Genomic DNA, 53963 nt, shown 5'->3' on the forward strand with positions numbered 1-53963 from the left:
TGCTTCCCATGTAGAGCTGCCGGAGCAGACCGAAGCGCCGGAGGACGATAACACGGAAACGGAACCTGCCGGGGAGGACACTTCTGTGGTCCTCCCCACAGTGGATTTTGATGCGCTCCGGGAAACCGGGCCGGACATCATCGGCTGGCTTACCCTCCCTGATACGGCCATTAACTACCCGGTGACGCAGACAGATGATAACGAGTATTACCTGCACCATCTGTATGACGGCACCTATAATAAGACGGGCTGCCTGTTTGCAGACTATGAAAATAAGGAGGATTTTTCGGACCGCAATACCATTATCTACGGCCACAATATGCGGGACGGCTCCATGTTCGCCACGCTGAATGAGTATGACGAACAGAGCTATTTTGACGGACACCCGCAGATGTACCTTGTCACTCCTGACGGCGGCTATATCGTGGAAATTTTCACGGCGTTTGTGGCAAAACCCGGAGAGTCTGGCAGCGACACCTCCCCCTGGAGGCTTAGCTGGAAAGATGACGGGACCTATACCACATGGCTTTCTGAAATGGCGGGCCGTTCTGTCATTGAAACCGATGTTACGGTGACTTCCAGTGATAAGGTGCTGACCCTTTCCACCTGTACGCCCGGAGGCGCGAGCCGCTTTATCGTCATGGGAAAGCTGGCGGCTGTAAACGATTAACAAGAATATTGGAAACCGGTGCGGGGGCAATCTGCTCCCGCACCGGTTATTTAGGAGGATTTTTCTATGGTGAATACCATTGTTTCGATACCCGGCTATGTCCATCTGTACCGCTCCCTTTTGCGGTTCTATGATATGCCGGAAAATGAAGTCCGGGAAATGCTCTATCTTCTGAACACGGCAAACCTGGACTGCTACGAGTATTATCACCCGGAACGTGATGTGATCCAGAGCGGGCCGGTAGCCTTTAGCGGCTGGCTGGAACATAAGGACTGCCGCCCTTACCGGACGGAGGTGCAGCTTTATAAATCCCTGCTGTTCTTAAAGCGCAGCATTGACCGTGACCTGATCGTGACCTCACAGCGGGAGGCGCTACAGACACTGCGGTGTATCATTTCTAATCTGGAATACCGCTTTTATAAGGCGTATGGTATGGAGATTGAAGATAAACGGACCGTGTACGGGGAATGTACCTACCATATGGTACCCAGGGAGGACGAACCCAGCGTGTGCCTGATGCACGATTGGATTTACCTTCCTAGCGCATAATGCTGGGAACTTTATATAAATTTGTTCCGAATAATAGATAAAATTCGGGACAGTTCATTTTCAAAGGAGGGATGCCATATCACACAGAAGGAAGTCAATGCCGTATTTGACGAGCAGGTGCGGCTCTGCGCTGATATTCTGCAAAAGAAAACCAGGGAATACACCGGGGACGATACGGACCGGCTGGGGGCTTTTAAGGCGGCGGCAGCTTTGCAGCACACCACGCCTCAGTGCGCCCTTGCCGGGATGCTGGCGAAGCATATCGTTTCTCTGTATGACATGTGCTTTGACGGTGATACGGATTACGACATAGGCACTTGGAATGAAAAGATCACAGACAGTCTCAACTATCTGTTCTTACTGAAAGCCATTGTAAAGGAGGGACATACCAATCAAACGGATTGAAGTAAAAATATTGAACTGCCAGGCGGTTGCCGAGGCCGAGAGAAACATGGTCTTTGCAGCGCGGCTTACCCAGCGGGGGCATAAGATCGCCACGATGGATGATCTGCTGGCACTCTATGAGAAGTCATTCAGCGAGAATACCGTGGCGGCCATCAGCAGCCTCCCTCATCCCACGGTCCAAAAATTTGCGATAATCACTGTGGCCGTTGTGGGGGCAAGCAGGCGGTTCCTGTCGCAGATCACGCGCCATCAGAACGAAGTAAAGTTTATGAGCGCATCCTTACAGTACAGCAATTATACGGGGCAGGCAGATTTTGCCGTACCCTATGAGATCCTAACCGCCCCGGCTGCGGTTCGGGAACTGTACTTAAAAAGCTGTCACGAAGGCATGGACTGTTACGAAAAGCTGTGTGCCGAGGGAATTGGCCATGATGCGGCGGGCTATGCCACACCCCAGGGGCTTCGGAATGTGCTGGTTATCAGCGCCACGCCTTATCAGTGGAAACACATCATCGGCCAGCGGATATGCCGGCGCAATACGGACGAGACCCGGATCGTGCTATTAAAAATCTGGCAGGAGCTTTATACCTTAAGCCCGGCGCTGTTTGCCCCTGGTTTTACAGGCCCGTTCTGCCAACGGGACAAATGCCTGGAAGGGAAAATGACATGCGGCAGAAAAATAGGTGTGGATATGACGCCGGAGGATCTTCTGAAAGCGGACTATCCGGCGCTTTCGGAAGGAGGCGGCGCATGAAAATCAAATTGATTGACTTTGGCGTGCCAAAGAGCCGCCGCCCTTTCCGTCCGCATGGGAACGATGCCGGCGCGGATGTTTACATGCCCTATGACTGTACTTTGCAGCCGGGCGAAATCGCAAAGGTTCCTCTCGGATTTGGAATTGAAGTGCCGGACGGATATGCAGGTTATGTATTTCCACGCACCAGCATGGCAATAAAGGGTCTGGTGTGTGAGCTGCCTCCTGTGGACTCCGGCTATCGTGGGGAAATCCATGCCATTATCAGTAATGTAAGCAGCAAACCTCAGGAACTTTCTAAAGGAGCGCGGATAGGACAGCTTGTGATTACCCCCGTTGTAATTGCAGATTTTGTTTCGGATTTGGGAGTAGAGCGCGGAACCGGAGGGTTTGGAAGTACCGGGGCATAAATCAGGATAAATATAGAGTGTTTCCAGACTTAATTTAGGACAGTATGGGAAATAATAAGAAGTAAAGCGGTCATTTTCCGTGACCGCTTTACTTCTTGTTGTTCAATTCTTTCATAATGCCGAGGATATATGTCATTGATTTGGAATCCAGTTTCTTTGCCTCTGCAATAAATTCCTGCAAGGTCTCTGGATAAAGGTTTTCTTCGTCAAAGAATTCCTTCGGCGTTACGCCGAGATATTCACAGATATAGAAGAAGGACTGCATGGCAGGAAGTGACTTTTTGTTTTCAATGTTATTGATGTAGTTGTTCGCTTGCCCCAACGACAATGACATGTCGCGTGCAGATACGCCCTTTTGTAATCTCAGCTTTGCCAGCCGTTCCGGGATGAATTCTTCATACATCACCCTCACCTCTCATTCTATAATAGATTGTACCTCACGCAGACGCATTATTCACAAATTAAAAAAGGGTGTTTGCGTTGACTTGAAAAAATAAATCTATTATAATGATTGAAAGTACAAAAACAAATCTATCAATCGGAGGAACCTGATGGAAGGAAAGACTTGCTGTGTCACCGGACACAGAGATATACCTGCTGATGAAACAGCCCATGTAAAGGTGGCTCTGCGCCAGGAAATTGGAAAAGCAGTAAACGATGGTTTCACTATCTTTGTCTCCGGCTTTGCGGATGGCGTGGATCAATACTTTGCAGAGATTGTTCTGGAGCTGCAGAATAAAAATCCAAATTTGAAGCTAATCGCGGTGCTTCCATACCGAAAACGGAAGGACAGCCTGTGCCAGAAGGAACACACAAACGCCCTGCTGGATGCCTGTGCAGAGGTTATCATAATTCAGGAAGAATACAGACCCAACGTTTATGCCAAACGCAACCGCTACATGGTGGAACATGCAGACCGTGTAATTGCAGTATATGACGGACGGGAAAAAGGCGGTACAGTTAAGACAATCCGCTTTGCGCACCAATTTCGGAAGGAACTGCGGGAAATACCCGTAGGGTTAATCTTGGACAAAAACAGGACAAATCTTGGACAAAACCGGATATGAAAAAGTGGAGATACAGGCTGCTCTATGGTATAATAAATGTTCAACCGTGAAGGCCAGTAACAAATCTGATTGGACTTACAGATAATTATAGTTCACCTTTTGTGAAAATGGGAAACCACAGTTTGAAAGGAGTGTTTGCATGAAACATGTATGTATGCTTATATCGGTGGCCGACATTAACGCCGCGAGAAAATTTTATGAGGATTTGTTTGGATTAGAGGTGTTCCAGGATTATGGCAGAAACATTGCTTTTACCTGCGGCCTGGCATTGCAGCAGGATTTTGACTGGCTTGTAGATCTGCCAAAAGAAAAGGTAATAAAAAAATCCAATAATGCGGAAATCGTTTTTGAGGAACAAGACTTTGACAGTTTTCTGAACAAGCTGAAGGAATACCCGGATATTGAATATCTGGGAGAAGTGATCGAGCATAGCTGGGGCCAGCGGGTGATTCGGTTTTACGATTTGGACGGACACATCATTGAGGTTGGCGAGGATATGAAAATGGTGATAAAGCGTTTTCTTGATTCCGGCATGACCATGGAAGAGGTTTCTGTGAAAATGGACGCTTCTATTGAGGATTTGACAAAACTTCTAAATAGCTAGTATATGATGGACGAATAAACAAATCTAAATTTGTGGAGGAAAAAGATAATGGCAAAAGAAAAAGGTTCATTCAAAGAATTTCTATCGGCAATCGCGCCAGAACACCAAGCGTTTGTCGAGAAACTTAATACGAAACTTATTGAGCAGGGCTGTGACCTTGTAATAAAGGAAGCAAAAAGCGGTTACACCGCTTCATACCAACTAGAGAAGAAAACAGTAATGAATTGGGTGTTTCGCAAGACAGGTGTTTTTGCACGGATTTACGGAGACAATGCTGGCAAGTATGAGGATATAATCGCTTCGCTTCCTGCTGATATGCAAAAGAAAATGACTACTTCTCGTGACTGCAAGAGACTGATTGACCCTAATGCCTGTAGTGATACCTGTGTGAAAGGTTTTGTTTATGCCTTGAATGGCGACACACATAAAAAATGCCGTAATGACGGAATGTTCTTTCTACTGACAAATGAAACAGCGGAGCATATAGCTAGGCTGGTCTGTGCAGAGGTTAATGTGCGTAAGTCAGCTTTATAACGACAGAAAAGTTAAGACCAATAAATCCCAGTTTATAGAATTGAACAAATCGGAATTGATGGAGGAATTAACAATGAACAGATATGAAGAAGGAATGAAATTAATCGAAGAAAGTTGTGGCAACAGAAAAGATAATACCATTGCACTCTCAACTATTGCTACGGGATCGGGAGCTGATGGATTTCCTCGCCCTAGTGTCCGTGATGTAAGTGCTTATTATGAAGATGGCGTGTTTTACGTCACAACATCGGCAAAATCAAATAAAATGCAGCAGATCGCTCATAACAAAGAGGTTGCGTTTTCTGTTTGCTTTGAGGGGATATACGGACATGGAATTGGAGAAAACCTCGGATGGGTTTTGGAACCCCAAAACGCTGCCCTAAGAACGAAACTCCGTGAAGTATTTGCAGACTGGTACGATGATGCAAATAATGAGCAGGATGAAAACTGTGTTATTTTGGCAATCCGTATTACAAGTGCAACGATATTTAGAGACCACGGTGCTGTGCGTTATAAGTTGGACCTTGTAAATAAGGTGGAGGTTGAATAGTAGATCTGTAGAATGGTGGACTAACAAACAAATCGAGAGTTAAGGAAGGGAAAGAATGAAACGAGAATTAGGAATCGCAAGGTGTGGGCTTGCCTGTTGCCTGTGTTCAGAAAATGAAAAATGCAATGGCTGCTATTCGGATAACTGTCCTGACTACACCCAATGCGAAAACAGAAAATGCTCCATGGAAAAGAAACTTCCAGGCTGTTATGCCTGTGAAATGGATTGTAAAAGAGGTTTGATGAATAAAATCAAGCCATATGGATTTACATTATTTATAAAAAGATATGGGATAGAGAATCTTCTTGATTGCCTTGAAGAAAATGAAAAGAGAGGAATCCTGTATCATCGTAAAGGAATTATTGGCGATTATGATGATTTTGACGATGTGGAAAAGTTGATAGAATTTATTAAGACAGGGAAAAATTAGGATTTTTAGGAGGTACATAACCATGAGAAATATGATTGCATACTGTGGGCTGGATTGTGAAAAATGCGACGCATATCTCGCAACAATCAATGACGACCAGGCGTTACGTGAGAAAACTGCAAAACTATGGGCCGAGTTAAATAATGCTCCCATTCTGCCTGAACATATCAACTGTGAAGGCTGTCGCGTTGATGGGATTAAAACTGTACACTGCGATAGTCTTTGCGGTATTCGTCAATGTGCATTGAAAAAAGGTGTGGCGACATGTGGCGACTGCCCAGACATGGAAATATGTCAGACGGTTGGAATGATCATCTCAAATAACCCCGACGCTCTAAAAAATCTGAGGAGATAGATTACATATCAGTTTGACAACTTGGAAGTTGCAGCAAAGATTATATAACGAATGGGGGTATACCTTTGGAAACAGTAAAATTAGGATTTCAATATACTCAAAGTGAATATATAAAAGCAGTAAGGCAATATTTAATTTCTAGTAAAACTATACATAAATATGATATTGCTTTAGCCGCTGTATTTTTGTTGCTGTCAGTAGTTTATATGCTGTTCTCCTCTTTTAGCGTATTTAGTATTTTAATATTTGGTTGATAATTGTTGTAACTACATTGGGAAGCTATTTATATATTCTAATGCCTATACTGAAATTCAAACAAACTGCAAAATATCATGAGGAATATACGCTGGTATTTTCTAAGGAAACCATTAAATTTCAAACACAAAGCATTGAATCAGAAATGAAGTGGGACATTTACTCTGCACTATGGGAGAGCCATGATTTTTATTACTTAATTCAAGCACCACGAATATATACGTTAATTCCAAAAAGAGTTTTTAAAGACCTAAACGAAAAACAGCTATTTGAAGAAATTGCACAATCAAGAGTAAAAACAACAAAGCATGTATAATGAACGTACCCTACAATGTAACAACTTCCATTTTCACAATACCTAACTTGGTGCCACTGTACTGCAGGATATAGCAAGAAACTTATTGAACTTGTTTTTGAGGCTCCCGTGGATGTGGAAATATTGCAAAGCATAAGACAGGGATTTGATTACTGTCTGCTGAGAGTCACGTTTAGCAAAGGTTAGAATTTATCTTACATTAGGAGCTGCCATGAAAGGATTTAACCGACCAAATCAATTATTTTCCCTATGCGGTTTGAATTGTGGGCTTTGCCCTATGTTCTTGAATAAATACTGTCCCGGTTGCGGCGGTGGTGGGGGGAACCAATCCTGCAAAATCGCAAGGTGCAGCATGGATCACAACGGTGCCCAATACTGTTTCCAATGCAGCGAATACCCTTGCGAAAAATACGATCATATTGACGATTTTGATTCCTTTATAACACATCGAAACCGAAGATCTGATATGGAAAAGGCCAAACAATTCGGGATAGACGCTTATAATGCAGAGCAGGCGGAGAAGGCCAACATTCTGGAGGTTTTATTATCCAATTATAATGATGGCCGCAAAAAGACACTCTTTTGTGTTGCCGTCAACCTGCTGGAACTGCAAGAGCTGCAAACGGTACTTAGAGAAATTGATCGTAAACCTGATATGGAAACAATGACGCTCAAAGAAAAAAGCGCATTTGTTGCCGGATTACTGCAGGATGCGGCGGCAGAGAAAAATATTGATTTAAAACTTCATAAGAAAAAGGGATAATTTGAATATGCTATGATTTTTACACATGGATCAATGCTTATAGATCATCTAATCTTCCCTTCCCCCAATTAAATATCTTTGAAACTGCGCCACATATTTTTGGTGGTGCTTTTTCTTTGTAATAAAACGCAAAGATGTTGAAAGCCTTTGCTTTTTTTATTAACCAAACTCAATAAGGAGGCGATTTTTATGTGGAACATGATTACACACTTTCTTACATTCACCGGAGGGATGTCTGCCGGCGTTGTGCTGATGTGTCTTTTACAGACAGGAAAGCAGGCGGACGAAGAATTTGAAGATATGCAAAGTCCAGCTAAGAAATGTCAATAGCTAAAATGAAAAATGTTAAAAAAGTTTTTCAGAAGCATTTGATGTAAAAAGGGTAACTTTAATAAGCCCACCCATGTGGAACTATTTAAAATTCATAAGACCTGTTAGGCTGCGTTCCGTACCTTGTCAGGCTGCGCTGCCAGATACCGCTCACAGTGTTCCTGAGGAGTGATGATCTCAAATGGTTTATTATCCCGGAGCATGGCAAAAATGATATTGCAGATTTTATGCATGACAGCCCCGACAGCCACGTTTTTCTTCTTGCTTTTGCATTTGTCGGTATAATAGCCGTGGATAACTGGATTTACTGGTGTTTTTGTCCCTTTATCCACCTTAAGATTATTGATAGCCACCATATGCAGGATACGCCTGGCAAGGCTAGAACCCCTCTTGGACATGTGGACTTTATCCCCATTGAACTTGCCGGATTGCTTCACGGCAGGATCCAAGCCGAAGTAAGCATAAAGCTTCTTTGGGGAAGAAAACAGGTCAAAGGAGCCCATTTCAGCGATCAGGACGGCTGCACTGAGAAAACCGACACCACGCAGGGACTGGAGAAGGAAGATACGGTCATAAACCGGCGTCCCTTCCAGCTTATCAACAGCCTTATGCAGGTCCTCAAGTATATTGTCCAGATGCTCCTGGTATTCCCGGTAGGTTTTGATATACAGCCGGATCCGGAGTGCACTGCTTTGAAGCGCACGTCCGAAAACAGCGGCGTCCTTTGCGGCAGCACGTATGGCATCATATTTGGAAACGGCATATTTTTCACCGAAACGTGCGGTTTTGCGTATGGTTTCCACAAGTATGTCTTTTGGGGCGGCAAGCATGTCTGCGGCAAGGGGGTAAGCTTCCAGGAGCTTTAAGGAAGTTTGGGTAGTGACCTTGCTAAACACTTTCCGGTATGCGGGAAAGGACACTTTCAGTTCCGCCGTGAGCTTCAGTACGACAGCGGACTGCAGGTCCTTGAAGTAATAGTAGTCCCGTACCAGGTTGCGCAGGTCAATGACCTCATCATCTGGTATGATGGAAGTCTTCAGGGAAGCATCCAGGCCGACTTTGGCAGCTTTTTTTGAATCAAATTTATCATTATGCAGTTTCCTAACGTTCATATTTGTGCTATTCTTAGTGATGATAGGATTAATGACTGAGCAGTCAAACCCCTTATCACGAAGGAAGTACAGGAGCGGGATGTGGTAGATCCCGGTGGACTCAAGGAAGCAGCGGCTTTCGAGGGAATACATCTCTTGTGCTTCCTTTATTTTTGCGACAGCTTGCTCACGGGACTGCGGATCAGAATGAATGATCTTAAAAGGTTTTCCAGAGAGAATGCCATTGGGCAGCATGATGGACATCCAGGTGAAGTCTGCGCCGACATCAAGCCCGACTGAGAGATAAGGGATGCTTTCAAGCATCATAAGTACTTTTGGTATTTCATGGTTTTATCCTTTCAGGCAGGTATCCATTTCCAGAGGGCGGATACACAACCTAGCGGTTTATACAGGTATAGCCTGGGGCTTCCCAACCAGCCAAAACATAAATCACCACCGAATGGACTGACAGACTTTCTAAGAGGTTTCACCAGCCGGAAGGCCAGTTCCCAAGGAGGCGTCGTCAATGATCCTGCCTCCAGTGATTATACCTCTATGTTTTGTCTGGTGCATTAAGGAAACCTCAGACAGGGTAAATAATGTTGCCTTATAACTTCTGATGGAGGGGGAACTCCTCCTTCTGTTATATCTATATAGATTTATTAGATTGGACTTTGTAACTATTAACCAGTGGTCATTCTTGACTACACCATTATTATACTAGGAGGTCTGAACATTGAAGTTAGTGATTGCGGAAAAGTACTCCGTCGCCATGTCGCTGATGGCGGTTCTGGGTGCGAATGAGAAAAAAGACGGCTACCTGGAGGGCGGCGGCTACTTGGTGAGCTGGTGCGTGGGGCACCTTCTGGAACTGGCACAGCCGGAGGCTTATGGGGAACAGTATGCCAGATGGCGTTATGGTGATCTTCCGATCCTGCCGGAAGAATGGAAATACGAGGTGCCGAAGGATAAGAAAAAGCAGCTTGACCTTCTTTGTCGGCTGATGAAAGACAAACGGGTGGATTCCGTGGTATGCGCTACGGATGTTGGATAGTGCGGAGGGGTGACAAACAAATACAAATAAGAAAGGGACTTCCTCAATCCTTAAAAGGCTATGACACTATCGGTTATAGTCTTTTTTCATGCGGTAATTACCGTATAAAATGAACTCCTATTTCCACAAGCGGAGAAATACCCAACAACAGTATTCCCGCAATCCAATCTCCCGACAATTAACGGAAGAAAACCATATATCAGCACCGAAACCAACCAATCATATCAATCAATCCATATCACAGGAGGGCAAAGACCATGAATAAAAAGCAGGAACAGCAGATTTTAGATTATTACAGCACCACCGACAAATATATCCGTAGCAAGACACACTCCAATGCGCATCAGACTGTATTCACCAAAGAAAGCGACAAATACCAGTGGCTTGTGCTGGAGCAGAAAAGCCAGTGTGAAGTTGAGGTAAGGCAGACCGACAGTCATGGAACAATCACAGCGAGGGATAATTACGAACTGACAAGAAATCTCCCTAAGTGCATGGGCGTGGAACGCTTATGCGAGGGAACAACTATGCAGATACCTTTCAACGCTGATGAAATCAACTTAATCTATCAGTTTGGGGAGCAAAGCAAAGCGGAAACGTGCGCCAGTTTATCCGCTATTCTTCCGCAGGTAAAAGACAGCGACACAAAGCAGATAGTAAATACTACCTTAAAGAAATTAAATTCCCTGTCAGAAGAAACGTGTGCGGAACTGACCGCCACCACCAAAAGGCGGAAACTGACCGAGCGTGACCACTCCATAAAGACAAGGTTAGCCAAAGCAAAGGAACAGGCAAAACAGCCGACAGTTACCGAGAGAAAACAGCGCAGAACCCACAGTAAAGGAAAGGGGGATATAGCACTATGAAACTTTCACGATACGAGCAGGAAAGTATTCTCAATTATAACGCAGGAGAACAGACCGCCACCCTCTACACAAGAGATAAGACGGTCATGCGGAAACTTGACACGCTTGTTGCCGACTTCCCCGATACATACAAGCTGACAGAGCAGGACGAGGTATCTAAGACCTATTCCTTTCCGAAGTCACACGTCAGCTACCGCAAGCCAAGGACAGTCAGCACCGAGCAGAGGGAACGGGCAAGGCAGATGATGATTAAGCAGAACAATTCAAAATAAATTTGAGTTTTTGTATTGTGTTTTCACAGATTTTTTATTTGTATGTTTGTTATATAAATTCGCACAGAATTATGCTATAATCAAGAAAATTCGTTCCATAAATCCTAATGCAACGCAAATTTTCGTAACTGCAACGATTAGTTGACACCAATTAAATAGCTGTTGGTGGTATGCAACTAACAAATTATTCTATTATGTCCACAAGGAGGTAATTAACATGGACATAATGGAGAACGTACAAATGGAGGTGATGAACATGGATATATCGGAACGGCTTCAAGAGCTACGTAAAAAAGAAGGCTATTCACAGGAGCAAGTTGCCGAGATGTTAGGACTTTCTAGGCAAGCAATTTCCAAATGGGAAAGTGGACAGGGAAAGCCGGAAATTGACAATATCATTAAACTAACAGAAATTTACAATGTAAGTGCAGATTATATTCTGTTAGGTACTGAAAAAGTATCTGTTCCAGTGCCAGAAAAGAAGGAATTGAGCCACGAATACAAAAAAGCAATAGGTATAATTGCTATAATAGCGGCAACAGCAATAGTTACAGTGCTATTTATTACTGCGTTAGGATTGCTTTCACGATTAGGAATTTAGGAGGAAAAATTATGGAGCGAACAGGAAGAATTTCAAAGTTGTTTCTCATTATTCTTTTGTTTAGCATGATTGCTATAACAATGAGTGGTTGTGTTTATGTTAATAACAAGGATTGGGACGACATGACACCCGAAGAACAAGAAGAAGTACGGCAAAATTTTGAGGAAGAACGGAAAGAACTGGAAGAAGATTTTCCGAGTGATAGTGTGGAGGGTAAATTTACATCATATATTCTTGATAAGGTTGAAGAAGGTATTGAAGATTAAGTAGTTCCATCGAATCAGAAAAAATTGAATATTGTTTACCTTTTGGTAGCGATTTATTTTAACAGTAAATCAGCTACCTTTTTTATTTTCGGAAACTATCAACACAGCACAGAAAGAATGAGGTATCAAAAATGATTGAGAGCAAGAATGACACAAGCAAAAACTTAGAAAAGGCATTGCAGGCATTGAAACAGGCGCAACAGCGTGTAGCCAACGAAAAGAAAAAACAGAACGAGAAGAAACGCAAAGCCGAGAACCACCACAAGTACATCATGGGCGGTATTATCGTGAAGTATTTCCCCGACTGCTACCACTATGACGAGGGCGAGTTAAACCGTATCTTATCAGTTGCCTTGCAGACAAGGGAGTGTCAGCAGATTATCTCTAAAATCAAGTCGGAAAACCAAGAAACCACTCCCCCACAATCCAATCCCACCAATGCCGAAAATGAAAGCGAGGGCGGTACGGAATGACAAAGGCGAGGACACTGGAAAGCCGAGGTAACGTATTCACCCTGTTTACAGGGTGCGCACAGATATACCACCAGAGGTGGTATGTGCGCTCTCCGAGGGGCAAGTTTCACTTGCATGGACTCCTGCGGAGGGCGTTGTCTGCCTTGCGGCAGCCAAAAGGGGAAACGACAATTCCCCTTCGCAAGCTGCGCTTGCTACCCTTTAGTGAACTTTGCGTTCAGACAAAAGCCAAAGTGCGGCTTTTATCTGCCCACAAAGTCTATGAGTGCGCTCCACTACTTTATCGGCAGAATGTAGGTGTTGCGTATGGGTAATGTCACGAAACAGGCAAGCACACGTTTTTCCATAGTCAGGCGGAGCAAGGGGCAGTCGGCAGTTGAGAAAGCGTCCTATATCAGCAGGAGTATTCTTGTCAGTGAATTTGACGGACAGACATATCGACCAAAATACCATGAAGATTTAGTCCACAGTGAAATCACTCTCCCACCCAATGCGCCCAAAGAGTATGCAGACCGAGCTACCTTATGGAACGCTGTTGAACTGTCAGAGAAAGGGCAGAAATCACAGCTTGCGAGAATGTTAAAAGCGTCACTCCCTAACGAATGGAGTTATGAACTTGCGGAGGAAGTTGTGAGGGACTACGTTCAGCAGAATTTTGTTGATAAGGGAATGTGTGCGGATTGGGCGATACACGATAGTGAGAATGATAAAGGACAGCGAAATCTCCATATCCATGTTTTACTCACAATGCGCCCTCTCACTGAAAATGGGGAATGGGGAGCGAAACAGAAGAAAATCTATGACCTTGACGAAAACGGCGAAAAGATACCAGTGATTGATAAGAAGACAGGTCAGCAGAAAGTTGACAAGCGGAACAGGAAACAGTGGAAATGTCACACCGCCGACAGCACCGACTGGAACAGCAGAGAAAACGCTAAAATGTGGCGCAAGGATTTAGCCGACACAATCAATGCCACCAATGGGCAGTTGGGGCTTGCGTTACATTGGGAACACCGTTCTTTTAAGGAACAGGGAATTGACAGAGAGCCGACAATCCATATCGGGGCGGTTGCCAACGCTTTAGAGCGCAAAGGCATACAGACCGAGAGGGGAAACATCAATCGGGAAATCATCAAAAACAATATGCTGTTAGAACAGGCGAAAGAAATGCTCATGCTTGCCAAACAGGAACTTCACAGCGTACAGTACGAAAAGATTAAAAATACGGCGGTCAGCGTAAAGAATGAAGTCATGGAGATGATTGCAAAAGTGAGGGAGCGCAAAGGCAGACTTGACTTGCCGATTGTCAGCGGAAAGCACCTAAGAAGAATATCCGACAGAACCGCCTTGCAGTCAGCCGACAATGCGGAGAAGTTCATCACGACAAGAAAGATAGACAGCTATGAGAGCCTTGCAAAATTTACAGCGGATAAGGAACAGAGATACCAACAGTTGGAAACGGTACATCTTTCCAAGGGGCAGAAACTAAACCGATTAAAGGAACTGTCAAAAATGTATGCCCTCTTTGCGCCGATCCAAGCCACCTATAAGGAGAGCCAGTCACTCAAAGGACTTGCTAAGATGAAATACGATAGGGAGCATAAGGACAGCTTATCGAAGTACCCCGAATTAAAGGAGCGTATGCAGAGCCTTTTACAGAACGGCGAAAAGGTAACGCCGAAACAGTGGAAAGCCGAGATACAGTCTTTGCAGTCCGAGTATGACAGTATCGGCAAGGAGCAGACCAAGACCGCCACAGAATTAGCGTATGCCGAGGTAATCAGCTACAATAAAAAGAACCTTGAGAGGGAGCTTCAGAACGAGAGCCGACAGCATAATAAGCAACAAAACAAAACTAAGCGGAGGGAGGAAGAAATTTAATGGAAATTCGATAGAAATATGGGCGTGATTGTGGTATTCTATTAGCAGTACAAATTGATTGCGAGGTTAATTTTATGTGTGAATTGATGTTGATTAGACCAACAAATATATATGAAAAACAAGTTATGTCCTACAAAGAAGAAATGTTTCAGAACGGAGATAGCTTTGACGGTTGTGCAGGTCTTGAAGATGTTCATTCATTTGATGAATGGATAGATTTTGAAAAAAGATTAAGAAATAAATATGGTGCAGGATATGTTCCGTCAGAAGTATTTTTAGCAGTAAGGGAAAATGATAATTTTGTTGTTGGTATAATAGATTTTCGACATCCGCTATCGGATTTTCTTAAAAGTTTTGGAGGTAATATTGGGTATAGTATTCGTCCGTCAGAAAGGCGAAAAGGTTATGCGTCTGAAATGCTCAAGTTGATTTTACCTATCTGTTATGAATTTGGAGAAAGTAAGGTTTTATTAACTTGTGATAAAGAAAATATAGCTTCGAGAAGAACGATAATTAAAAATGGCGGATTGTTAGAAAATGAAGTTGTCGATACAGTAGGATTAAGTAAAAGTGGCATTATTCAAAGGTACTGGATTTCGATATAGTGTCTTTCAACTTCAAAATTGTTATACAATCATTAACAGAATAATTACACAGCGTCAGAGCGTATAGAAAACAAATCTATGCGCTCTATTTTATTGTAAAGGAGCAGATTTATGGGCAAAGACAGCAACACAGGGCATAGAGCCACCCGACAGCACCCACCCACAAAAATTATCGTGGAAAGGCATTATGTAGGCACTGAAAAAATGGAAACAGTATTCAAACGGATAGCCGAGGAACAGATAACAAAAAAGGTTAGGGAAATAGCGGAAAACAGCGTAAATTAGCACTGGAAACGGAAAAGGGAATATAGTATAATAGGAATTGAGGAAGTCCCTTTTCATTAAGGAGGACGACATGAAAAGGGCAAAACTGAATAACGACAAAATCACTGCTTTATATTGCAGGCTTTCCAAAGACGACGGCACGAACAACGAGAGCATGAGCATCAGCACACAGAAAACCATGCTGAAAGATTACGCAAAGCGCAACGGTTTTCTGAACTGCCAGTTTTACGTTGATGACGGTTACAGCGGTACGAACTACGACCGCCCCGCTTTCCGACAGCTTATCGAGGACATACAGGACGGGGAAGTGTCAACGCTCATCACAAAAGACCTGTCACGATTGGGGAGGAATTATCTTGAAACGGGTACTTATATCGAGGTATTTTTCCCAAACCATAATGTACGTTACATTGCAATCAATGACGGTGTGGACTCCATAGACAACGCTCAAATGGATATTACACCGTTCCGTAACATCATCAATGAAATGTACGCAAAGGACACGTCAAGGAAAATCAAGAGCGCACTCCACGCAAGGAGAATGCAGGGCAAGTATATGGCTACCACCGCCCCATTCGGTTATCAGAAAGACGAGAAAGACCATAACCACCTTGTCATTGATGAAGTGACCGCCCCTGTTGTGGAACTGATTTTCTCAATTGCCGAGGAGGGTGTAGGGCTTCACACTATCTGTAACCGCTTGCGTAAGGCGAAAGTGCTGAAACCGAGTTTCTACAAAAAGGAACTGTTTGAGCGTTTTATGGACGAGGAAAAAATGTATGACTGGGATACTGCCTATGTCAGTCAGATATTGCACAATCCCGTCTATGCAGGAAACCTTACTGTTGCGGACAAACCAACCAAGACCATGCGTTCCAAGAAAAGACAGTATATCCCGTTTGCAGAGCGTGAAGTCATTTATGGCACACATGAGCCAATCATTGAACAGAACCGCTGGAACAATGTGCAGAAGATTTTACAGAGCCGACCGCCCGTTATCGGGGAAAGTTCAAGCGGATATGACAACATCTTCCGAGGGGTTATCAAGTGCGCCGATTGTGGGAGTGCCATGCTTGCCAAAGTCGAGCAGAAAAGAAAGCGGAACAATGTATTAGACAAGACTTTCTACTGCTGTACCAAATACCGCAAGTTTGGGAAAGAGGGCTGTTCATCACACACCATTGAGGCGAGGACGGTTCACGAAGTTGTGCTTGCGGACATTCAGAAACACGCAGGACAGGCATTGACCGACAGGAAAGCTATGGTAACGGAGATTGCCGAGCGTCTTAATCTCCAACTGTCAGCGGATAAGGAACAGCAGAAAAAGGAACTAAGGCAATGTAAACAGCGAGTGTCGGAAATAGAAAACCTGTATGCCAAACTGTATGAGGACTTGACAAGGGAACTGATAACAGAAAAGCGTTTCCAAATGCTGTCGGCACGATTTGACAGCGAGCAGGAAGAACTGACAGCCAAGATAAAGGAACTTGAAAAAAGTGCCATAGCGGACAAAGAACAGTTATCTTCCATTGAGCATTTTGCAGAGCAGATAAGCGGTTATGCAGGAATAACGGAACTCAATTTTAAGATAATCAACCAACTTATAGAAAAAATTCTTGTTTCTGAACCCGTAGAAGTTGACGGGCAGAAAATTCAACGACTTACTATCCATTACAAGTTCATAGGGGCACTGGAAACCCTTGAATAATGGATATTTTCTAAGTCACCTATTCCAACTATCCAACAGACGCCGGACGGGAGGGCGAACTGATCTTCCGTCTGGTCTATGAACACGCCGGATGTAAGAAACCGATGGAACGCCTCTGGATTTCCAGTATGGAGGATGCGGCGATCCGTGACGGGTTTGAACACCTGCGCCCTGGCAGCGACTACGATAAGCTCTATGACGCGGCGGTCTGCCGGGCCGGGGCCGACTGGCTGATCGGTATTAACGCCACCCGGCTTTTCTCTGTCCTGTATGGCGTCACGCTCAATGTGGGGCGTGTCATGTCGCCCACGCTGGCCCTTTTAGTCCAGCGGGAGGCGGATATTCAGGCATTTACGAGCAAGCCTTTTTATGTGCCGGAGATCACCTGCAGCGGCTTTACTGCCTCCGGTGAAAAGCGGCCGGATAAGGCCGGGGCTGAAAAAATCCGTATGGACTGTGACGGGCAGGCCGCTTCGGTGCGGTCTGTGGAGAAGCAGGTCAAGACGGTACAGCCGCCCCGCCTGTACGACCTGACGACTTTGCAGCGGGAATGTAACCGTATCTATGGCTATACGGCCCAGCAGACCCTTGACTATGTGCAGTCCCTCTATGAGAAAAAGCTGGCGACCTATCCCCGGACGGACAGCCAGTATCTGACCGAGGATATGCAGGCAACCGCCGCTTCCCTGGTTCTCTGGCTGCGGGATCATATGCCATTTGGAAAAGGCTGTGCCGGGGAACCGGATATTGACCGCGTAACGGATGGCAGCAAAGTCACCGACCACCATGCCATTATTCCTACGGCGGAGATTGCCCGGACGGATTTATCGGAGCTCCCTTCCGGGGAGCGGGATGTACTGACGCTGATCGCCGCAAGGCTGCTTTCTGCCACAGCCCAGGTGCACCGATTCGAGGCGGTGACGGCGGTTCTGGACTGCAGGGGCAATTCCTTCACGGCAAAAGGAAAGACAGTATTACAGGCTGGATGGAAGGAAGTGGAACGCCTCTACCACATGGGATTGAAACAATCCAAACCGGAGGATGACGAGAATACGGATGCCGCCCTCCCCATATTGCAGGAGGGGCAGATATTTGAAATGGTCTCTGCCAGCGTCCGGGAGGGCAAAACCTCCCCGCCGAAGCACTATACGGAGGATTCCCTTCTGGCAGCTATGGAGACAGCCGGTGCCGAGGATATGCCGGAGGATGCCGAGCGCAAGGGATTAGGCACCCCGGCCACCCGTGCGGCTACGCTGGAAAAACTGGTCTCTGCCGGATTTGTGCAGCGGAAAAAAAAGCAGCTTATTCCAACGGAAAAAGGTACGAACCTGATCCTGGTCCTGCCGGACAATATCAAATCGCCTACGCTCACCGCAGAATGGGAATCCATGTTGAAGCAGGTGGAACGCGGCGAGCTGGCCGCAGAATCCTTTATGGGGCAGATTGCGGATATGAGCCGGACGCTGGTAAAAGAACATACCGCCCCGGAGGAACGCTTTGCCGGCCTGTTCCCGGATGCAAAAAGAAGCGGGCGTGAGGCTGTCGGCACCTGCCCCCGATGCGGCGGAACCGTATATGAGGGCAAAAAAGGATTCTTTTGTGATAACCGGGACTGTGCCTTTGCGCTGTGGAAAGACAATAAATTCTTTTCCGGAAAGAAAAAATCCATAACAAAATCTGTGGCGGCGGCCCTTCTGAAAGAGGGCCGCGTTTCCATATCCGGGCTTTACAGCGAAAATACGGGAAAGACCTATGACGCGGTGGTGCTGCTGGATGATACAGGCGGAAAATATGTGAATTTCAAGCTGGAATTTCCGGCTAAGAAAGGCAGGAAGAAATGACCGGGCAGCCCTCACGGGAATTAACCAGGCGGGAACGGGCAGCAATCCGAAGGCTGGTAACAGACCTGTGCGCCAACCATGACAATCAGGATAGGCTCTGCCTCCCCTTAGACTGTCCCTGTTATATGCTGCAAAAATGGTGGACCGGCTCTTTCTGCCGGTACTTTCAGGAGGCGGTGCTGCCGGTGGACCCGGCGCTGGAATCCGCGATTACCGGTGAGGACACTTCCCTAAAGCAGAAAACATGCCCGGTCTGTGGCAAGGCATATCTTCCCACCACCAGCCAGGCGTATTGTTCGGATTCCTGCCGCGCCTTTGCCAGACGGAAATCCGAGCGGGAACGCAAGCGCCGGATCAGGCAAAATCAGAGGTAATATGTCCACAACTTAACCCCAAAAGGGCTTGCTTTTCAAGGCTTTCGGAACCCGGTTTGAGGGGCGGCTGTATTAGAATACTCTGACGCCCCGAAACGGGTCTAAGTTGCGGACAAATCAACGGACGGGAGGGATGCAGATAGAAAAGACAGCGGTTACAAAAGAGCTTATGCGGATTGATACCAGGAGGCAGGTGATTGATATACAGCAGATTGATAACCGGCGCTTTATGTATAACCCGAAAACCGGCATATTGGTCTTAGGTTATCAGTATGCAGCTACAAGTACAATGGTTTCCAACCATGCCAACGAACTGGCCGAAGCTGGGATTACAAAAGGTTATGATGATTTTGTCCGGGGCTGGATTGGAACCGGCGGGGACTATCCCAAAGGGGTGATCCACTTTGCGCCCTGTGTGGACAAAAGAAATATAAAGCTGTTTAACCAGGCGTTCGACACGCTGGAAATGTTCAAGGAAAACGGCGCACTGGCGGGCACGGTGATCCGTGGCTTCGGGGAACGCTGGGAGCAGCCGTTATCCGATATTTTCACGGATATGCGGGAACCAGAGCAGAAACCCTCTGTCCGTAAGCAGCTAAAGAAACAGCCGGAGGCAAAAGCCAGCCGGCAGAAAACCAATCATCAACAGGAACGATAGGAGGCGATTTTTTTTGAATATCAACACAATCACAACCGATGACCTGCGGCACATGGAAGGCAAAGACGGCCTGATCCTGCAGGGCTGCGGCGGGGATCTGAAGGAATGGGTGGACGGGATCAATGAGATGTTCACCGAGGCGGGGATTTTGAAGGACGGAAGTAAATTTGAGGATGTTTTCACTTTCCAGTATGGGGAGCTTACCTGTCTGCTCTATCCTTTCGAGGATGTAAAGCTGGACATCGGGAAACTTGCTGTGTGGCGTTTGCAGACCCATGAGAATTTCGGGGGCACCTGGCTGTCCGATTTTGTACCGAACCGTTTGGGCGGCTTTATCGGGGAACCTTCGCCGGAGCCGGAAAAACCGGATTGTGCGCTGATCGGCCAGGACGGCAATATCTTCAATTTGGTAGGCATTGCGGCCCGTACCCTGCGTGAGCATGACCTAAAGGATCAGGCAAAGGAAATGAAAGACCGGGTGTTTGCTTGTGGCAGTTATGGGGAGGCTCTTTGTATCATTGGCGAGTATGTCAATATCACGGATTCCGAAGCGGAGCCGGAGCACAGACCTTCCCTCCGGCAGCAGATAAAAGACGCAAAGCACACGGAGACGCCCCAAAAGCAGAAACCAGCAAAACAGCAGGAACGATAAGGAGGATCAGAATGGAAAAAGAAACAACCTACGGCGTATGGGCGGTGCGCAGCGGCGCTTCTATCTTCGGCCATGCCGAGGCGTGGTGCAAGGAAGATGGAAAACCTTTGGAATTTGACACCCGCGAGGCTGCGGAGGCTTATGCCAGGGAAATGAACAGCAAAACCACCGCCAATGTCCATTATTACGCACAGGAGAAAGAACCGGAGCCGGGCGCGGTAAGAAAGACTTCCGCACAGGCACATCCGGATTTGGATGCCCGCGCCTATGCGGAAGTGACGCCGAGAAATGACGCGACGGAAAAGCAGAACGAGATTCCCGGCAGGCAGGTCATGCCGGAGGCGGACCCATTGGTGGAAATTCGCTCTGCGGTCCACAGCAACTATGCGGGCATGGTCGCCATGCTGGGCGCGGATAACCGGGTGTACCTGGGTCGTGAGGAACGCTGCCACTATCAGGATATGCAGGCGTCTTATTATGACAATCAGGACGGCTCCCTGTGCTTTGTCTGCGACCAGCCGGATATGTACTATTTTCTCTATGGGGAGGGCTGGGCGCATACCCAGGCGGAAATGCTGGAGCGCGGCCTTACCCTGCGCCAGTATGAGGAATTTGCAAGGCTTCGGGACGGCGTGCTCTCACAGTTTACACCGAGCCGGGAAATCCTGTTCGCCGGGCAGCCCTTCCAACCGCCGGAGAGCTATCTGCGTAATGCGGAGCTTTACGAGGAAGGACAGACCGGAAACTATAATATGCTGGATGGCAGGCTCAATAATGAGCCGCCTGTGCGCCCTGACCTGACAGACGGGCAGACGTATGAGGAAATCCAGGAGCTTGCCCCGGAGACGTTGCCGGAAGAAAAACCCTCTCTCATGGAAAAGCTGAAAGCAGACCGCCCGGAACATGAGGCCAGGCAGATTGTCCCTCCTGCGCCGGAAAGGGAACGCTGATGGCGGCGGTAAAATTCGAGGGTGTGGATATACTGGACAGCCTGGAGCAGATCATGGAGCTGCACACGCAGCATTATAAGGATGATTTTGACCTAGATAGAGAGCTGATTCCAAAGCTGGCCGTATCGGGAGAACCGGAGGATCGGCGCCTTCTCTGGCTATCGCGGCCCTGCGGCACCTATACCCTGCGGGAATGGGAGGTCTATCTGGAAGGCAGCCATGCAAATAAAGTGTGGAAGTTTTACCATGAACAGACGAAAGACTCGGTTCTTGCCTATGCCCTCTCTATCAAAGAGGTTCAGGACGGAAAAGTGACCGGCAATATTTATACACTGGATTATGGGGCGCATGTGGAGCGGGTAAAGCTGCTGACCTGCCCTATTGGAAAAGTAGCCGTTTTGTTTGAGGACGGAGCCAATATCACAATCCCTTATCAGAACCAGAGGCAGCTTATGAATGAGCTGATGCCGGTACATGGAAGTCCAAAGACGATGACCGAGCTGCCGGAGAACGAGCGGGAGCTTGCCGTGATCCTGAAACGAGAACGGCTCAAACGCTCTTACCATGCCACAAACGGTGATATAAAAGAGTATATTGACAGTCTGAAAAAAGGTACCCTGCGTGGAAAGCTCAAAGAGTCTCGGACAGCTGCCGTTTCCGCTCATAAACCGCCTTCCCCTTCCCCAAAAAAGGAGCCGGAACGATGAAAGCTGGGCATAACAAAAAATCCGTCCGGGTGGAATTCGTCATGTCTGAACAGGAGGCAGAGCTGGTAAAGGGTCGCATGGCAGAACTTGGTATTACAAACCTCTCTGCGTATCTGCGCAAGATGGCGGTAGACGGTTATATTATCCATCTGGATATGAGCGACATTCAGGAAATGATACGGCTCCTGCGTATCTGCTCCAATAACTTAAACCAATATACCAGACGTGCCAATGATACCGGCAGTATTTACGCTGCCGATATGGACGATCTGCGCACCCGCCTGGACAGTTTGTGGGATGGCATGGATAAGCTGCTGCGGGGATTTGCGAACATTTCGTAAACTGGAAGAACCGCTGTTGCTTTTCGTAGACCGGCACGGTAAAATTTTAATGAAGGGGTAAATATGCTTCTCTATGAAAGGAGGCGGACGTATGCGTCTGATTGGCAAATTGTTGGCACTTCCCTTTGTATTGGTTACGGGGATTCTTTATCTGGTGTGCAAATTCCTTGTGGTGATTTCCGGCGCTGTGCTGGGGATTCTATCAGGGATTGTATTTCTGGCGGCGCTGGTGCTGTTCTTCACTGCCGGGTTCTGGCCAGGGCTTTCATGGTTGGTGATTGCGTTTCTGATCAGCCCCTACGGTCTGCCAATGGCTGCGGCCTGGTTGGTGGGGATCATTGGCGATGCAAACAGCGCATTAAAGGATTTTGTATTTGGTTAAACAGTTTCGGCGGGGCGCATTGGCAGCCCCGCCCTTTTTCTATAATATGACTGTCGGCTATGGCAGCTTTTTGATTGGAGGAATTTCATTGAAAGATACAACGCCAATTTATTTTCATTCTGCCACCTATGCGCATGAGCATGGGGAACTAAATCAGTACTACACTTCCCACAAAGCAAACATTGCGTGTAAGGAGGCAATCGAACAGGCCATTGCGGATAACTACCGGGATAACTGTTTAGGTTCCGCATGTGTGCAACAGGTCTTACAGCAATTTGATCCTGGTCGGATTTTCTATGTGCTTGCCAATACGGTCCGGCAGAAAGATTACGACGGGCGCATTTCACGGGACAATAAGGCATGGGCGCAAACGGTCCCGGTCTGTGAGGATAAGGACGGTTTCGGATATGACCAGAATGTTTACTTTGTTGTAGACCGCAGCCATACAGGGCTGATGGATTTATTTCTCACCCAGGCAAGACGGGAGTATGCGCTGGCACAGGAGAAACCTTCTGTCCGTGACAGCCTGAATAAAAGCGCCGGGCAGCAGGCGGCGCACAGTGATAAACCGAAAATAAAAAAAGAACAGGCGATAACAGGGCCGATTTTGTAGTAAGGGGGTGATGGAATGGCAACCACACGGCTCATGCCGCTACACGTTGGGAAAGGCCGGGATGTTACCACGGCCATAGCGGATATTATTGACTATGTGGAGAATCCGCAGAAAACCGATTTTGGAAAATTCATTTATGGCTATGAGTGCGACACCCGGATTGCTGATGCAGAATTTCTTCTTTCCAAGCGGCAATATACAAACCTGACCGGAAGAAGCCGGGGTGCGGATGATGTGATTGCCTACCATCTCCGTCAGGCGTTTAAGCCCGGCGAGGTCACGCCGGAAGAAGCGAACCAAATCGGGCGGGAACTTGCATTGAAGCTGACAAAAGGTAATAATGCTTTTGTTGTCTGCACCCATGTGGACAAACACCATATCCATAACCACATCATCATAAATTCTACCACGCTGGACTGTCAGAAAAAATTCCGTAACTTCTGGGGTTCTACCTGGGCGATCCGGCGCATGAATGACAAGCTCTGCCTGGAACATGGGCTTTCTATTGTGGAGAATCCGAAACCCAGCCGGGACCATTACGGCACATGGATGGGAAGTCAGAAACAGCCCTCCCACCAGGAACAGCTACGTTGGGCTATCGACGCAGCTCTGGAAGAAAAGCCGAAGGACTTTGAAGAACTTTTGAAGAAACTGGAGGCGGCTGGGATTGAAGTCAACCGGGAACGAAAGAACCTTCGTTTTCGCCTGTCACCGGAAGATAGATATACCCGGTGTGACACGCTAAAGGACGACTATACCGAGCAAGCCATCAAAGAACGGATCGCCGGCACCCGGACAGCGAAGCCGCGCCGTACCTTTCCCAAAAAGCCTGTTTCCAAAGTCGGGCTGCTGGTGGATATTGAGGCGGCGGTCCGTTCCGGCAAAGGTCCGGGGTATGAACGCTGGGCGAAAGTGTTCAATCTGAAACAGCTCTCTCAGGCGGTGATCTGGCTCAAAGAGCATGGCGATATGAGCTATGAGGACCTGCAGAAAAAATCAGACGCCGCTACCGCCAGCTTCAATGCGCAGTCGGTAAAGATCAAGGAACTGGAATCACAGATGGCTGCCAATGGGGAGCTGCAGAAACAGATCGTAAATTATGCCAAGACGCGGGCAGTCTATGTGGAGTATCGAAAAGCCGGGTACAGCAAAAAATTCCGTGCGGCGCATGAGACGGAAATCCTTCTGCACCAGGCGGCGAAGAAACACTTTGACGAGGTTGGTATTACAAAGCTGCCCTCCGTCAAATCTCTGCGGGAGGAATACGCCGGACTTCTGGAACAAAAACGGAAAGCCTATTCTTCCTATAAGCAGGCCAGATCTGATATGAAGGAACTCTATAATGTCCGGGCGAATGTGGAGCACCTGCTGGACATTTCCACCGGGCGGGAAACACAGAGGGAAACGCAGAAGTCACGGCAATAGTTTTCCTTCTGCTTTTGGTTTTCAGCGTTCCAACGGAACGCGCAGCCATCACCGCAGGTGATGATCTCAGGGGTTTGGGGACATGTCACCAACAAGCATTTTGGCAGGAATACCGGAAACGGATTCCTGCCAAAATACGCAATCTTACGGAAGATTGCATTGCTTGCCATTTAGCGCAACCCTTAAAACACAGGCTATCAGGATAAACTTACAAAGTTACAAAAGTGTTAAATTGCTCTTCTGTATGCGATTTTCAGGGCAAAAATTCCAAGATTTCAAAAAAATTGCCCTGAAAAAGCCATAGAAAACGGTGATTTTATAAAATTTTTAGTTTATAAGTTTATCCTGCACAGGCTATACTGTGACAGCGCTCTTTTGATTTATCAAAAAATGTGTTATAGTAGTATGTATAACAAACACATTTCGGAGGTGATGAAAAATACTTGAAATTACTCGATATTCAATTAAAAATGAATGTCTTACCCCGTGGGTAAAATTTATATGGCAACTTAACGCTGAAAATGCTGATTTTCACTATAAACTTTTGCCAACAGACTGTATTGATATTGTTCTCAATTTGAAAAGCGATATAGTCTATGAAACAGATTCTGGCAAAATTGTTGCGCCACCATTCCACATCAATGGTCTGCGGAGCAAGCCGAGTTTTATTCGCCAAAATGGAGATGCTTTTATTTTTGGAATTTCATTTCACTCATATGGTCTATTTCCATTTGTCCGCAAACCGCTAAAATGCTTACAAGATGAAGTAGTCGATTTGCGAGAGATGTCTTTGGAATTGGAGCAGAAATTTACATCTGCTGTTTCTGGTGCCAATTCGGAAGAAATAATAAAATCTATTGAACATGCTCTTATTAGTGAATTAGTTGCTGACCCCAATTTTCTAAGGGAAGTTCCACTAATTAATGATTACTTAACAATCGCTGATGATGTAACAGTGAAAGATTTTTGTGAGCAACAAGCAATCAACATAAAAACATTTGAAAGAAAAGTCCTCTTTTATACAGGTTTTACACCTAAATTATTACGTAATATTAAACGTTTTCAGATGGCTAGTAATCAACTGTCACACCAAAGAATAACTAATTTGGTTGAAATCGCCTACAACAATAATTTTACAGACCAAACCCATTTTATAAAAGACTTTAGACGCTTTTCTGGCGTGGCTCCCCGTGCATTTCAAATGGAAAAAATATCAGTAAAGGAGAACGTTACATACACCTATTTCTAACAGTCGATTTTTTACTATACCTCCCGTTTTATTTCATGTAGACTATGAAAAAAACAGGAGGTATTTTTTATGTCTATTGCTACTGAAATTGTAACAATGAAAATCGCACCAGATATTACGAAGGAGATGTTTGTAAGCATAGTTGATCAACTCGAAAGGAACTTCCACTCCAAACAAATCGGTTTTATTGATACCGAACTGCTCTACGATGACGAAAGCGGCGATTGGACTATGGTACAGCATTGGGAGACTATGGATCAACTGAAAACAGCTTCTGAAAAAATGTTTCAAGATGCGGAAGCTGCCGCTTTTGTGAAAGCGCTCAATCCTGCGAGTGTCAAAATGAGCATATTGCCGCAAATCAAGGTGTGGGGTAAATAGCAATGAGAAAATTTGAATATCAAGTAGAGGCAGTAACTGGACACTGTTCCTGCGGATATAAAGTTGGTGATGTATTTCATTGTGAGGGAATGAATACTCCTGATGTTCCATTTTGTGGTGGCGCATATATGGCTTTATTTCCAATACAGGTTGCTTTGCACAATGGAGCGACTTTTAACTTTGAGAAAAACCCTAAGTCAAAAAGGAATTTAGCGTGTCCAGATAATGGTTATGTAACTTTCAAATTAACAATGATAGAAGGTTAAGCCTATCTCAATATGCGCGGTTTTATGGGGTGTTATCTATAATCCGAAAGAGAAACAGAATAAAAATATGAGTATGCTATCTGCCGGACGGCGGCCAAAGAAAAAGCCGTCGTTCAGCAGCCCTTTTCTCATGCCTGATTTAATTACGGCGGCTTTGATTAAACCAGGGCCGCCGTGAAGCTAGAACAGCTATTGCCAAGATAGCGTTAGCTTAAATAAAATACATTATTCTTAACCTGCCATGCACCTGTTAAGTGGGTGCTGCCCCTTGTCCTCAATATTCGCGAGATAGCGCGGCGAGATAAACATTTCGTCGCTTACTTTCTTACGGCCCTCCTTGCGTCCTGTCCGCACTGCTTTTTCGCTGCCTCAAAAGCCTTGAAGTCATACTTTGGTACTGGTCTTTTGGCCATAGTTATTAACCCTATTGCATTTTACTGTTCACCTTTCTTCTTGGATGTGTCTTCATTGTTCTATCAGTTGGCCGAAATAATTCCATATTATTTAGAGCAAAATTCTGCTTGAAGTATCAAAAACTATGGATATAATGGTAGATAGGTGGTGATAAAATGTTTAGAATAGGCGAATTTTCAAAGCTGACACAAGTATCTATCCGTATGCTTCGATATTATGATGAAATGGGGCTTTTGAAGCCCGCAGAGGTTGACAAGTGGACGGGACACCGACTGTATTCGGTGGAGCAAATACCGCGCCTAAATAAAATCCTGTATTTGCGGGATAGTGGACTAAATGTTTCAGAAATCGCGCTTGCCCTGACGATGGACGATAAACCACTTCTTACGCAGCTCGACAAAAAGCGCATAGAGATAGAAAATGCAATACAGGCCGAACGAGAAAAACTGCGGAAGATTGAACTTGCAAAAAGTGAAATACAGGGTGGTAAAGGAGAACTGCACTATAACATCTCCGTTAAGTCGATCCCCTCGTATCAGGTACTATCCTTGCGGAAAGCTGTACCAACCTACTATTCCGAGGGCGACTTATGGAAAGAACTTTCTACTTTTACAGGTGCGCAAAAAATAGAAATAATGAGTAATACATTTTCCATTTATCACGATACTGAATTTCGGGAGACAGATGTTGATATTGAGCTATGCGCTCCGGTAAAGAAAATGGGAAAGGCAAAAGATCCATTTTGTTTCCGCATGACAGAACCAGTCCCGTATATGGCTTGCACAATGGTCTATGGCGATTTTGCAAATATAAAAGGAGCTTACCTTGCCTTTGCTGAATGGCTGCAGAAAAACAGCGAATACAAAATGTCTAATCCTATGCGTCAAATTGTGCATAGAGGCCCGTGGAATGAGAGTAACCCTGAAAAATATTTGATTGAGCTTCAAATACCGCTGGAACACACATGATTGTACAGACTTTGAAATGTCCCGCTAAAAATGCAGGGCATTTTTTTATTTTTCCCTGTTGCATCTCACATGATGTGAGGTATTATACTGGATTTACCAACAAAGCAAGGAGGAAAAATATGACCTATCAATTAAAAGCCATTGGCAAAGTAAAGAATGATGAAAACAGCACATTTATTCAGCTAGAGCCGGAGTACATTCCCGGACTGCAGGCCTTAGAGGGCTTCAGCCACATCAATGTCCTTTGGTGGTTCAGCGATTGCGATAACGACGCAGACCGGAATGAATTACAGACAGAACAGCCCTATAAAGGCGCACCCGAAGTCATGGGTGTATTTGCGACACGATCTCCTGCGCGTCCGAACCCTATTGCATTAACAGCGTCTGAAATTATTAACATTGATTTCACCAACGGCATGATTCGTGTTACATTCATTGACGCAAATGACAATACGCCCGTACTTGACATCAAGCCGTACACTCCGAGTTTTGACAAGGTTGAAACACCCGGTGTTCCCGCATGGTGCAGCGAATGGCCGAAAAGTACAGAAGCGTCCGGCTATTTTGATTGGGGACAGGTATTCAAATTTTAAGAGGGGAGTGGCTTATGAAATTACAGGATTTTGTTCAGAATAAACCTGTTCTTGAAACGGAACAACTTATCCTGCGCCCTCTGCGAAAAGAAGATGTTTCAGATTTGAAAGAATGGATGGGTGACAGTTCTATTTATCAGTATTGGGGAAAACGCCCAGGAAAAAGTGATTTAAACCCGGAATTGCTTTTTCAAAAGCCGGAGAAATCCACAAAAAGTTTTCATTGGGGTATTGTTCACAAACAGGATTATAAAGTTATCGGGGATATGTGGGTGTATCTCATTGAAAATGACCGCATGGCAAAAGTGGCATTTCGCCTTTCTCCTGCCTATCAAGGCAACCGACTTATGGCAGAAGCGTTGGCGAGAGTAGCTATCTTCTGCTTTGAAGAAACAGAATTGCAGCGTCTTTGGGCTGATGTTCATATCTGTAACATTGCGTCATTCAAAACTCTTGAAAAAGCGGGCTTCAAGCGTGAAGGGCTTATTCGTGAGGGAAAAATGGTAAACATCTACTGCGATTATTATTTATATGGCATGACAAAAGATGATTACATTGAGGCGATGGATAAATCCCAGCACCCCAGCCGGAACAGTCCGTGATCCCCGGTATGGGCAAGGATGCTCCAGCCCGGCCTGCTCCGCAGGCTGAGCCCGAAAAAGTGGAGAAATCCCCCGCGCAGGATAAAACGGCGGAGCTGGCAGAAAAGGCTACAAAGCGCCGGGGCTGCCCCCAGGGAGGCAAAGCGGAAAAGGGGCCGGAGCCTCGCAAGAGCCGCCCGGCCAAGGTTGACAAGGCGGCCCTTGACGAGTCCCCGTCCCCCGGCGTGGGGAGTTCCCTAACAAGCATTTTTGCGGACTCTGGCCACGCAAAAATAGCAAGTATGTCCAAACTTGCCCTGCTTGCCGTTTCGTGTTTTACGCACTATAATTACTTTCAAAAAATTTTTCTGATATTCTAAGTCCTTTTTGGAAAAATTGCGTTAATATAAGTAGGACACCAAAACAGGAGGCAATACAATGAAATTTTTTACAAAAAAAAGCGCGCTTGCTCTGATAGTTGTTTCCACACTATTGTTCAGTTTAGCTGCCTGTGAGGACGACACACCAGAAGTTAAGGTATATTCAGATCGTGTTTATGTAAGCGATCATCTTTTTATTTCAACTGGAGTTAGCAGTGATACTCTCCCGGATGGTTACATCTCCATTGGAACAGTAGAAACTTTACTTTCAAAAACAGAACCAGTAGAAAGCAATAACGCTTCAAACTGTTTGGAAGTTGGAAGCGAGTTATATTTACCTGCTGGTATTAATCTTGATGATATGACTTCTTCTATAAAATTATATGGAAAGGATAATACTAATGATGAATATGAAATTTTTCTTTAATGTTTGTGATTGATTAGAATGTATCTATGCCACAAAAAGAGGGGGAAAGTTATATCACAGAATTTGCACTTATCCAAAAAGCTCAAAAGGGCGATACAGAAGCGTTAGAAAAGCTTATTGACCGATACTATGACAATATTTTTTCGTATTTATTTCGCAAGGTCGGAAGCATAGAACTTGCAGAAGATTTGACCCAGGAAGTTTTTCTACGACTGGTTAAAACACTATCGCGTTATCGTCCTACGGGGAAGTTTTCTAACTATGTATTTACGATTGCAGTAAATGCAGCAAATGATTATTTTAGAAAAAATAAATTATTTATACATGAGGAACTCAATTCAATAGATATTGATGCAGGGATAGATATTGAGGGGATTTTGATTGAACAAGAACAACACATTCGTTTGAAAGAAGCGTTAGGAAAATTACCTGATATGCAGAAAGATGCAATCCTTCTCCGCTACTTTCACAACATGAAAATTAAGAATATTGCAAAAATAACAGGAACAAATCCATCGACTGTAAAATCACGCATTAGTCAGGGTCTAAATAAATTAAAAATAATATTGTTGGAGGACGAATCCGAGTGAAAGATAATCAATCATTTTACGATTTTATATCCGCTTATCCGATAGTTGAAGCAAAAGATTGTGTCAAGCAAGACACAATCAAGAAAGCGGCAGAATTGTTATCGCAACAGACAAAATATGTAGGTGCAAAGCAAAATTTTGTACTAAATCAATTCAAGAGTATTTCAAAGGTGTTTTGGTTAATACAATTTATTTGTTTTTTGCTATTCCTCGTAAACTTTACGACTACACAAAGATTAAAAGATATTCAAATACTTTTCCTAACAATAGTCCCGGTAATGACTTTTTATATTCTACCAGAACTGTTTAAAACCCAGTTTTATAACATGGAAGAAATAGAGGCGGTCTGTTTTTTTAGCCCGTTCAAAACACTGGCAGTAAAAATGACATTAGTAAGTAGTTGTAACTTTTTAATTATTGGAATTATGTCATTGGCGTTTGGCATTTATCATCAACTTGATATTTTAGAATTGTTGTGCCGTGGACTAATTCCATTTAATATTTCGATTGCTCTAACTATTATAGTCTTTGATTTTATAAAAGTCACTTCGCCGTATGCTATGTTATCTATATCTGCATTTTTAACTTTGGCGTTAATCCAGATGCGTAATTTCTCTTTTCTACTGGATAATACATGGCTTGGTGTTTACTTCGGAAGTGTTCTCTTGATACTGTTAGCTATTGGAATAATGGTGATCCAGTTCAAACATATGGAGGAGCGTTGTTATGGTGCTTGATATAGATAAAATTAGTAAGCGATATAAAGACAAAATCGCAATTAACCGTTTTTCTGTTTCCTTGCTCCCAGGTGTGTATGGTCTTTTGGGACCAAATGGCGCAGGAAAAACAACTCTTTTGAGAATAGTCTGCGGACTTACCAGACCAGATAGCGGGAGTATATTTTATGACGGGAAACCAATTCATGATTTAGGGGAACAATACCGAAAAATTTTAGGATACCTGCCACAAAATTTCGGTTACTATCCGAATTTTACTGTCCAGCGGTATATGGAATATATTGCTTCATTGAAAGGGTTAAATAGGAATTTTAGCAAGCGTAAAATTAGTGAACTTTTAGAAATTGTCGGATTGCAGGAAGCTCCAAAAGCTAAAATTTCTTCCTTATCTGGCGGGATGCGTCAAAGGTTAGGAATTGCTCAATCTATGCTGAATGACCCTGATGTTCTTATTTTGGACGAACCCACGGTGGGGCTTGATCCTACTGAACGTGTGAAATTTAGAAATTTAATCAGCACAATTTCACAGGGAAAAATAACTATTTTGTCCACTCATATTGTTTCAGATGTTTCTTATATTGCCGATGATATTCTTTTAGTCCAGCATGGAGAATTGCAATATTTTGGAGATGTCCAACAACTTACAACAGCAGTTGAAGGGAAAGTTTGGGAGGTGCTTGTTGAAAACCAGCAGGCTAACAAGATCGCACAAGATTATATGGTTAGTAATATGCACCATACTCCGCAAGGAGCTATATTGCGTATTATTTCAGACCACAAGCCCTTTCAGCAAGCGAAAGCAATTACGCCCACTTTGGAGGATGCGTATTTGTTCCACACAGGAGAAAGAGGCGGTGAATTATGAAATTTGAACTGTATAAAATTTTTAAAAAGAAGATTGTACTAATTTTTATTGGTGTAGGGTTATTATGGCTTTCCCTTTCTATATTACTTCCAGTCTTGCAATACAGAACATTTACTGAACAAATGGAGCCTTTGACTGGAATAGAGGCTATTCATTATGATCGGGATTTGCAAAATCTGTATGCTGGACAATATACAGCAGATGAATTTGCACCATTGTATGCAGAATATAAAAAAATATATAATAACCCAGACTACCAGCGTTCAGACAATGGGGATGGGTATTCCTTTTCTCTATCGGATCAAAACACTACTCCACTAACCGATGAAGCTTATTATAAATATCTTAATCGGTATGGAGTGATTGCCAAAATTGGCAATCGTGCAAACGCATTACCTTTGTATATAGAAGATGCAAAAATATCTGGAAGTGTGGCAGAACTTTATGAGGGTTCAATCGTTCAGTCATCGGCGGAGGATAATCTTGTACCTCCTGTTGATTTAGAAAATCCTATTGTCCAAAAAGTATTAGGAATGTATGATAACTTGAACACTTCCTTTTATGGCGAATATCTCGATGGCTGGGAGTCGTTTTTTAATACTGTTCCTATATTTTTTCAATACATTGTGGGGTTAATCATTCTTATTGGAGTTTCCCCTATATTTGCCGAGGAAAGACATTCTGGCTCTGACAAAGTGTTACTGACAACACAATATGGAAAAAGCAAGTTAATCCGAGACAAAATTGTGGCTTGCTTCTTATTTGCAACATTTGTTTTTGTCCTTTTTTTTGCTTGTTCTGTATTTGTGTGTATAGCAGCATATGGAACATCCGGCCTAAAGGCCAGTATTCAATTAGTCGCACATTGCACTTTGTCCCCATATAACCTTTCTATTGGCGTTGCACTCATTTTATGGGGCCTGTTAGGATGGGGAGCTGCTTTGGTGACTGCGGCTGGAGCATTGCTAATTTCAGCGGCTAGTCCAAATGCTTTTGTGGCGTTTATTCCCTCACTTGTTGGATATATAGTGCCAGTAGTAAGTTTTGCAGAACTGTCCCCTACAATACACCGATTTATGCAACTACTACCGATAAATATAATTGGAGCCATAGATCGCCTTTTTAGTATGTCTGATTTCTATAATATTTTTGGTTTACTGATAGAGAAAAAGATTGTTTGTGTAATTGTATGGGTCATTCTTATTGTACTTTGCGTTGTTTTTTCTTCTTATCTCTTTAGAAGCAAAAAAGCATCAAATTGATTAAGGCTACTTTTGGACAAAGTGGGACTGTTGACGAAGCGCCTGTTCATTTATTACACGCTGCATTTTCCTAATCAAAAAGCGCATTGCGTGAAAAGCCCGGCAAAAAATAAAATGATATAATTTGAATATCAAATATAGGAGGTGCCGCAATGCACGCATATGAAGCAATCGAACAATCCTTGACTTTTATCGAGGAACACCTGACAAAAGAAATTTCAACGGAAGAACTGGCAAATACTGTCGGCCTGTCTCCCTTTTATTTTCAGCGCTTGTTCAAGCGGCTGGTAAATAAAACGGTTCAGGAATATGTGAAACTCCGCCGTTTGGCAAAGGTTATTGAAAATCTGAAAAGTACCGATCAGAGGATTCTTGACGTTGCCTTGGACTATGGTTTTTCAAGCCATGCGAATTTTACACGGGCTTTCAAGGAAACGTATGGGATTACGCCTGAAAACTACAGGAGGGATTTACCAATGCTCAATACATTCGACAAGCCGGAAGTTTCTATGAATTACGTTTTGGTAGACGAAGGGGTTCCGCTAGTGGTAGGAAATATCGTCTTGGAAATCCATAAAAAGACATTGGAAAAACCGGAAATTTACCTCGGTCTGGAAACGGAAGTTCGCATTTCCGAGCAAATGCCGGTTGGTGAAAGCACAGGTGTAGATGTGCCAGGACAGCTTTGGAAGCGCTACCACATGGAGAAGGCTTCAATCGCAGCCACTCTAAATACTACTGTAGAAATGGGAATGTCCCATGCGAAAGGTACTGCACAAAACCTTTTCACTTATTTTGCAGGCGGACTTGTTCAAAATAATCCGGACCGGCTGCAAGATGGTTTTGTTAAGAGAGAACTCGCGGCAGGAGAATATATCGTTTGCAGAGTCGAAGCAGAAAATTTTGAGGATTTGGTAACGGTTGCTTTAGACCAGGCCAGCAAATATCTTTTTGGTATATGGTTGCCTCATCACAACTTAACCACGGAGCCTTTTTCGGCAGAAAAGTATTATCGTGACTCAGAGGGTATGGCTTGTATGGAAATTTGGGTTAAGCCTCTACCGCTGAAAAATAAAAGCTAAGGAAGAATTTATGATGGATTGGAATTCGCTATATTCAAATGAACAACCTCCATCGTTGGAGCAAGTCACGGAATACATTAACAATCCGTTATGGATAGATTTTAATAACCATATCCAGTCCACCTATCGGACCAGGCCCTGCATGGAGCACAGCCGCTGTTCCATGCAGGCAGGCTGGAATATTAAGTATAAAAAAGGTGGAAAGTCTCTTTGTACGCTCTATCCGATGCAAGGCTATTTTATCGCTCTCGTGGTTGTAGGAAGTCATGAACTTACGGAGGCAGAGTTTCTTATGCCGCAATGTTCCGACTATGTGCAGACAGTATTCAAAAACACGAAAACCGGTAATGGACAGAAATGGTTGATGCTGGATGTAAGGGATAGAGGAATTATGGATGATGTATTTAGCCTCATCAATCTCAGAAAGCGTATACCGTCATAGCAGGAAATGAAAACACAATATTCGACAAGCCCTGATGAAGATAATTAGAGTTTATGTAGTGTTCTATTTCATCCCATCTTTTATCCGTTGACAAATACAGTAAACAAATATATAATATGTTTACTGAAAGGAGAAAAATTATGGACTACGGAAAAATGACAGTTGATGAAATTAAGAATGGGTACAAATATGAAAAAGAGCAGGACGCTTATGTTTGCAATCATTGTGGACAGGTATTTAATGCCGGACAAATATTTCAAATTGATGGAGGTTTTTTTATGGCTGAATCTGCCGTGATAAAACATATCAGACAGATTCATAGTGGTAATTTGACACAGTTATTGCACTCAGAATCAAAGTATAATACTTTAACTCAAAATCAAAGAGACTTACTTGCTATGTTCTATTCAAAAATGTCTGATAAGGATATGGCAAAAAAGCTAAATGTAACAGAAGCCACAATTCGCAGGCAACGCTTTACATTCCGTGAAAAGGCAAAGCAGGCTAAATTCTATTTGGCTATGTATGAGTTAGCATTTGAGGATGAACCAGCAACCGCTGAACAGATTATTCCTATTCATAACAATGCAATTTATGTTGATGATCGCTACCTTATTACAGAGGATGAAAAGCAACACATTATTAAAACCTTTTTTTCCACAACCCATCCTCTTGTTTTAAAATCTTTTTCGTCAAAGGAAAAGAAAAAGGTTGTTATTCTTGGGAAAATAGCAGAGCAATTTGAGTATGGAAAAAAATACAGTGAACAGGAAGTGAATGAAATTCTCAGACCGATTTATGAAGATTATATGACAATTCGACGCTACCTAATTATGTATGGGTTTATGGAGCGTACTAAAGATGGCCGACAATATTGGCTTACAAATTGAAGGGAGAAAAGAATGGAACCGATTATTGACCATATTCAAATTACAGTTAAGAATATGAAAGTTGCAGAGCCGTTTTATGACAAACTTATGCCGATTTTGGGCTTTAATCTGGAGGATAAAATAAGTGCTGTTATCGAAGAACATGATTTATATGTAGTTGAATATTTAAACGAAAGTTTTGATTTCGGTATATGTTCTCCTCGCACAACCTTTAGGGGTGATACTATTCACCGAAGAAAGCCAGGCGCATTTCATCATATGGCTTTTAGAGCAAATTCAAGGAAAGAAGTGGATGAACTCTTTCTGCGTATCAAAGAAATAGGTGCAAATATAGTTTACGCTCCACAAATTTTTGAAGAACATGGGCCTTACTATTATGCAATGTTCTTCAAAGATTTAGAGGGTATCAAATATGAAATTGTGTACAACAAGCCGGAAGGCGAGGTGGTTTAATGTCTGAATGGGTATGGTTGTACTGCCCCATATGTAATAGTGTAGCTGAAAGCCGGGGAGGCTTTATCAAATATCACCTATCAGCTTGGTTTTAGCAGCCAAAGTCACTTTACTAATTTTTTCAAAAAATATATCAGGGTGACTCCGAAACAATATAGAAAATTATATAACGCTTAAAAGGAACTTTCGGCATAGAGCACAGGAACACAACAGGAGTATTAGTTGATGGTAAAAGAATAAATACCCTCGCTGACGGAAAGGAGGTGGCGATATGGGAAATTAGCTGTATTTGATATATCTGAACCGGGCGGTAGAATTGCGGAAAAGCTACTTGTGCTGTTAAACACCCGTCAGCGGCAGGAATTAGTAAATTATCTTCTTGATTCCGAAAAGCAACAGAATAATCTGGCTAACAGCCCATGCGCCATTTCCGAAAATTATAGGGTGCAGACAGCCATTGATGAACCATTTACAGAAATTCAAATGGACGATTTATATTTCTGCCAAGAACAACGACTTGTATGTATTGGCGAGCAGGTAATCAAATTAACGGCTAAGGAATTTGACATCCTTGCTTTGTTAATTACACACCCGAAGCGGGTATTTACTTATGAACTGATTATGGAATTGGTCTGGAATGAGGATTATTCCTACTACTCCCGCAAAGCAGTTAATAACCATGTGAGTAATCTACGGAAGAAACTGAAAACTACACCTGGTTCTCCAGACTACATTAAAAGTGTTATTGGCGTTGGTTACAAATTTGAAGTATTGTGATAAAGACCATGAGGCAATTTTTATTTGTCTTATGGTCTTTATTATAATAAAGAATTCTTTTACAAAATCCGTTGGTAACCGGTATTTTCTAAAAACACACTTTATATAAGCCTTACCAGAACTATGATGTTTCAAGGAAAAATACAGAATTTGCTCCTGTATAATCTCCCCAAAAGGAGGCTGATGAAGGATAAGCCTTCTGCGCTTCCTTTTCGGGGAGGGCTGATAAATGCTGCCAAAGGGGAATGTTCAACAGAAAGGTTATTTTGCATATAGAGCTTTATGCGCCGTAATCCATGTGGTGTGGATTGCGGCGTTTTTAAGTTTGATCGTATTTGAAGAAATACATTATCATACATCTTTCTGCGCGCCTAATCTTTTATGGGCGCGCATTTCATATATAAGCGGCTGTTACAACAAGGGTTATCCGCACTGCCGCTCCCCACCCTCTGATTTCGATTTTGCTTACCAACCTAAAAATCGAAATTGGAGGAATTACCCATGAAAGAAATCAATCTGCGGGATTACTACCCATTTTATACACAGGACGTTATTGTTGAAGTGCCGGACGAGGTGGCTAATCTGCTCCGAGAGTATAAGCTGGCTGAAGCCGCCTATATCCTACGTACATACCGTCATAAGGCATATTTTTCTCTTGACTATGATGCCAATGTGGAGCGTGATGCGCTGGTGATCGTCTTGACACCGGCCGAAATTCTTGAACAAAAGGAGGAAAATGCCCGGCTGTATCAGGCACTTGCTTCCCTGCCGGAGAAACAGCGAAACCGGATCACCTCGCATTTCCTGCTCGGCATGAGCATATCGGAAATTGCAAAAAGCGAGGGTTCTGGCGTCAGCTCTGTGCATGAAGGAATCCAGCGCGGACTCCGGCGTCTGAAAAAAGTTTTAGAAAAAATGGAAACAGCCCCCGAAAATAATGCCCGAAAATGAAATGAATAATAGAGGGACATATTCGGCGGGACAAGCCTGACGGGTGTGGACGGCAGCACACGCTCCGGCCCGCCCAACTGAAATAATGTCATAACTGCCACGCCCCTCGCTTGCTCCTTGACAACCGAATATACGCTGTTACAGGTACTTTATTCTATGTTCCGAGCGGCAGATGGGGCGGCGCGGTGACAGACAGCCAGGGAGGTGATGAATCAGGCTGTCCGAGCGATAAACGCAACTCACGAAAACGGCTGTGGCAGGCTGGACGCGATGACGGCACAGATCATAATGGTACTTCTTCACGGCTCCCTAAGGACTTGGGGAGAGTTCCTGCGGCGTGCGTCTGCTCTGGCAAAGCGGCGGCGTATGCGGGGCTATGATGCGGATAAGCTCTCCGCAGCCTGTAACAGCCCCGCCCTGGTAGATCAGGGCTTGCCGGGGGGCGTGGCAAATACGGCAGCTAATCGAAATCAGATATAATGGGCCGGGTCTGTGGTCTTAGATACTGCAGGTCCGACCTATTCATGTGGTTTTGATGAAGGAATATGGAAATCACGGAAAGGGGGTATCAATACAAAGTATCTCCGACAAAAGACAAAGTAACGCGCTGAAAGTTATCCCATGATATGGTATAATCAGAAAGATAGATTTTTGAAATTAGTACAAGAGGCGGTATGCAGCATGAAAATATTATATGTTACAGATTTGCATGGAGACAAGAACAAATACAGTAAAACGCTGGACATTGCCATTAAGAAAAATATCGGCGTCATTGTGAATGGCGGGGATATGCTTCCTAAACTCGGTGAAAGACATCTGGAGCAGCCTTCGTTTATCAATGGATTTTTAAGGGACTATTTTTCGGAACTTGAAAAGCACGGCATTACATATCTTGCCATGCTGGGGAATGACGATCTTCTGTCAGTGGATGGACTGTTTGATACAGTCTGCGGGGAATTTGGAAATATCCATAATATAGCCGGTAAAAAGGTCCGTATCGGTGAATATGAGTTTATTGGAATGAACTATATTTTAGACCATCCTTTCGGGTGCAAGGACAGGGTTGTCACAGAAACGCATTATATTCCGCAGAGGCAGCTAAGCCCTGTCGCGGGTATTTCCAATGAATACGGCTATGACAGGATATATAACTGGTTGGAGTATTCAAGGACAGAACTTCCACTTATGTGCGATATTCTGAAAGATTTGCCGGAACCGGAAAATCCCAGGCAGACAGTCTATGTGATGCACATGCCTCCTGCCGGATTGAGGCTGGGGCAGCTTTTGTATCAGGATTTGGATATAGGCTCTGTGGATATTTATGATTTCCTGAAAGAGAAACAGCCGCTGCTCTCCTTACACGGGCATATCCACGAAAGCCCTGATACGGAAAAAGGGAAATGGATAAACCAGATACTTGACACGGCCTGTATTCAGACGGGCCAGACAGAACTTAACGACAACAATATGGTCTATGCGGAGCTTGACCTGCAGGGCAGGGAGTATTCGCGGAAAGTTATAAATGTAAAATGACAGGAAAGCGCCAGCGATGGTGCTTTTTTGTTACCCGGAAATGAGGTGGAACATGGAGAACCAAAAACAGTCAGACACGATCCAGATAGGGAATACGACATTTTATGTAACCGCAACTTTTTCTGGAACGGTCCAGTTGCAGCATTTGATAAAAAGACTGATACAAAAGGAAATTGAGCAGGAAAACAGTGCCGGTTAGCCGAAAAAACAACGCAGCAAATGGCTGAAAAAAGTTTGGAAACATGGTATAATCATAGAGTACAGAGTAGTTTGTTTGCTGTTGGAAAGGAGCAGAAATGTTAAAACAGCAGACAAAACTTCCAGTTAGATTATATGCACGTTTATCCAAAGATGACGGGGATGCTGATAAGGAAAGCAACAGCATTACCAACCAGTTGCAGATGTTAAGGTATCATGCAAAGGAAAAAGGATTTGAAGTGATCGGCGAATATGTGGACGATGGCATTTCTGGAACTACCTTTGACAGACCAGACCTGAACCGTATGATTAAGGATGCTATGGAAGATACAAGGCCAACCGGTATCATGGTCAAGGATATGTCGCGTTTCGGGCGAAACAATGCCATGTTCATGTACTATGTGGAAGAAATCTTCCCAAACAATGACATTTTGTTTATTGCCCTGAATGACGATGTTGACACAAGGTTTGATGAAAATGAAATGATGCCGTTCAAATCCATTATGAATGAGTATTGGATCTATGTCAATACTTTAGACAAAAAAAGTTGAAAGATTATGCTGCTTTTTTGAGTTCCTCATCCTCCTTTTGCTGTGGTGTCAGATAACCGATAGAGCTATGGATCCGTTTACGGTTATACCAGCCCTCTATGTATTTAAAGATTGCTCTGCGAGCTTCCCTTAAATCCTGGTAAGTATGAAGATAGATTTCTTCCTTTTTCAGTACGGAATGGAAAGATTCCATACAGGCATTATCGTATGGATTTCCCTTACGACTAAATGAATGCAGGATTCCTTTACTGCCCAGGCAGTCTTCAAATGCCTGGCTCGTATACTGACTTCCAAGATCACTATGAAGGATGATCCCCTCGGTATCCCTGACATTCAGGCATGCGTTTTCTACCGCTTTAACCGCCAGTTCCGCCGTCATAGATGTGCCATAGGCATACCCTATAATCTTTCGGCTGCACAGATCCATGACAGAAGCCAGATAGGTCCATCCTTCTTTCTGTACATGGATGTAAGTGATATCCGTACACCATTTCTGGTTGATGGTCTCCGTCCCAAAATCACGCCTCAGGATATTTTTCTTATCCTCCGGGATGCTGCCATGGTTGGCATGATGATTGTACTTCTTTACTACGATAGAGCGCAGTCCCTGCTCTGCCATATGCCTCTGCACCCTCTTGACGCTGCAAGGTGTACCATTATCATTCAGCACACGGCATATTTTGACAGCCCCATACCTTTGTTTTGAGTCATCATATGCCTGTTTCACTTTCCTGCCGAATTCCGCATATGCCTTCTGCTTATTTGAGGGTACACAAACCAGAGCCTTGTAATAGGTACTCCTTGGGAATTTCAGAGCGCTGCAAAGCTGAGATACACAGTAGCGGGTTAAGTTGTTCTGGATAAAGGAAACAATCTCGGCTATTGTTCTTTCGCGAATATGGCGGTCGCTTTTTTAATATTTCATTCTCAATCTTAAGGCGTTGGATTTCTTTCTGGAGAGCCTTATACTCCTTAAGGGTGACCGTCTCCTCCCCGGATACTTTGATGGGGAGAGCTGTTTTACCCAGTTGCTGAGTGTGCTTCGATTTACGCCATATTCACGCTCCAGTTGCGGATACGAGGTTCCTCCGGCATTATACAGATCCACGATCTGCTGCTTGAATTCCGGAGTGTAAGATTTCTGGTTTTTCGCCATGTAAAACATCTCCTTTGCTTTTTCACTTGATAGTATAGGTTGTTCAACTTTTCCTGTCCACACTTATATACTAACACCATATTATGCCCGTGACACATCAAAGAAAATCCGCAGCGTCAAGAAAACAATGGCTTTGAATGGCGGGTTTTGCGGTTCCTTTGCCCCATATGGTTATATGGTCGATCCAAAGAACAAACGCCAATTACTGGTTGACCCGGAAACAGCGCCTACCGTCAAGCGTATTTTTGAATTATCGAAGCAAGGCAACAGCGTACATCAGATTGCAAGGGCTCTATGCGAGGATGGAATTTTAATCCCGCGGGCATACCGGGCAATGAAGAACGGCACACTGGACACAAGCACCGGATTCAAGTTTCCGACAGACTGGGTAGGGAAAAATGTAAAAATGATTTTGGAGAATCAAGTGTACCTGGGCCACATGGTGTCCCATAAAACACAGACAAAATCATTTAAGAACAAAAAGCTGGTATCGGTTCCTAAAGAGGAATGGATCATAGTCCGAAATACCCATGAGGCTATCGTGGACGAGGAAACCTTTGAGCTGGTACAGAAATTTATCAGCGTGAAGAAACGCCCCAACAAGACAGGACGCCCTAACATGTTTGTAGGACTTGTGAAATGCCCGGATTGCGGCCGCAATATGGCGTTCTCAAATCCAAATGGAAGGGAGCCGCGATTCCGCTGCAGGACCTATGCGAGAAACAGCAATCTTTGTACGACGCACGCAATTTCGTATGACGCATTACAGCAGATTGTTATGGGCGATATTCAGAAACACATTAAGAGCATGGAAGCCCTGGGCGATCAGTTCATTGAAGAAATGCACGAATTGAGCGAAAAGGGCGGTGGCCAGAAAATCAAGCAATTCAGGCAGGACTTGGAAATAGCTGAAAAACGGATTGCGGAAATTGACAGTGTAATTATGAAGCTATTTGAGCAGAATGCTTTGGGGAAGATTTCAGACGAACGTTTCGAGAAAATGTCATCGGCTTATGAGAACGAGCAGAAAGAGCTCACCCAAAAGAGGGATGATTTGAAAGCAAGGATCATAGCCGAGGAAAAGAAAACCCAGAGCACCAATCAATTTTTGGAAACCATACGCAAGTATGAAACTGTAACAGAGCTGAACCGTTCTATGCTGGTAGAACTGATTGATAGCATTTATGTGTATCAGGCAGAGGGAACCGGCAAAGATCGCAAGCAAAAAGTAGAAATTAACTATCGCTTTCTTGCGGGGTCTCAATGTGGTATTGCCTGATGGAAACGTAACATTGAGACACCAACAGAAAGCAGCGTAACAGCGGCAAACTATATATTAAAGGACATTTCATCTTTTATTTAGGTGGATGTCTTTTTTATATAAAAAACAATAATACAAACTTCCCGTAAAAAAATTACGGGAATCTATTGTGAAAGGTTGCAAAAATGGTTATACTGTAATCATAGATTTGTGTGCAAATAATCTTTAGGAAAGGATGGCAGGAAAATGTTAAAGAAATTTACATTGAAAAATTTTAAAAATTTTAAAAATGAAATAGCTATAGATTTTGCAAATACTGCGGGGTATCAATTTAGTACAGATTGTATCACTGATGGAATGATCAGCAAAATGTTGATTTATGGTAGAAATGCGACAGGAAAAACAAATTTGGGAAAGGCGTTAATTGATATATGTACAACAATGTTTGGTGGGCGGCGTTATATTGATACAGGAGTATTTCTCAATGCAGATTCAATAGACGAGACGGCGGTTTTTTCATATGAATTTAGGTTTGAAAATAGTGAATTAATATATCGCTATGCTAGATTTTCTAATCAAGAACTTAGGAATGAAGAATTGCACATTGACAAAAAAACTATTTTTAGCTGTGATTTTGAAAATAATAAATTTAATTTTGAGAATCTTAACTATATAAATGCAGAAACAGCTAGTAAAGATAGATATTTGCAATCAGTAGATATTGGTGATGAAGAAGAACTTCAAGAGCCTAAGCTACCATTTTTGAGATGGTTGATAAGTAATGTTGCATTGAGTAATGATTCTATTTTAATTAAATTAGCTAATTATGTCAGAAGAATGCTTATAATTACAAGCGAAGATGCAAGGTTAAGTCTTCCAAGGAGAATAAATGATATTTTTATGAGTTGCTGGAGGATTCAAATAGACTAAAAGATTTAGAAGATTTTCTTAATGAAATGGGTATAGAATGTAAATTGATCTTACAAAGATTACCAGATGGTCAGAGAGAATTATATTTTGGACATGAGAAATTAGTACCTTTTTATGAAACTGCATCCAGTGGAACTTTAGCATTAGTTGATCTATATAGGCGATTGATTCCTAAAAATTGGGATCCATCTTTTATATATTTAGATGAATTTGACGCATTTTATCATTATGAAATGTCAGAGAAAGTCATAAACTTTTTAAGAGAAGATATCCTAAATGTCAGATTGTTATGACTTCTCATAATACGAATCTGATGACAAATCGTTTGATGCGGCCAGATTGTTTGTTTATTTTATCAAGAGCAGGTACATTGACTGCACTTAGTAATGCGACGAAAAGAGAACTGCGAGAAGGACACAATCTTGAAAAGATGTACATCAGTGGGGAGTTTGATAAATATGAATAATTATCGGGGCAGGGTAAGAAAGCGAAGCCAGAACCTTTTGATCGTAGAGGGGCATCATGAAAAAAATAAGTTATTTTGGTTGATTTTTAAATGTTTTCCTGAAATCAATATCAACATGGATGAAATTTGGATTTATGGAACAAATATCTATCAGTTATATAACGATATAGTGAAAGAGTATGGTGAGGAGTGGGCAGAGGAAAATATGGATATTGATTTGCCCTTTGTTATTAGTAAGAAACAATACCCAGATAAACTTCAGTATAAAGAAGATTTCACAAATATAGTTTTAGTATTTGATTATGAGCGACATGATACAAATTTCTCGGAAGAAAAGATTTTAAAAATGCAATGATGTTTTGTTGATGCTGCTGACATGGGAAAGCTGTATATTAATTATCCTATGATTGAATCATACCTGCATTTATGTCAATTGCCAGATGATGATTTTGCTGAACGGAAGATTCCAGTATCATTGCAGCCAGGAAAGGAATATAAAGCATTAGTAGAACAAGAAACTATATTGGGTTCAAAGGTTGATTTTCCACATCGAATAGATGACTTGCTTGAAAAGCGATTTGAAGTAAGTGATATAGAAAAAAGGAAAAAGTGCTGTGGTGAAATTTTAGAAATATCTTCAGTAAACAGCATGGAATATGTTATTGATAATGCTTTACAAGAAGTGGTTGCAGAGCATATTTTACCGACAGCAAAATATCAGTTGGTAGATTAGGTTGCAAAACAGGAATATGTTCATATGAATCTAACGTATTGGGAGTATATAAGAGGTATATTTAAGCAGGTTATATATCAGAATATTTCTAAAGCTAATAGAATTCAATACGGACAATATCAGATCCCGAAGCACAAATATAAAGAATATTTTGAAAGACTGGATTTAACTGAAATATTAAAAGTGCAGAATTTAGCAAGTAAAGATAATATAACGGGATTTATTTGGGTGTTAAATACTTGTATTTATTTTATCGCAGAATATAATTTCAGGTTAGTAATGAATTGATTTCCGTATTAGCAGAATTTCATACAAGATATGAGGACGTACATCTTTATCAAGATGGAATTGGTGGAGTAGCTTTTTTTGTTTGAGCCCCCAATGAATAGAATATCGGTAAAACCGCTGAAAACGTTCCTGTTCATTTAAGGCATTTACTTGACACACTCGTGATTTGTCAAAACATTATGCAGGGCAAAAAAGATTGGATTGTAACTCCGGCCAAAGAGCGTGTTACGAAAAGTGTAAATAAATTCTTAATAACTATTCATGATATCTTAGGAAAAAAACAACGGAATAGCAAAGTAAAGAGACTTATTTTACTGTAAGATTAAGATAACATCCAATAAGGAGGAAATGTAAAATGAGTGATTCTAAAGCGGCAAAAAGGGACGAAAACATAGCCGTATTCTTCGGCGGCTGTTCCACGGAGTATGAAGTGTCTCTGCAGTCAGCCTGTTCCGTGATTCAAAATATTAATCCAGAAAAATACAGTGTCATCCTGATTGGCATTGACCGCAATACAGGAAAATGGTTCTGGTATCAGGGCAGTATCGAGGATATTGCATTAGACCGCTGGCAGACCAAAGAAAATTGCAGGCCAGTATTCCCCTCTCTTGACAGAACCGTCCATGGTATCTGTTATGCAGAGGGAACAGAAATCAAGACCATTTCTCTTTCAGGGGCCTTGCCAATCCTGCATGGAAAGAATGGGGAGGATGGAACCCTTCAAGGGCTGCTGGAATTGATGGGAGTGCCTGTGATTGGATGCGGTCTGTTGTCCTCAGCGTTATGCATGGATAAGGATTTGGCTCACCAGATTGTACGGATGGGGGGAATAAAGGCGGCGCGTTCGGTGGTGCTTGAGGATTCCTGTCAAATAGAAGAAAAGGAAGACATCTGGGAAAAGGCGCGAGAGATTAGGTATCCCTTATTCGTGAAGCCAGTCCGCTCTGGTTCTTCCTTTGGAATCACAAAGGTGCAGAGTAAGGAACAATTAATTCCTGCGATTTGGGAGGCGTTTCAGCATGATTCTACAGTGATTCTCGAAGAAATGATTGAGGGGTTTGAGGTGGGCTGCGCGGTGCTTGGAACGAGTGAGCCAGTCATTGGAGAGGTGGATGAGATTGAGTTATCTGACGGGTTTTTCGATTTCACGGAGAAATATACGCTGAAAACCTCCAGTATCCATGTGCCGGCGCGGATTACGGCCGAAAAGGCAGAAGAAATTAAGGAGACAGCGCTTCAAATCTACCGGCTGCTTCGGTGCAGCGGATTCGCAAGAGTAGACATGTTTCTCACGCCTGAGGGAGAAATCTATTTTAATGAGGTGAACACAATTCCAGGCTTTACCTCCCATAGCCGATATCCCAATATGCTAAAAGAGGCCGGCTTGTCCTTTGCTGAGGTGATAGAGCGTCTGCTTGGACAGGGGGTATGAGGATGGAAAAGATTACATTTACGAAGGAACATACCTATAGTGGAAGCCTGATTCTGGTAACGCCAGAGTTTTCGTTGGGCAGGATAAGGGATAGGCTAAGTTTGCAGTCGATTTTTCCTAATCCGGAAATGAAAGCGCCGTTTCTGCCCAGAGTGTCCAGCCAGCCGGATATTTTGCTAGAGAAGCAGGCGGCCGAAGCGTTACAGGGATTGCTGGCAGACATTGGATGTAAGGATGAGATTGTTGCAGTCAGCGGCTATCGGACCCAGGGTGAGCAGGAGAAAATATGGGAGGAGTCCATGGCTCAGAACGGGGAAATATTTACCCGAAAGTTCGTAGCAGTACCAGGACACAGCGAGCATCAAAGTGGATATGCGATTGACCTGGCAGAGAATTCTCCCAAGATTGATTTTATCTGTCCCCGATTCCCATATAGGGGAATCTTTCAGAGATTTCGGGAGAGGATGGCAGATTTCGGATTTGTAGAGCGATACGCGGCCTTAAAGGAAGGGATCACGGGAATCGGGGCAGAGCCATGGCATTTCCGTTATGTGGGATACCCCCATTCTGTGATTATGACTCATGAAGGAATGGCTTTGGAGGAGTATATAGGGTTCTTAAAAAATGACACCGGATGGGGACGTCCGTATATTTTCAGAGAAGCCGGAAATTGGGTTGAGATTACTTACCTTTCTTTGGAAAATAACAGAACCATGATTCTTGATGTGCCGGAAGGGGCAGGCTGCCAGGCTTCGGGAACTAATGAAGGGGGCGTTGTGTTGAGCCTTTGGAGGGAAACTGCATGAGAAACGGAAATCGTGAAGCATGTATGAGCAGCGAAAGGAAAATGTGTTCGGTACGGTCCGCCGGAATAGACTATTTTCGGATGGCAGCCGCATTTATGGTGATCGCAATCCATATCGCACCCTTTTCCTATTGGAATAGAGACTTAGATTTTTTGCTGACCTATTGTCTTTTTAGGGTAGCGGTTCCATTTTTCTTTATGACAACAGGGTATTTTGTCCTTGCTCCTTATGTGAAAAGCGGATTTCGCAGGAAACGTTCCTTCTATAAATTTATGGTGAAGAATACAGCGTTGTATCTGGCGGTCACAGCGTTGTATCTGCCGCTTACTATTTACTCAGGAAATCTGCCCCAAGGCTTCTTTGGATGGATGAAAGGCCTTTTGTTTGACGGAACCTTTTACCATCTGTGGTATTTTCCGGCGGTTTTGGTTGGATGTCTGCTGGTGGCGGCGCTGCTTGGCCCAGGGAGGAGAGGCTTACGCTTTGGTGATTTAACTGGAAAATGTGAGGGGAATCGAAATTTTAGGATTACCCTTGGGACGGCGGTGGTTATCACAGTGATTGCGTACATAATTGGACTGTTCGGTGACAGTTACTATGGGGCAATCCAGGGAATCGGGTGGATGGAGGCGGCGTATCAAGGCATCTTTCAGATTAGCAGTTACACACGAAACGGAATATTCTTCGCGCCAGTCTTCCTCTTGCTTGGAACAGGGATTGCCTGTATAGAGCGGATGTGTCCAAAAAGGGTCTGTGTGTGTGGACTGGCACTGTCGGCGCTGCTTCTTGTGGGAGAGGGCTTCCTTACTTACAGCCTGAAATGGCAGAGGCATAACAGTATGTATTTTTCTCTCCTTCCGACTATGTTTTTTCTGTTTCAGTTATTGCTGATGGTTCCAGGGAAAGCGCCGGCATTTACACGAAAAGGGTCGTTGGTTCTCTATGTGCTTCATCCGGCGGTGATTGTGGTGCTTCGCGGGCTTGCGAAAGGGTTAGGGCTTACAAAAGTGCTGGTTGACAATACTTTTGTACAGTATGTCTCGGTTTGCGGGGTGTCATTGCTTGGGGCGTTTTTATTTGTCCGGTTAAAAGACGGTGTGAAGATATACCCAAAGGGCATGCCGTAATCCAGCTTACGGACGTTATGTAATAAGGTTATGAGGAGGTTTGGAATGGGAAGCAATCATGATAAATATCAAAAAGGGAGGGCCTGGATTGAACTGAATATGGACAATCTGACCCATAATGTGAAGCAGCTTCAGAAGCTTCTTCCAAAGGGCTGTGCGTTAATGCCGGCAGTCAAGGCAAATGCCTATGGCCACGGCGCTGTGCGTATTGGGCTTAAACTGGCGGAGATGGGAATCAAGGATTACTGCGTGGCTTCTGCAAGTGAGGCGATAGAGCTTCGCAGGGCAGGGATTACAGGGCAGATTTTGATTCTGGGATATACGTCCCCTTGTCAGTTTCAGGACTTGGTAAACTATCAGTTGACACAGACGGTAGTGGACTTGGCTTATGCCAGGGCGCTGAATGATTATGGTCATCCCTTATGGGTTCATGTGGGTATTGATACAGGGATGCATCGTCTTGGAGAGCGAAGCGAGGATGTGGAAAATATCTGTGAAATCTGGAGGCTTGAGCATTTAAAGATTACAGGAGTGTACTCCCACCTAAGTGCGTCGGATGGGAATTCTGAGGCAGAGATTACATTTACCAGGAAACAGATTACAGAATTTCAGGAAGTAGTAAAGGCTCTTAACCAGAGAGGGATTGTTGGTTTTAAGACCCATTTACAGGGGAGTTATGGGGTGCTGAATTATCCAGAGCTTGAATTTGACTATGCGCGGGTGGGGATTGCCCTTTATGGGACCCTTAGTATGTCGTCAGATCGGATTAAGGCTGATGCAGAGCTAAGGCCGGTGCTGTCTCTGAAAGCGCGGATTACATGTGTGAAGGCATTGCATGAAAATGAGGCGGCTGGTTACGGCCTTGCCTTTCGGGCGGACAGGGAGATGCGCATTGCGGCGGCTTCCATTGGCTATGCGGACGGAATTCCCAGGGAATTGTCTAATAAAGGGTATGCTTTGGTAAATGGATACAGGGCGGCTGTGGTTGGACGGGTCTGTATGGACCAACTGCTTCTGGATGTGTCGGATGTTCCGAAGGTATCTGCCGGAGATGAGGCGGTGTTTATCGGGAAAAGCGGGGAACAGGAGATACTGGCCTGCGAGGCGGCAGAACGTGCGGGAACGATTTCTAATGAGATTTTAAGCAGATTGGGAAGTCGAGTGGAGAGGGTATAGGCAAGTTGGAACTCGTAAATTATGCAAGAAATCTTGTATAGAAAGTGACTGTCTGTTTTCCTGCGTTATAATTGAGAATACTTTCCTGCTCATCCTTTTAGAATATCTGGAAAATAAGAACCTAGTTCAGTAATATCTGTAAATTATATTTGCCTGAATACACCGAATATGCTATACTAACCACAAAGAGAGCTGACATAATACATTATTGTCCGTAGAGCATAATATATTATAAGTAGGAGGAAGATTCATGAGACTAGTTACACGTTCAGATTTTGATGGTTTGGCATGCGGGGCATTGCTTCTGGAGGCAGGCATCATAGACAGTTGGAAGTTTGCACATCCAAAGGATATACAGGACGGTCTGCTTGAGATTGATGAGAATGACTGTCTTGCCAATGTGCCTTTTGTGGATGGCTGCGGATTATGGTTTGACCATCATTCCAGCGAGCATGAGAGAATGGAGCTTGAGGGGCGGTATAATGGGGAGAGCCGCATCAGCCCGTCATGTGCAAGAATTATATATGAGTATTACGGAGGAAAAAAGACGTTTCCTCAGTTTGATGACTTGATGGAAGCGGTTGATAAGGTAGATTCGGGTAATCTGTCCGTGAAAGAGATTATGAATCCATCAGGATGGATTCTGATTGGTTTTCTGATGGACCCGCGGACAGGCTTGGGAAGATGGAGACAGTTCTCTATTTCCAATTATCAGTTGATGGAGAAGCTGATGGATGCCTGCCGTACCTTAAGAACCGAGGAGATACTTGCCCTGCCGGATGTTCAGGAGAGAATTGAGACGTACATTGAGCAGACGGTGAAGTTTAGGAAGATGATCACAGAGCATACTGTGGTGGATGGAAATGTCATTGTCACGGACTTAAGAGGTGTGGAGCCCATTTATACAGGCAATCGTTTTATGATTTACAGCATGTATCCGCAGCAGAACCTTTCTGTATGGATTGTCAGCGGACGGGGAGGACGGGGTTGTTCTGCAGCGGTAGGCTACAGTATTTTAAATAAGACTGCAAGTATTGACGTGGGAAGCCTGATGCTGAAATACCATGGCGGAGGCCATCGGAAGGTGGGAACCTGCCAGTTTACGGCGGAGAACATGGAGGAAGAACTTCCCAACATGCTTACAGAGCTTAGTGAAATGGCGAACAAATAAAATATACCAATATTTACATTAACATTTCCCCCTGTATCCTGTGATAGAATAGTTATGTATCTATAGAATTAGGAACAGGAGGAGGAAGACACAATGTTTCAAGAGGCGAAAAGAGATGCAGACGTGGAGAAGGTCTGCAGGGTATTTGGCGACTACATAAAAGCCAGCCCCTATCTTGAATGGCTTTGGTCGGACAAGCTGGGATATGTCCTGATGCAGATTAACCTTGAGCGTCAGGAGATCATGGAGAGTCATGTGATTACGGATGCCGGAAAGCTCTGCTGGATTCTGTTTAACGAGATTGCAGATGATGTTCTTGAGAGGACCCAGAATGACCATGCCACATATGAAGCGGATGCGGATGAGCGTGCCAGGATTAAGAAGCGTCTAAAGCCTTACACAGATCAGTTGCCGGAGTATAATGGTCTGTGTGAGAAGCTATGGGAGAAGTAGTCGTTTTTCGGGTGTTTGGTAGATACTCATTTGTAGAGAGACGGTGTGGTGGAGTAGAATTATTCTTAGCATAGAAAACGTGCAGGTTTAGTCCTGCACGTTTTCTATTTCAGAGATGTCAGAATCAATGACCAGTGAATAGTTTGTATAGTACACGACAAAGCCAGGCTTTGCACCGTTAGGCTTCTTTACGTGTTTTTTCTCCACATAGTCAATCTCTACCTTGTCGCTGCCGCGGTTTTTGGAATAATAAGCCGCAAGCCGTCCCGCATCCTCGAAGGTCCGGTCAGGAAGCTCATCTCCGTTGGTTTTTACAATGACATGGGAGCCAGGCGCGCCCTTGGCGTGAAACCACCAGTCATTTCCGCTGGCAAAGGAGAAGGTCAACTCATCATTCTGGAGATTATTCTTCCCCACATACATGTGATACCCGTCGCCGGAAATGTAGTGCATGGGCTTACTGGTGAGCTTTACTTTTTTCTTGGTAAATTTTCTTTTGATGTATCCGCTTTGCATCAATTCTTCTTTAATCTGGGCCAGGTCCGCTTCGCTCATGGCAATATCCAAAGCGTTGCTGATGGATTCCAGATATTGAATATCGTCAGCAGTCTCTTTTATTAATTCTGTAAGTGCCTCAAAAGTCCGTTTCTGCTTATTATATCTTGCAAAATATTTCTGCGAATTTTCCTGAGGCGTCATGGTAGGGTCCAGGGGGATGGTAATCTCCTGATCTGTGTAATAATTCAGGGCAGTTAATTCCTTTGAGCCAGCAGGGAGGCTGTAGCCGTAGATATTGATCAGCTCGCCATAGACCTTGTACTTGTCCCGATTCTCGGTATCTTTAAGCTGCCTTGTCTGCAAGTCGTATTTCTTGCGGTTCCGCTCCAGGGAAATCTGTACCACATGGCGCAGGTCTGTACTTTTCTGCCGGATTCGCGTCAGCGTATTTTTCGTGGCATAATAGCACTTAAGCACCTGGGAAATGGAGTCGTATTCCTGAAAGGTATACTCAGTGAAATGGGACAATGGAATGGCAGAGAATTCCTTTGGCGCATTTTTATCGTAGTAAATGAGAGGCTGGAATCTTCCGAGCCTTACATTTTCCATATAATAAGAGAACTGCCGGTAGAGATGGGCAAGCATATCCAAAGAAAGGTCTTTGGCGGTCATATGGGATTCCAGTCCGGAAAGCCAGCAGATTTCCTCGGCCGCCACAGGGCTGATTCCTGTGAAGCTGGTATAGATGGCTTTGCCAAGAGGAGACGGCTTATCCCTTAAGGTCTGGATAAATTCCTCCTGGGCAGCGGTCAGCGGATTAAGTTTAGCCATGGTATCCGGTATAAAATACTCCCGTCCGGGAAGCACCTCTCGGATGGAGCTCATCTGTGCATTGACGTGTTTGATACTGTCAATGATCCTGTAGGTTTCATCACAGAAAATGATATTACTGTGTTTCCCCATAATCTCAACAATCAGCTTTTTCTTACACAGATCTCCAAGTTCATCCAGATGTTCAATATCCAGATGGATAATGCGCTCAAGCCCAGGCTGTGAGACTCCTGTAATCCGTCCGTTTCCGATATGCTTGCGAAGCAGCATACAGAAATTGGGGGCAGTCATAGGGCTTGGCTTATTCTCGTCTGTCAGATATATCAAAGGAAGGGATGCGCTGGCAGAAATATAGAGCCTTAACGCCCCGTCAAGGGTTTTGATGGTCAGCAGCAGCTCGTCCGTCTCTGGCTGAGCAATCTTGGTAATACGGCCGCCTGTCAGAGCTTCTTTAAGCTCTTTTGCGATTGCTGCAACTGTGATTCCGTCAAATGCCATAATCTGAATCTCCTTTCTTTTTTCATCGTTACCGCAATAGTATAACATGGTTGACTCATTTTGCCAAATGTCTTATAATGAATGAGACAATAAATTGTAACAGTTCAGCCTGCAACCGCGCACTTGCTGCGTGGTTAGCAGCCAATGAATTGGAGCAGCTGGGAATCCGCCTCTTTGCCGCAGGCAAACTTTAAAATAGGCGGATTCCGTAACAGTGAAGCCGGAAGGCTGAACTGTTACAATAAATTTGAATATAGGAATAGAGGTTCATATCATGATAAACAGTATGACAGGTTTCGGACGCTGTGAGAGTTCGGACGGAGACCGGAAGTTTACCGTCGAGATGAAGGGTGTGAATCACCGCTATCTGGATGTGAATATCCGTATGCCAAAGAAATTTAATTTATTCGAGACTGCAATTCGTAATCTTTTAAAGCAGAGTATCCAGAGAGGAAAAGTCGATATTTTTGTCACATACGAGGATTTGTCTGAGAACCAGGCGTCACTTAA

The 53963-nt window shown here is 44.0% G+C and carries 76 protein-coding genes and 3 pseudogenes (2 of these 79 running past the window's edge); 73 read left to right on the plus strand and 6 right to left on the minus strand.

What is annotated here, in order from left to right; translation table 11 throughout:
• The 5 genes from srtB to GN277_RS09870 all read left to right on the plus strand — a co-directional run.
• A protein-coding gene (gene srtB / locus GN277_RS09850; protein WP_159750897.1) for a class B sortase crosses the window boundary here: on the plus strand, window positions 1-670 show its 3' end. The gene continues 4244 nt to the left of window position 1, outside the view; only the last 670 of its 4914 coding nucleotides appear in the window; the start codon falls outside the window, past its left edge; its stop codon occupies window positions 668-670.
• 66 nt (window positions 671-736) lie between these two features.
• On the plus strand, window positions 737-1219 hold the full coding sequence (locus GN277_RS09855; protein ID WP_159750898.1) for a hypothetical protein: 483 nt from the start codon (window positions 737-739) through the stop codon (window positions 1217-1219).
• Window positions 1220-1240: 21 nt separating this feature from the next.
• On the plus strand, window positions 1241-1624 hold the full coding sequence (locus GN277_RS09860; RefSeq protein WP_244324654.1) for a hypothetical protein: 384 nt from the start codon (window positions 1241-1243) through the stop codon (window positions 1622-1624).
• Window positions 1625-1670: 46 nt separating this feature from the next.
• A complete protein-coding gene (locus GN277_RS09865; protein WP_159756568.1) occupies window positions 1671-2378 on the plus strand; it encodes an FAD-dependent thymidylate synthase in 708 nt (235 codons plus the stop codon).
• Window positions 2375-2788, plus strand: a complete 414-nt coding sequence (locus tag GN277_RS09870) for a dUTP diphosphatase (RefSeq protein ID WP_159750899.1) — start codon at window positions 2375-2377, stop codon at window positions 2786-2788. The genes GN277_RS09865 and GN277_RS09870 overlap by 4 nt, the downstream gene beginning before the upstream one ends.
• Window positions 2789-2876: 88 nt before the next feature.
• Here GN277_RS09870 and GN277_RS09875 read toward each other — a convergent pair whose 3' ends face one another.
• A complete protein-coding gene (locus tag GN277_RS09875; RefSeq protein WP_159750900.1) occupies window positions 2877-3191 on the minus strand; it encodes a helix-turn-helix domain-containing protein in 315 nt (104 codons plus the stop codon).
• Between the two features lie 148 nt (window positions 3192-3339).
• On the opposite strand from GN277_RS09875, the gene GN277_RS09880 reads away from it, so the two are divergent.
• The 11 genes and pseudogenes from GN277_RS09880 (at window position 3340) to GN277_RS09920 (ending at window position 7992) form a co-directional block, all read left to right on the plus strand.
• Entirely contained in the window at window positions 3340-3855 is a 516-nt protein-coding gene (locus GN277_RS09880; protein ID WP_159750901.1) for an SLOG family protein, read from the plus strand.
• 139 nt (window positions 3856-3994) lie between these two features.
• Entirely contained in the window at window positions 3995-4459 is a 465-nt protein-coding gene (locus tag GN277_RS09885) for a VOC family protein (RefSeq protein ID WP_065550907.1), read from the plus strand.
• Window positions 4460-4507: 48 nt separating this feature from the next.
• On the plus strand, window positions 4508-4993 hold the full coding sequence (locus GN277_RS09890; protein ID WP_065550908.1) for a hypothetical protein: 486 nt from the start codon (window positions 4508-4510) through the stop codon (window positions 4991-4993).
• A gap of 73 nt (window positions 4994-5066) precedes the next feature.
• On the plus strand, window positions 5067-5543 hold the full coding sequence (locus tag GN277_RS09895; protein ID WP_065550909.1) for a pyridoxamine 5'-phosphate oxidase family protein: 477 nt from the start codon (window positions 5067-5069) through the stop codon (window positions 5541-5543).
• Window positions 5544-5598: 55 nt separating this feature from the next.
• Window positions 5599-5973: a hypothetical protein gene (locus GN277_RS09900; protein WP_065550910.1), complete on the plus strand. Its 375-nt coding sequence runs from the start codon at window positions 5599-5601 to the stop codon at window positions 5971-5973.
• A 22-nt stretch (window positions 5974-5995) separates the two neighbouring features.
• A complete protein-coding gene (locus GN277_RS09905; RefSeq protein WP_159750902.1) occupies window positions 5996-6328 on the plus strand; it encodes a DUF3795 domain-containing protein in 333 nt (110 codons plus the stop codon).
• A 65-nt stretch (window positions 6329-6393) separates the two neighbouring features.
• On the plus strand, window positions 6394-6582 hold the full coding sequence (locus GN277_RS30085; RefSeq protein WP_244324655.1) for a hypothetical protein: 189 nt from the start codon (window positions 6394-6396) through the stop codon (window positions 6580-6582).
• A 41-nt stretch (window positions 6583-6623) separates the two neighbouring features.
• Entirely contained in the window at window positions 6624-6899 is a 276-nt protein-coding gene (locus GN277_RS30090) for a YcxB family protein (protein ID WP_244324656.1), read from the plus strand.
• A gap of 57 nt (window positions 6900-6956) precedes the next feature.
• A pseudogene (locus GN277_RS32125) lies at window positions 6957-7085 on the plus strand (DUF6144 family protein); the annotation flags it as partial.
• Window positions 7086-7110: 25 nt separating this feature from the next.
• The gene (locus GN277_RS32130; RefSeq protein ID WP_159750903.1) at window positions 7111-7662 is read left to right on the plus strand and encodes a DUF3795 domain-containing protein; all 552 of its coding nucleotides are present in this window, start codon (window positions 7111-7113) and stop codon (window positions 7660-7662) included.
• A gap of 189 nt (window positions 7663-7851) precedes the next feature.
• Window positions 7852-7992, plus strand: a complete 141-nt coding sequence (locus tag GN277_RS09920; RefSeq protein WP_159750904.1) for a DUF3789 domain-containing protein — start codon at window positions 7852-7854, stop codon at window positions 7990-7992.
• 104 nt (window positions 7993-8096) lie between these two features.
• On the opposite strand, the gene GN277_RS09925 is transcribed toward GN277_RS09920, so the two are convergent.
• Window positions 8097-9410: an IS110 family RNA-guided transposase gene (locus GN277_RS09925; RefSeq protein ID WP_159750368.1), complete on the minus strand. Its 1314-nt coding sequence runs from the start codon at window positions 9408-9410 to the stop codon at window positions 8097-8099.
• Between the two features lie 409 nt (window positions 9411-9819).
• On the opposite strand from GN277_RS09925, the pseudogene GN277_RS09930 reads away from it, so the two are divergent.
• The 24 genes and pseudogenes from GN277_RS09930 to GN277_RS10040 all read left to right on the plus strand — a co-directional run.
• A pseudogene (locus GN277_RS09930) lies at window positions 9820-10134 on the plus strand (toprim domain-containing protein); the annotation flags it as partial.
• A 260-nt stretch (window positions 10135-10394) separates the two neighbouring features.
• A complete protein-coding gene (locus tag GN277_RS09935) occupies window positions 10395-11003 on the plus strand; it encodes a transposon-transfer assisting family protein (RefSeq protein WP_159750905.1) in 609 nt (202 codons plus the stop codon).
• Entirely contained in the window at window positions 11000-11275 is a 276-nt protein-coding gene (locus tag GN277_RS09940) for a hypothetical protein (RefSeq protein ID WP_159750906.1), read from the plus strand. Before GN277_RS09935 ends, GN277_RS09940 begins: the two co-directional genes overlap by 4 nt.
• 217 nt (window positions 11276-11492) lie before the next feature.
• A complete protein-coding gene (locus tag GN277_RS09945; protein ID WP_244324657.1) occupies window positions 11493-11876 on the plus strand; it encodes a helix-turn-helix domain-containing protein in 384 nt (127 codons plus the stop codon).
• Between the two features lie 11 nt (window positions 11877-11887).
• Window positions 11888-12142 carry a hypothetical protein gene (locus GN277_RS09950; protein ID WP_244324658.1) on the plus strand — a complete coding sequence of 85 codons (255 nt, stop codon included), beginning with the start codon at window positions 11888-11890 and terminating at the stop codon, window positions 12140-12142.
• Between the two features lie 131 nt (window positions 12143-12273).
• The gene (locus tag GN277_RS09955; RefSeq protein ID WP_159750907.1) at window positions 12274-12615 is read left to right on the plus strand and encodes a hypothetical protein; all 342 of its coding nucleotides are present in this window, start codon (window positions 12274-12276) and stop codon (window positions 12613-12615) included.
• Window positions 12612-12929: a hypothetical protein gene (locus GN277_RS09960; RefSeq protein ID WP_159750908.1), complete on the plus strand. Its 318-nt coding sequence runs from the start codon at window positions 12612-12614 to the stop codon at window positions 12927-12929. Before GN277_RS09955 ends, GN277_RS09960 begins: the two co-directional genes overlap by 4 nt.
• Window positions 12922-14496 carry a MobA/MobL family protein gene (locus tag GN277_RS09965; RefSeq protein ID WP_159750909.1) on the plus strand — a complete coding sequence of 525 codons (1575 nt, stop codon included), beginning with the start codon at window positions 12922-12924 and terminating at the stop codon, window positions 14494-14496. The genes GN277_RS09960 and GN277_RS09965 overlap by 8 nt, the downstream gene beginning before the upstream one ends.
• A gap of 74 nt (window positions 14497-14570) precedes the next feature.
• On the plus strand, window positions 14571-15101 hold the full coding sequence (locus tag GN277_RS09970; protein ID WP_159750910.1) for a GNAT family N-acetyltransferase: 531 nt from the start codon (window positions 14571-14573) through the stop codon (window positions 15099-15101).
• A 111-nt stretch (window positions 15102-15212) separates the two neighbouring features.
• Complete coding sequence (locus tag GN277_RS29400; protein ID WP_204162730.1) at window positions 15213-15386, plus strand: hypothetical protein; 174 nt, start codon at window positions 15213-15215, stop codon at window positions 15384-15386.
• A 70-nt stretch (window positions 15387-15456) separates the two neighbouring features.
• Window positions 15457-17094: a recombinase family protein gene (locus GN277_RS09975; RefSeq protein WP_159750911.1), complete on the plus strand. Its 1638-nt coding sequence runs from the start codon at window positions 15457-15459 to the stop codon at window positions 17092-17094.
• A gap of 104 nt (window positions 17095-17198) precedes the next feature.
• Window positions 17199-18935 carry a DNA topoisomerase gene (locus tag GN277_RS09980; protein WP_244324659.1) on the plus strand — a complete coding sequence of 579 codons (1737 nt, stop codon included), beginning with the start codon at window positions 17199-17201 and terminating at the stop codon, window positions 18933-18935.
• Window positions 18932-19309 (plus strand): cysteine-rich VLP protein, encoded by a 378-nt coding sequence (locus tag GN277_RS09985; RefSeq protein ID WP_159750912.1) that lies wholly within the window; start codon window positions 18932-18934, stop codon window positions 19307-19309. The genes GN277_RS09980 and GN277_RS09985 overlap by 4 nt, the downstream gene beginning before the upstream one ends.
• Window positions 19310-19442: 133 nt before the next feature.
• Window positions 19443-19967 carry a hypothetical protein gene (locus tag GN277_RS09990; protein WP_159750913.1) on the plus strand — a complete coding sequence of 175 codons (525 nt, stop codon included), beginning with the start codon at window positions 19443-19445 and terminating at the stop codon, window positions 19965-19967.
• Between the two features lie 13 nt (window positions 19968-19980).
• Window positions 19981-20619: a hypothetical protein gene (locus GN277_RS09995; protein WP_159750914.1), complete on the plus strand. Its 639-nt coding sequence runs from the start codon at window positions 19981-19983 to the stop codon at window positions 20617-20619.
• 11 nt (window positions 20620-20630) lie between these two features.
• The gene (locus tag GN277_RS10000) at window positions 20631-21569 is read left to right on the plus strand and encodes a DUF4316 domain-containing protein (protein WP_159750915.1); all 939 of its coding nucleotides are present in this window, start codon (window positions 20631-20633) and stop codon (window positions 21567-21569) included.
• The gene (locus tag GN277_RS10005) at window positions 21569-22276 is read left to right on the plus strand and encodes a hypothetical protein (protein ID WP_159750916.1); all 708 of its coding nucleotides are present in this window, start codon (window positions 21569-21571) and stop codon (window positions 22274-22276) included. Before GN277_RS10000 ends, GN277_RS10005 begins: the two co-directional genes overlap by 1 nt.
• Complete coding sequence (locus GN277_RS10010) at window positions 22273-22617, plus strand: plasmid mobilization protein (protein ID WP_159750917.1); 345 nt, start codon at window positions 22273-22275, stop codon at window positions 22615-22617. Before GN277_RS10005 ends, GN277_RS10010 begins: the two co-directional genes overlap by 4 nt.
• A 73-nt stretch (window positions 22618-22690) precedes the next feature.
• Window positions 22691-22999, plus strand: coding sequence for a CD1845 family protein (locus tag GN277_RS10015; RefSeq protein WP_244324660.1), 309 nt, complete (start codon window positions 22691-22693; stop codon window positions 22997-22999).
• A complete protein-coding gene (locus GN277_RS10020; RefSeq protein WP_244324661.1) occupies window positions 22992-23612 on the plus strand; it encodes a DUF3849 domain-containing protein in 621 nt (206 codons plus the stop codon). The genes GN277_RS10015 and GN277_RS10020 overlap by 8 nt, the downstream gene beginning before the upstream one ends.
• Window positions 23613-23627: 15 nt before the next feature.
• Entirely contained in the window at window positions 23628-25037 is a 1410-nt protein-coding gene (locus GN277_RS10025; RefSeq protein WP_159750918.1) for a relaxase/mobilization nuclease domain-containing protein, read from the plus strand.
• Window positions 25038-25500: 463 nt separating this feature from the next.
• Window positions 25501-26286 (plus strand): AraC family transcriptional regulator, encoded by a 786-nt coding sequence (locus GN277_RS10030; RefSeq protein WP_322101284.1) that lies wholly within the window; start codon window positions 25501-25503, stop codon window positions 26284-26286.
• A gap of 69 nt (window positions 26287-26355) precedes the next feature.
• A complete protein-coding gene (locus GN277_RS10035) occupies window positions 26356-26667 on the plus strand; it encodes a hypothetical protein (RefSeq protein ID WP_159750919.1) in 312 nt (103 codons plus the stop codon).
• Between the two features lie 2 nt (window positions 26668-26669).
• Window positions 26670-26933 carry a TIGR04076 family protein gene (locus tag GN277_RS10040; protein ID WP_084414947.1) on the plus strand — a complete coding sequence of 88 codons (264 nt, stop codon included), beginning with the start codon at window positions 26670-26672 and terminating at the stop codon, window positions 26931-26933.
• Between the two features lie 255 nt (window positions 26934-27188).
• Here GN277_RS10040 and GN277_RS10045 read toward each other — a convergent pair.
• A pseudogene (locus GN277_RS10045) lies at window positions 27189-27346 on the minus strand (transcriptional regulator); the annotation flags it as partial.
• 156 nt (window positions 27347-27502) lie between these two features.
• Here GN277_RS10045 and GN277_RS10050 point away from each other — a divergent pair.
• From GN277_RS10050 to GN277_RS10140, 20 genes are all read left to right on the plus strand, one after another.
• Window positions 27503-28315: a MerR family transcriptional regulator gene (locus tag GN277_RS10050; RefSeq protein WP_065550929.1), complete on the plus strand. Its 813-nt coding sequence runs from the start codon at window positions 27503-27505 to the stop codon at window positions 28313-28315.
• A gap of 119 nt (window positions 28316-28434) precedes the next feature.
• Window positions 28435-28908 (plus strand): tRNA (N6-threonylcarbamoyladenosine(37)-N6)-methyltransferase TrmO, encoded by a 474-nt coding sequence (gene tsaA, locus GN277_RS10055; RefSeq protein ID WP_159750920.1) that lies wholly within the window; start codon window positions 28435-28437, stop codon window positions 28906-28908.
• Window positions 28909-28922: 14 nt separating this feature from the next.
• Window positions 28923-29510, plus strand: a complete 588-nt coding sequence (locus tag GN277_RS10060; RefSeq protein ID WP_159750921.1) for a GNAT family N-acetyltransferase — start codon at window positions 28923-28925, stop codon at window positions 29508-29510.
• Between the two features lie 59 nt (window positions 29511-29569).
• Window positions 29570-29869, plus strand: coding sequence for a hypothetical protein (locus GN277_RS29405; protein ID WP_204162731.1), 300 nt, complete (start codon window positions 29570-29572; stop codon window positions 29867-29869).
• A 58-nt stretch (window positions 29870-29927) separates the two neighbouring features.
• Window positions 29928-30296: a hypothetical protein gene (locus GN277_RS10070; RefSeq protein ID WP_159750922.1), complete on the plus strand. Its 369-nt coding sequence runs from the start codon at window positions 29928-29930 to the stop codon at window positions 30294-30296.
• Window positions 30297-30322: 26 nt separating this feature from the next.
• Window positions 30323-30886: an RNA polymerase sigma factor gene (locus GN277_RS10075; RefSeq protein WP_159750923.1), complete on the plus strand. Its 564-nt coding sequence runs from the start codon at window positions 30323-30325 to the stop codon at window positions 30884-30886.
• Window positions 30883-31623, plus strand: a complete 741-nt coding sequence (locus GN277_RS10080; RefSeq protein ID WP_159750924.1) for a hypothetical protein — start codon at window positions 30883-30885, stop codon at window positions 31621-31623. Before GN277_RS10075 ends, GN277_RS10080 begins: the two co-directional genes overlap by 4 nt.
• Window positions 31613-32488: an ABC transporter ATP-binding protein gene (locus tag GN277_RS10085; RefSeq protein WP_159750925.1), complete on the plus strand. Its 876-nt coding sequence runs from the start codon at window positions 31613-31615 to the stop codon at window positions 32486-32488. Before GN277_RS10080 ends, GN277_RS10085 begins: the two co-directional genes overlap by 11 nt.
• Window positions 32485-33750, plus strand: a complete 1266-nt coding sequence (locus tag GN277_RS10090) for an ABC transporter permease (RefSeq protein WP_159750926.1) — start codon at window positions 32485-32487, stop codon at window positions 33748-33750. Before GN277_RS10085 ends, GN277_RS10090 begins: the two co-directional genes overlap by 4 nt.
• Before the next feature lie 152 nt (window positions 33751-33902).
• Window positions 33903-34832: a helix-turn-helix domain-containing protein gene (locus tag GN277_RS10095; RefSeq protein WP_159750927.1), complete on the plus strand. Its 930-nt coding sequence runs from the start codon at window positions 33903-33905 to the stop codon at window positions 34830-34832.
• A gap of 10 nt (window positions 34833-34842) precedes the next feature.
• Window positions 34843-35274, plus strand: coding sequence for a DUF3788 domain-containing protein (locus tag GN277_RS10100; RefSeq protein ID WP_244324663.1), 432 nt, complete (start codon window positions 34843-34845; stop codon window positions 35272-35274).
• Between the two features lie 140 nt (window positions 35275-35414).
• Window positions 35415-36164, plus strand: a complete 750-nt coding sequence (locus tag GN277_RS10105; protein WP_159750928.1) for a DUF2087 domain-containing protein — start codon at window positions 35415-35417, stop codon at window positions 36162-36164.
• Window positions 36165-36176: 12 nt separating this feature from the next.
• A complete protein-coding gene (locus GN277_RS10110; protein ID WP_159750929.1) occupies window positions 36177-36617 on the plus strand; it encodes a VOC family protein in 441 nt (146 codons plus the stop codon).
• 45 nt (window positions 36618-36662) lie between these two features.
• A complete protein-coding gene (locus GN277_RS32390) occupies window positions 36663-36794 on the plus strand; it encodes a helix-turn-helix domain-containing protein (protein ID WP_159756587.1) in 132 nt (43 codons plus the stop codon).
• 156 nt (window positions 36795-36950) lie between these two features.
• The gene (locus GN277_RS10120; RefSeq protein ID WP_159750930.1) at window positions 36951-37394 is read left to right on the plus strand and encodes a helix-turn-helix domain-containing protein; all 444 of its coding nucleotides are present in this window, start codon (window positions 36951-36953) and stop codon (window positions 37392-37394) included.
• Between the two features lie 501 nt (window positions 37395-37895).
• Complete coding sequence (locus GN277_RS10125; protein WP_159750931.1) at window positions 37896-38345, plus strand: sigma-70 family RNA polymerase sigma factor; 450 nt, start codon at window positions 37896-37898, stop codon at window positions 38343-38345.
• A gap of 207 nt (window positions 38346-38552) precedes the next feature.
• The gene (locus tag GN277_RS10130) at window positions 38553-38825 is read left to right on the plus strand and encodes a hypothetical protein (RefSeq protein ID WP_159750932.1); all 273 of its coding nucleotides are present in this window, start codon (window positions 38553-38555) and stop codon (window positions 38823-38825) included.
• Between the two features lie 201 nt (window positions 38826-39026).
• The gene (locus GN277_RS10135; RefSeq protein ID WP_159750933.1) at window positions 39027-39878 is read left to right on the plus strand and encodes a metallophosphoesterase family protein; all 852 of its coding nucleotides are present in this window, start codon (window positions 39027-39029) and stop codon (window positions 39876-39878) included.
• Between the two features lie 52 nt (window positions 39879-39930).
• Window positions 39931-40077: a hypothetical protein gene (locus tag GN277_RS29410; RefSeq protein ID WP_204162732.1), complete on the plus strand. Its 147-nt coding sequence runs from the start codon at window positions 39931-39933 to the stop codon at window positions 40075-40077.
• 97 nt (window positions 40078-40174) lie between these two features.
• Window positions 40175-40627, plus strand: a complete 453-nt coding sequence (locus GN277_RS10140) for a recombinase family protein (protein ID WP_159750934.1) — start codon at window positions 40175-40177, stop codon at window positions 40625-40627.
• A gap of 4 nt (window positions 40628-40631) precedes the next feature.
• Here GN277_RS10140 and GN277_RS10145 read toward each other — a convergent pair whose 3' ends face one another.
• Both GN277_RS10145 and GN277_RS30100 read right to left on the minus strand, forming a co-directional pair.
• A complete protein-coding gene (locus GN277_RS10145; RefSeq protein WP_322101285.1) occupies window positions 40632-41525 on the minus strand; it encodes an IS3 family transposase in 894 nt (297 codons plus the stop codon).
• Window positions 41526-41540: 15 nt separating this feature from the next.
• Window positions 41541-41783, minus strand: a complete 243-nt coding sequence (locus GN277_RS30100; protein ID WP_244324639.1) for a transposase — start codon at window positions 41781-41783, stop codon at window positions 41541-41543.
• Between the two features lie 127 nt (window positions 41784-41910).
• Here GN277_RS30100 and GN277_RS10150 point away from each other — a divergent pair, with 127 nt between their 5' ends.
• From GN277_RS10150 to GN277_RS10190, 11 genes are all read left to right on the plus strand, one after another.
• Entirely contained in the window at window positions 41911-43062 is a 1152-nt protein-coding gene (locus tag GN277_RS10150) for a recombinase family protein (protein ID WP_280178602.1), read from the plus strand.
• Window positions 43063-43290: 228 nt separating this feature from the next.
• The gene (locus GN277_RS30105) at window positions 43291-43974 is read left to right on the plus strand and encodes an ATP-binding protein (protein WP_244324664.1); all 684 of its coding nucleotides are present in this window, start codon (window positions 43291-43293) and stop codon (window positions 43972-43974) included.
• Between the two features lie 26 nt (window positions 43975-44000).
• Entirely contained in the window at window positions 44001-44267 is a 267-nt protein-coding gene (locus tag GN277_RS30110) for an ATP-binding protein (RefSeq protein WP_244324665.1), read from the plus strand.
• A gap of 165 nt (window positions 44268-44432) precedes the next feature.
• The gene (locus GN277_RS30115) at window positions 44433-44795 is read left to right on the plus strand and encodes a hypothetical protein (RefSeq protein ID WP_244324666.1); all 363 of its coding nucleotides are present in this window, start codon (window positions 44433-44435) and stop codon (window positions 44793-44795) included.
• Between the two features lie 48 nt (window positions 44796-44843).
• Entirely contained in the window at window positions 44844-45173 is a 330-nt protein-coding gene (locus tag GN277_RS30120; protein WP_244324667.1) for a hypothetical protein, read from the plus strand.
• A gap of 643 nt (window positions 45174-45816) precedes the next feature.
• Complete coding sequence (gene vanG, locus GN277_RS10165) at window positions 45817-46893, plus strand: D-alanine--D-serine ligase VanG (protein ID WP_159750935.1); 1077 nt, start codon at window positions 45817-45819, stop codon at window positions 46891-46893.
• A gap of 2 nt (window positions 46894-46895) precedes the next feature.
• Window positions 46896-47699, plus strand: coding sequence for a D-alanyl-D-alanine carboxypeptidase family protein (locus GN277_RS10170; RefSeq protein WP_159750936.1), 804 nt, complete (start codon window positions 46896-46898; stop codon window positions 47697-47699).
• Window positions 47696-48826, plus strand: a complete 1131-nt coding sequence (locus GN277_RS10175) for an acyltransferase family protein (RefSeq protein WP_159750937.1) — start codon at window positions 47696-47698, stop codon at window positions 48824-48826. Before GN277_RS10170 ends, GN277_RS10175 begins: the two co-directional genes overlap by 4 nt.
• A 45-nt stretch (window positions 48827-48871) precedes the next feature.
• Window positions 48872-50002 (plus strand): serine racemase VanT catalytic subunit, encoded by a 1131-nt coding sequence (gene vanT, locus GN277_RS10180; RefSeq protein ID WP_159750938.1) that lies wholly within the window; start codon window positions 48872-48874, stop codon window positions 50000-50002.
• Window positions 50003-50252: 250 nt separating this feature from the next.
• The gene (locus tag GN277_RS10185) at window positions 50253-51173 is read left to right on the plus strand and encodes an exopolyphosphatase (protein ID WP_159750939.1); all 921 of its coding nucleotides are present in this window, start codon (window positions 50253-50255) and stop codon (window positions 51171-51173) included.
• A gap of 93 nt (window positions 51174-51266) precedes the next feature.
• Window positions 51267-51626 (plus strand): hypothetical protein, encoded by a 360-nt coding sequence (locus tag GN277_RS10190; RefSeq protein WP_159750940.1) that lies wholly within the window; start codon window positions 51267-51269, stop codon window positions 51624-51626.
• A gap of 87 nt (window positions 51627-51713) precedes the next feature.
• Here GN277_RS10190 and GN277_RS10195 read toward each other — a convergent pair whose 3' ends face one another.
• Complete coding sequence (locus tag GN277_RS10195; protein ID WP_159750941.1) at window positions 51714-53453, minus strand: Rqc2 family fibronectin-binding protein; 1740 nt, start codon at window positions 53451-53453, stop codon at window positions 51714-51716.
• Between the two features lie 144 nt (window positions 53454-53597).
• Between GN277_RS10195 and GN277_RS10200 the strand changes: the two genes are divergently transcribed.
• Together GN277_RS10200 and GN277_RS10205 are read left to right on the plus strand one after the other, a co-directional pair.
• Window positions 53598-53762: a hypothetical protein gene (locus tag GN277_RS10200; protein WP_159750942.1), complete on the plus strand. Its 165-nt coding sequence runs from the start codon at window positions 53598-53600 to the stop codon at window positions 53760-53762.
• Window positions 53728-53963: the 5' end (the start) of a YicC/YloC family endoribonuclease gene (locus GN277_RS10205; RefSeq protein ID WP_159750943.1), read on the plus strand. Its footprint extends 646 nt past the window's final position; the window shows 236 of its 882 coding nt (coding positions 1-236); the start codon lies at window positions 53728-53730; its stop codon lies beyond the right edge, outside the window. Before GN277_RS10200 ends, GN277_RS10205 begins: the two co-directional genes overlap by 35 nt.

This window comes from Sporofaciens musculi, assembly GCF_009830285.1.
Classification (GTDB): domain Bacteria; phylum Bacillota; class Clostridia; order Lachnospirales; family Lachnospiraceae; genus Sporofaciens; species Sporofaciens musculi.

Excerpts from the sequence above, each read along its gene's own strand:
- GN277_RS09855 (WP_159750898.1), top strand. The coding sequence starts at position 737 with ATGGTGAATACCATTGTTTCGATACCCGGCTATGTCCATCTGTACCGC.
- GN277_RS09865 (WP_159756568.1), top strand. The coding sequence starts at position 1,671 with ATGGTCTTTGCAGCGCGGCTTACCCAGCGGGGGCATAAGATCGCCACG.
- GN277_RS09870 (WP_159750899.1), top strand. The coding sequence starts at position 2,375 with ATGAAAATCAAATTGATTGACTTTGGCGTGCCAAAGAGCCGCCGCCCT.
- GN277_RS09875 (WP_159750900.1), bottom strand. The coding sequence starts at position 3,191 with ATGTATGAAGAATTCATCCCGGAACGGCTGGCAAAGCTGAGATTACAA.
- GN277_RS09880 (WP_159750901.1), top strand. The coding sequence starts at position 3,340 with ATGGAAGGAAAGACTTGCTGTGTCACCGGACACAGAGATATACCTGCT.
- GN277_RS09885 (WP_065550907.1), top strand. The coding sequence starts at position 3,995 with ATGAAACATGTATGTATGCTTATATCGGTGGCCGACATTAACGCCGCG.
- GN277_RS09890 (WP_065550908.1), top strand. The coding sequence starts at position 4,508 with ATGGCAAAAGAAAAAGGTTCATTCAAAGAATTTCTATCGGCAATCGCG.
- GN277_RS09895 (WP_065550909.1), top strand. The coding sequence starts at position 5,067 with ATGAACAGATATGAAGAAGGAATGAAATTAATCGAAGAAAGTTGTGGC.
- GN277_RS09900 (WP_065550910.1), top strand. The coding sequence starts at position 5,599 with ATGAAACGAGAATTAGGAATCGCAAGGTGTGGGCTTGCCTGTTGCCTG.
- GN277_RS09905 (WP_159750902.1), top strand. The coding sequence starts at position 5,996 with ATGAGAAATATGATTGCATACTGTGGGCTGGATTGTGAAAAATGCGAC.
- GN277_RS30090 (WP_244324656.1), top strand. The coding sequence starts at position 6,624 with ATGCCTATACTGAAATTCAAACAAACTGCAAAATATCATGAGGAATAT.
- GN277_RS32130 (WP_159750903.1), top strand. The coding sequence starts at position 7,111 with ATGAAAGGATTTAACCGACCAAATCAATTATTTTCCCTATGCGGTTTG.
- GN277_RS09920 (WP_159750904.1), top strand. The coding sequence starts at position 7,852 with ATGTGGAACATGATTACACACTTTCTTACATTCACCGGAGGGATGTCT.
- GN277_RS09925 (WP_159750368.1), bottom strand. The coding sequence starts at position 9,410 with ATGATGCTTGAAAGCATCCCTTATCTCTCAGTCGGGCTTGATGTCGGC.
- GN277_RS09935 (WP_159750905.1), top strand. The coding sequence starts at position 10,395 with ATGAATAAAAAGCAGGAACAGCAGATTTTAGATTATTACAGCACCACC.
- GN277_RS09940 (WP_159750906.1), top strand. The coding sequence starts at position 11,000 with ATGAAACTTTCACGATACGAGCAGGAAAGTATTCTCAATTATAACGCA.
- GN277_RS09945 (WP_244324657.1), top strand. The coding sequence starts at position 11,493 with ATGGACATAATGGAGAACGTACAAATGGAGGTGATGAACATGGATATA.
- GN277_RS09950 (WP_244324658.1), top strand. The coding sequence starts at position 11,888 with ATGGAGCGAACAGGAAGAATTTCAAAGTTGTTTCTCATTATTCTTTTG.
- GN277_RS09955 (WP_159750907.1), top strand. The coding sequence starts at position 12,274 with ATGATTGAGAGCAAGAATGACACAAGCAAAAACTTAGAAAAGGCATTG.
- GN277_RS09960 (WP_159750908.1), top strand. The coding sequence starts at position 12,612 with ATGACAAAGGCGAGGACACTGGAAAGCCGAGGTAACGTATTCACCCTG.
- GN277_RS09965 (WP_159750909.1), top strand. The coding sequence starts at position 12,922 with ATGGGTAATGTCACGAAACAGGCAAGCACACGTTTTTCCATAGTCAGG.
- GN277_RS09970 (WP_159750910.1), top strand. The coding sequence starts at position 14,571 with ATGTGTGAATTGATGTTGATTAGACCAACAAATATATATGAAAAACAA.
- GN277_RS29400 (WP_204162730.1), top strand. The coding sequence starts at position 15,213 with ATGGGCAAAGACAGCAACACAGGGCATAGAGCCACCCGACAGCACCCA.
- GN277_RS09975 (WP_159750911.1), top strand. The coding sequence starts at position 15,457 with ATGAAAAGGGCAAAACTGAATAACGACAAAATCACTGCTTTATATTGC.
- GN277_RS09980 (WP_244324659.1), top strand. The coding sequence starts at position 17,199 with ATGGAACGCCTCTGGATTTCCAGTATGGAGGATGCGGCGATCCGTGAC.
- GN277_RS09985 (WP_159750912.1), top strand. The coding sequence starts at position 18,932 with ATGACCGGGCAGCCCTCACGGGAATTAACCAGGCGGGAACGGGCAGCA.
- GN277_RS09990 (WP_159750913.1), top strand. The coding sequence starts at position 19,443 with ATGCAGATAGAAAAGACAGCGGTTACAAAAGAGCTTATGCGGATTGAT.
- GN277_RS10000 (WP_159750915.1), top strand. The coding sequence starts at position 20,631 with ATGGAAAAAGAAACAACCTACGGCGTATGGGCGGTGCGCAGCGGCGCT.
- GN277_RS10005 (WP_159750916.1), top strand. The coding sequence starts at position 21,569 with ATGGCGGCGGTAAAATTCGAGGGTGTGGATATACTGGACAGCCTGGAG.
- GN277_RS10010 (WP_159750917.1), top strand. The coding sequence starts at position 22,273 with ATGAAAGCTGGGCATAACAAAAAATCCGTCCGGGTGGAATTCGTCATG.
- GN277_RS10015 (WP_244324660.1), top strand. The coding sequence starts at position 22,691 with ATGAAAGGAGGCGGACGTATGCGTCTGATTGGCAAATTGTTGGCACTT.
- GN277_RS10025 (WP_159750918.1), top strand. The coding sequence starts at position 23,628 with ATGGCAACCACACGGCTCATGCCGCTACACGTTGGGAAAGGCCGGGAT.
- GN277_RS10035 (WP_159750919.1), top strand. The coding sequence starts at position 26,356 with ATGTCTATTGCTACTGAAATTGTAACAATGAAAATCGCACCAGATATT.
- GN277_RS10040 (WP_084414947.1), top strand. The coding sequence starts at position 26,670 with ATGAGAAAATTTGAATATCAAGTAGAGGCAGTAACTGGACACTGTTCC.
- GN277_RS10050 (WP_065550929.1), top strand. The coding sequence starts at position 27,503 with ATGTTTAGAATAGGCGAATTTTCAAAGCTGACACAAGTATCTATCCGT.
- tsaA (WP_159750920.1), top strand. The coding sequence starts at position 28,435 with ATGACCTATCAATTAAAAGCCATTGGCAAAGTAAAGAATGATGAAAAC.
- GN277_RS10060 (WP_159750921.1), top strand. The coding sequence starts at position 28,923 with ATGAAATTACAGGATTTTGTTCAGAATAAACCTGTTCTTGAAACGGAA.
- GN277_RS10070 (WP_159750922.1), top strand. The coding sequence starts at position 29,928 with ATGAAATTTTTTACAAAAAAAAGCGCGCTTGCTCTGATAGTTGTTTCC.
- GN277_RS10075 (WP_159750923.1), top strand. The coding sequence starts at position 30,323 with ATGCCACAAAAAGAGGGGGAAAGTTATATCACAGAATTTGCACTTATC.
- GN277_RS10085 (WP_159750925.1), top strand. The coding sequence starts at position 31,613 with ATGGTGCTTGATATAGATAAAATTAGTAAGCGATATAAAGACAAAATC.
- GN277_RS10090 (WP_159750926.1), top strand. The coding sequence starts at position 32,485 with ATGAAATTTGAACTGTATAAAATTTTTAAAAAGAAGATTGTACTAATT.
- GN277_RS10095 (WP_159750927.1), top strand. The coding sequence starts at position 33,903 with ATGCACGCATATGAAGCAATCGAACAATCCTTGACTTTTATCGAGGAA.
- GN277_RS10100 (WP_244324663.1), top strand. The coding sequence starts at position 34,843 with ATGATGGATTGGAATTCGCTATATTCAAATGAACAACCTCCATCGTTG.
- GN277_RS10105 (WP_159750928.1), top strand. The coding sequence starts at position 35,415 with ATGGACTACGGAAAAATGACAGTTGATGAAATTAAGAATGGGTACAAA.
- GN277_RS10110 (WP_159750929.1), top strand. The coding sequence starts at position 36,177 with ATGGAACCGATTATTGACCATATTCAAATTACAGTTAAGAATATGAAA.
- GN277_RS10125 (WP_159750931.1), top strand. The coding sequence starts at position 37,896 with ATGAAAGAAATCAATCTGCGGGATTACTACCCATTTTATACACAGGAC.
- GN277_RS10130 (WP_159750932.1), top strand. The coding sequence starts at position 38,553 with ATGAATCAGGCTGTCCGAGCGATAAACGCAACTCACGAAAACGGCTGT.
- GN277_RS10135 (WP_159750933.1), top strand. The coding sequence starts at position 39,027 with ATGAAAATATTATATGTTACAGATTTGCATGGAGACAAGAACAAATAC.
- GN277_RS29410 (WP_204162732.1), top strand. The coding sequence starts at position 39,931 with ATGGAGAACCAAAAACAGTCAGACACGATCCAGATAGGGAATACGACA.
- GN277_RS10140 (WP_159750934.1), top strand. The coding sequence starts at position 40,175 with ATGTTAAAACAGCAGACAAAACTTCCAGTTAGATTATATGCACGTTTA.
- GN277_RS30100 (WP_244324639.1), bottom strand. The coding sequence starts at position 41,783 with ATGGCGAAAAACCAGAAATCTTACACTCCGGAATTCAAGCAGCAGATC.
- GN277_RS10150 (WP_280178602.1), top strand. The coding sequence starts at position 41,911 with ATGGCTTTGAATGGCGGGTTTTGCGGTTCCTTTGCCCCATATGGTTAT.
- GN277_RS30105 (WP_244324664.1), top strand. The coding sequence starts at position 43,291 with ATGTTAAAGAAATTTACATTGAAAAATTTTAAAAATTTTAAAAATGAA.
- GN277_RS30110 (WP_244324665.1), top strand. The coding sequence starts at position 44,001 with ATGGGTATAGAATGTAAATTGATCTTACAAAGATTACCAGATGGTCAG.
- GN277_RS30115 (WP_244324666.1), top strand. The coding sequence starts at position 44,433 with ATGAATAATTATCGGGGCAGGGTAAGAAAGCGAAGCCAGAACCTTTTG.
- GN277_RS30120 (WP_244324667.1), top strand. The coding sequence starts at position 44,844 with ATGATTGAATCATACCTGCATTTATGTCAATTGCCAGATGATGATTTT.
- vanG (WP_159750935.1), top strand. The coding sequence starts at position 45,817 with ATGAGTGATTCTAAAGCGGCAAAAAGGGACGAAAACATAGCCGTATTC.
- GN277_RS10170 (WP_159750936.1), top strand. The coding sequence starts at position 46,896 with ATGGAAAAGATTACATTTACGAAGGAACATACCTATAGTGGAAGCCTG.
- GN277_RS10175 (WP_159750937.1), top strand. The coding sequence starts at position 47,696 with ATGAGAAACGGAAATCGTGAAGCATGTATGAGCAGCGAAAGGAAAATG.
- vanT (WP_159750938.1), top strand. The coding sequence starts at position 48,872 with ATGGGAAGCAATCATGATAAATATCAAAAAGGGAGGGCCTGGATTGAA.
- GN277_RS10185 (WP_159750939.1), top strand. The coding sequence starts at position 50,253 with ATGAGACTAGTTACACGTTCAGATTTTGATGGTTTGGCATGCGGGGCA.
- GN277_RS10190 (WP_159750940.1), top strand. The coding sequence starts at position 51,267 with ATGTTTCAAGAGGCGAAAAGAGATGCAGACGTGGAGAAGGTCTGCAGG.
- GN277_RS10195 (WP_159750941.1), bottom strand. The coding sequence starts at position 53,453 with ATGGCATTTGACGGAATCACAGTTGCAGCAATCGCAAAAGAGCTTAAA.
- GN277_RS10200 (WP_159750942.1), top strand. The coding sequence starts at position 53,598 with ATGAATTGGAGCAGCTGGGAATCCGCCTCTTTGCCGCAGGCAAACTTT.